This is a genomic window from Neobacillus sp. S1227, assembly GCF_055385255.1.
Genome location: NZ_AP038276.1, coordinates 2985001 through 3042671, shown reverse-complemented (window position 1 = coordinate 3042671; position 57671 = coordinate 2985001). Strand labels below are relative to the sequence as shown.

Genomic DNA, 57671 nt, shown 5'->3' with positions numbered 1-57671 from the left:
CAAGCGGCGCAAGGGCTCGGAGCGAAACCATTTAAAGCTTTTTTACAAATTTATTTACCACTGTCTCTACCAGGTGTGCTTTCTGGAAGCTTGCTCGTATACGTCATGTCATTAGGATATTATATTACTCCAGCATTACTTGGAGGATCCAAGGATATGATGATTGCTACACTCATTTCGCAAAATATAACGAGAACCTTGAACTGGAATCTTGCCGCCACGCTTGCGCTTTTTCTCTTTATCATTACTTTATTGTTGTTGATGCTTTCCTATTTATTCATTCGTAAAAATCCGATTTTAAAGGAGGGGGAATAGATGTGGTTGAGAATATTTGCCGTGCTCGTTGTGGTTGGTCTTGTTGCTCCCGTATTAATTATCATACCGATCTCATTAACATCTAGTGCCCTTTTTCAGTTTCCGCCTCCGGGTTATTCCTTAAGGTGGTACAACGCATTTATTGAAAATACTGAATGGGTCGAAGCGTTTAAACTAAGTTTGGGTGTTGCCTTAATTACCATGTTGATATCTACGGTTCTGGGAACGATGGCTTCGTTAGCGGTTACGAAATTAAATTTTTGGGGTAAAAAGGCGTTCATGGGTTTGATGGTATTTCCGATGGTTATTCCAGTCATTATCGTCGCTATTACTTTATATCACTCATTTGCTCCACTTAATCTAACAAACAACGTTTTTGGTCTTATATTGGCACATACGGTAATTGCGTTTCCGCTTGTATTTGTTACAGTGACGGCTATTCTTAAAGGAATAGATAAAAATCTGGAACTTGCCGCGATGGGGATGGGTTCCACGCCCGTGGGAGCTTTTTTTAAAGTAACACTACCTTTAATTCGACCAGGTTTATTATCTGGGGCACTATTTGCTTTCATTGTATCGCTGGATGAAGTTATTGTATCGATTTTTATTACAGGTGCAAAAACCAGGACATTGCCGATTTTAATGTGGGAAACTATGAGGACAAGTATCGACCCGACCGTTGCAGTCGTTTCCACCATCTTTATTTTAATCACGATTATCTTCTATTTATTGAATAGATGGATAACAGGATTGTCTCGTAAAAGCAAAATAGAAGTTTAATCGTCCGCATTGAATTGTAGGTTATTGTAGAGTGACTCGATACACATACTTTTATCAATTCTACTCCAATTGCAATTGTTGTATTGTATTTTGTCCACATCACACTAATACGCATATCGATGAAACCAATAAGGCATTCAAGGAGGTGATGATGATCATTCCAGAATGGGGTGAACGTGGCGAAAGTTAATAGCATTATAGAATATATGATTAAAAGGGGTGTAGGAAATGAGAAAAAAAATTGTGGTTTTATTGATGGCCTTAATGTTAATAGTAGGGCTTGCCGCTTGCGGTTCAAATGAAGCAAGTCAAAACCAAAAAGAAAAAGTTCGAGAACTTGTCATTGCAGATTGGGGTGGTTCAGGCCGCACGGCTTATAGAAAAGCATTTTATGATTCTTTTGAAAAAGAGTTCAATGTCAAGATTACAAGTGTAAATATGGACTACGGCAAATTTACAGCTATGATAGAAGCGGGCGGAGTACCCGAATGGGATGTCGTTGCTGTCGATGAAGATTTTTCAATCCGTGGTGGTAATAAAGGTTTGTTGGAAAAGATGGATTACAACATTATTAATACGGAGAAGCTCCTTCCGGGAAATGCATATGATTACGGCGTGAAATTCATGATTGTCCCAGTTGCAATAGGGTACAATACAAATGCTTTTAAGGACAAACATCCCCAATCTTGGGCAGAGTTTTGGGATACCAAAAACTTCCCAGGACCTCGTGCGCTTTGGAATTATCCAACATATACACTTGAAGCAGCACTAATTGCGGATGGTGTAAAACCAAGTGAACTATATCCCTTAGATGTTGACAGAGCGTTTAAAAGCTTAGAAAAGATCAAAAAGGATGTTACTGTTTGGTGGGATACAGGTGCGCAACACCGTCAATTGTTACAGACTGGTGAAGTTGCAGCAAGTTCAGTCTGGACTTCAGCCGTTTTTGTAGCTAAAAAAGAAGGGGCACCTGTCGATGTAGTATATAATCAAGGTGTTTTGACTGGGGAAACTTGGGCTGTTGCAAAAGGTAGTGCTAACAAGGATTTGGCAATGAAATTTATCAATTATTCTCTTGACCCTAAAAGACTAGCGAAAGTTAGTGATATTCTCTTCTATCCAATGACTAATCCAGATTACTATAATTTCGTGTCTGAAGAGGCAAAGAAAAATCTGCCTACTCCTGAGGAGACTAAGAGCTTTATCAAGATTGACGCAAAGTGGTGGGTGGAGAATTTTGATAAAGTTAACGAGCGTTGGCAAAAGTTTCTTCTTAAATAAAGCAGGATAGAAACATGTGATTCTATAGAGGATTCTATTTTTAAATCATTATAATAAATATTATTGCCTCCCAATTAAGAAAAAGTATCTCTTTCTCTGGATTGTTTGTTTTTAAGATTTTACAATACCAAGAAATGAGCATACTTTTCTTTTTTATTAATTTTCATAGAAAAATAAAATAATTGCATATCTAAAGTCGTAAAAATAAAAAGGGGAACATTATGGTCAATATTACTGTTGTAGGTGCTGGACTGATGGGAAGTGCATTAATACATGCATTTTTAAAAGAAGGGAACAGGATAAAACTCGTTAGTACTAACCCAAAAACTATTAAGAAGTTTTCAGGACAGGATGTTGAGGTCGCCCCCAATCTAAATTTAGCGCTAGACAGCGACTTTATAGTCCTATGTTTGCCTAATCATACTGTTGCAGAAAAAGTAATAAAGGACTGTGAAGCAAACGCATTGATAGGAAAAAAGATCGTTAACACAACTACTGCTAAACCAAGTGAAATCGAATCAATTTGTCGTTATGTGCAGGAGAAAGGTGCTAAATATTTAGATGCAAAAATCGAATGTTACCCACCAGAGGTTGGCACTAGTTCCGGGGTTTTTATTTATTCCGGAGATGAGGAGTTATTTAATGAGATTCAACCTGTTTTGTCAGCACTTTCCAAGGAACCTATATTTATAGACAGAAACCCTGCCGCCGCTGCAATTGTAGATCTTGGTGTTGTGGTGGACTACCACTTGGCTGTATTCTATTCTATGCTGGAGTCGGTAGCGCTTGCTAACAAACATGATTTATCAGTGGAAAAACTCATGAAGGTTACGGAGAAAATTAGGCCGGGGCTTCCAAAGTTTATGACACGACAGTTAGTAAATGCTTTCTCAAACGGTATTCCTGAAGAATATGTGGATTCTCAAGAGGCATTCCTTGAAACTGAGTATTACGGTTTATCAACTGTCGTATCATCCATGAAGGAAAGCGGTATTAATCCAACGTTCAGTGAAGGAATGTTACAAATAATGGAATCAGCAGTGAATAAAGGACATGGAAAAAAAGGTCTTGTTGCTTTGATGTCTGAAATCATAAAGAGTTAGCTGAAAAAATTTCCAGCTCTAGGTTCGAGTGAAGAGAAGATTACTCCACACTTTCATAGTGTAGGGCAATCTTTTTTTTGTTCAAAATGATGTTGATACTTCCAATTCAAAATGACCAATCACATTTGTTTAAGTTTGTCGTGATGCAAAAATGCAAAAACATTGAATGAAAAAATAAATGATGCATTAATGCAATAGTTATCCAGCTTGCTTGCGTTAATTCATGAGGGATCAACCAAATAGATAATTATGTCATTCCTATTAAGGTAATAGGTTTTTCCTTTTTTTGTGTACTAACGCAATATTTTATTGCTATATACTTTTTATTTTAAATAGTTGGCATGTAATTTGCATGAATAATAAGTGTGTAGAGATAAATTCCAAATAAAGTCTCAAATTTTTTAACGGAATGAAATGGAGGACCAACAAATGGAGGGTAAAAAAATTCATATTGGTGCGTTTTTAAGTGGAACTGGTTGGAACGTCGATTCATGGAAACATCCGCAGGCAACACCAGATGCATCTGTTAATTTCTCTTATTTAAGAGATCTAGCAAAAAAAGCTGAAGAAGGGAAAATGGACTATGTGTTTTTTGGGGATGGGCTTTATATTAGTGAAAAATCACACCCTAACTTTTTAGTGCGATTTGAACCGCTGACCATATTGGCAGCGCTTGCGATGGAAACGAAAAATATCGGATTGGCTGCAACTTTATCTACAACCTATAGTGAACCTTATAATGTTGCGAGACAATTTGCGTCGATCGATTTACTAAATAATGGTCGTACAGCTTGGAATGTTGTGACTTCTGCTTTAGAAGGGACTCAAAGAAACTATGGGGAGAAAGAGCTTCCTGAACACGACCTTCGCTATAAAATAGCCGAGGAATTTGTGGAAGTGGTCAAGGGACTTTGGGATTCTTGGGAAGATGATGCCTTCATACGGGATAAAGATTCAGGGGTTTTCTTTGATAAAGAAAAAATGCATCGTGTAAATTTTGAAGGAGAATTTTTCTCTGTTCAAGGCCCTTTAAATATTCATCGTTCCAAACAGGGGCATCCAGTTATTTTTCAAGCAGGTGGTTCAAAAGCTGGGCGTGAATTTGCTGCTCGTCATGCTGATGCTGTTTTTACTGTGGCATCCACATTTGAGGAAGCACAGAAAGTATATGCAGATATTAAACAACTTGCTGTGGATTATGGAAGATTACCTGATAAAGTTCTTATCTTGCCGCAAATTGGTCCAATTATTGGAGATACACCAGAAGAGGCAGAAGCAAACTATCAAAAAATTGCTAATTTAGTAGATGTAAACGCTGCATTGAACTTTATGAGTCGCTATTTTAGTGATATTGATTTGACAAAATATCCACTTGATGATGAATTTCCTGACATCTGGGAGTACACAAAAAATGGTTGGGAAACAATCACAAATAGATTAAAGAAGAGAGTCAAAGAAAAGAATTTGTCGCTTCGCCAAGCTGCTCTAGAATCAAATACACCTAGGCATGATTTAATCGGAACTCCTGAACATGTAGCAAATCAATTACAGAAATGGTTTGAAGGAGGAGCAGCGGATGGATTTATGTTATTAAGTCCTCTTTTACCAACTGGGTTACATGATTTTGTTGATAAAGTTATTCCTATATTGCAAGAACGTGGATTGTATCGATCAGAATATGAAGCGTCTACATTACGAGGGAATTTGGGATTGAGCATCCCTGAAAACAAGAATAGCTTAAAAAAGCGTTTAATCACAAACAAGTAACAGTAGACGTGGAAAATAAGGAAAAGGGAGATAATGATTAATGGAAAAACAGTATGCTACAAATGCGAAGAGAATTGCTTTAGCTTTAAAACGTAATGGAGTCAAATATATTTTTGGGCAAAGTAACCCGCCATCCGTAACCCTTGCATGTATGGATCTAGGCATTGAACAAATTGGATATAGACAAGAAAATGCAGGAACCTATATGGCACAAGCTTACGCAATGTGTACGAATACCATTCCAGTTGTCACGGCACAAAACGGACCAGCCGCAACGCTCTTAGTACCAGGGTTAGCAGAATGTATGAAGGCTTCTTACCCTGTCGTAGCTCTTGTTGAAGAAGTTTCAAGAAAACATGAAGAAAAAAATGCTTTTCAGGAATTGGACCACCTTGAACTTTTTAGAGGTGTTGCCAAATGGGTAAAGAAAATACCGATTCAAGAAAGAATTGAAGATTATGTCGATCGAGCTTTTTCTATCGCAGCAAGTGGAAGACCAGGTCCAACAGTTTTGCTGTGCCCTAAGGATATTATTGGTGACCTAAAAGAATATTTAATTGATCCAAGAAGAACGCAAAATGCAGGAGTCTTTCCTTTAGATAGAAGTATCGCGGATTTAACAAAAATCGATGAAGCGGCAGATTTATTACAAAATGCCAAGCAACCTATTATTTATGCCGGCGGCGGTGTGATTTCCTCTGGAGCTATCCAGGAATTAAGAGAATTACAAGAAGAATGCTCCATTCCTGTTGCAACAACAACAATGGGAAAAGGGTCTGTTGATGAAGAGCATCCGTTAAGCATTGGGCCTATCGGGTATTACATGGGAAAAAGAGGAGTAAGCCACCATTTAACTAGCTTTGTTCAAAATGCAGATGTCATTTTGCTCGTTGGTAACCGTACGAACCAAAATGGAACAGACACATGGTCCCTTTTACCTGAAGAGGCAAAATATATACACATTGATATTGATCCAAGTGAAATTGGCAGAAACTATGAATCATTAAGATTAGTAGGAGACGCAAAATTAACCTTAGCTGCTTTGAAAGAAAGGTTATTGAAAAAAGGGCTAGAAAAAAGAATAGAGAGTAGAGACAGTGTTGAAACGACCATTCAGATTGCTAGAGACAGGCATATACAAGATATGGAAGACCTCATTGAAGCTGAATCGGGAAAAGTGAAAGTAGAGAAGTTTTTATCTGAAGTCGAAAAGAGATTAGAGGATAACCATATTATTGTTGCTGACGCTAGTATTTCATCAGTTTGGAATGCGAACTATCTTAAAGCTATACAAAAGAGAAAATTTATTTTTCCAAGAGGACTTGCTGGATTAGGCTGGGGATTACCGATGGCGATGGGTGCAAAAATTGCCAAACCAGATCATAAAGTTTTTTGTCTTGTGGGCGATGGTGGGTTTGGCCATGTTTGGAGCGAACTAGAAACTTGTAAAAGACATGGCATTCAAGTTGTCTTAGTCGTGATCAATAATGGCATTCTAGGTTATCAGAAATATGGCGAAACCGCAGGGTATGGTCGATATACAAATGCATGTGATTTTTCGTCTGTAGACCATACCAAGATAGCAGAGGCATGCGGGATTAAGGGAATTAAGGTTGAATCCATCGCTGAAATTCCTGCTGCTCTTGATGAAGCGTTTCAATCGGATGAAATGGTTATGATTGATTTATTATCTGATCCTATTAATATACCTCCAGTGAAAGCCATGGCGGGGTTAGATTCGAATAAGTTCTCATCGATAGATAAAGTAAAAGTGAGGATTTGAAATGAAAAAACATCTATTTATAAATGGGGAATGGTTAGAAGGAAGCATATATCATCCTTTGTATAGTCCATATAATGAGGAACAAATTGCTCAAATTCCATTTGCAACTGAATCGGAAGTGGACCTTGCAATTCAGTCAGCTGAACAAGCAAAAACAATTATGGCCAGAATGCCCGCCCATCAACGGGCAGCCATATTAGAGAATTTAGTGAAGCTACTCGAAGAAAATCAAGATGAATGTGCACGTCTTATTGCACTAGAGGCGGCGAAGCCATGGACAACGGCAATGGGGGAAGTCGCACGGACGATCATGACCTATAAATTTGCAGCTGAAGAAGCAAGACGCCTTCATGGGGAAACCATTCCCATGGATGCTGCTCCCGGCGGGGAGAATCGGGTCGCCTATACGATTCGAGAATCCGTAGGAGTGGTTGCGGCGATTACTCCTTTTAATTATTTTCCGATGAATCTCGTTGCTCATAAAGTTGGCCCTGCCATTGCAGCAGGTAATACGATTGTGCTAAAACCTGCAACACAAACACCTTTGACTTCTTTATATTTAGCAGAACTTCTTCAAAAAGCTGGACTTCCGAATGGAGCTTTGAATGTGATAACCGGAAGCGGCAGTACGGTTGGAGAACAGTTGATTCAAGACCCACGGGTCAAAGTGATTACATTCACCGGAAGTCCAGAGGTAGGGATCGGAATTCGAAATAAGGCTGGACTTAAAAAAGTCACGCTTGAACTCGGTTCAAATGCAGCTCTTATTGTCGATAAGGGCGTGGAGATCGATTCGATGATTGCTAATGCAGTGAAGGGTGCATTCGCATTTGCCGGCCAGGTCTGCATTTCCTTACAAAGAGTGTACGTTCATGAAGAGCTTTATGATTCATTTGTTGAGAAATTTGTGGCACAAACCCAAACATTGAGATTAGGAGATCCACTTAACCCTGAAACGGATGTTTCTGCATTAATCAGTCCCAAGGATGTCGGGCGCGCCCTTCAATGGATTAAGGAGGCCCAACAAATGGGTGCAGAGATTGCTATTGGCGGTTCGGCGGATGGCAATATTCTTAAGCCTACGGTACTGCTTCATGTGGATCCAAAAGCTAAAGTTTCATGTCAGGAAGTATTTGCACCGATTGTGTTAATCAATAAAGTCTCCAGCGTACAAGAAGCAATTGAGTATGTCAATGACTCGAGATATGGACTTCAGGCAGGCATTTACACACCGAGCATCGCAACGGCCTTTCAGGCAGCTGAGTCTTTAGAAGTGGGCGGGGTCATGATCAATGATATTCCGAATTTTCGAGTCGATCACATGCCATATGGCGGGGTCAAAGAAAGCGGAATTGGAAGAGAAGGGTTAAAATACGCGATAGAAGAAATGACGGAAATGAAATTGGTATGTATTAAAAAATAGAAAAAGGTGGAACTCCTAGTGATTCATTCTACAAGAACAATAAACAAAGGAGAAGAAAATAAAATGTTGTTCTTTCGTGCATTGCAATTGAATAAGAGAATCAAACAGCAGCGAGTAGTATTAACCCAATGCATCAATCTTAAGGGATTAAAAGATCCGCAGGTTTTAGAACTAAGTCAAAAATTAGACTTAAGTGTGTTAGAACTACAAAAGATCATACTAAAAGTTAAATCAATAGAAAATAACGAATTGTATTTGAAAGTTTAATAGAAATAAGAATGAAAACCATCCATTACTATGGAGGAATCAAACGCTTAGTTGATAAAGATAATGAAAAGAACCGAGTATTGTGATGTTTTTTCGAAAAGAGGTGATCTAATAAAATGGTAGAGAAATATCACTTTTGCCATCGTCTAAAAGTACGCTGGTCAGAAATAGATGGACAAAACATTGTGTTTAATGCTCATTACTTGACCTATTTAGATGTTGCCTCATCGGAGTATTTTTACGAAGGGCTAAAGTTGAATCTCCGGGAGCTTGCCGCAAATGAAGAGTTTGATTATGTAGTAGTGAAATCTACATTAGAGTATAAGAGCTCTGCTCATTTGGGTGATTGGCTAACTATCTGGGTCCTCACTAAATCAATCGGTCGTTCGAGTTTTACCATTTCTTATAAGATTACGAGAGAGGCTGATGAGGATCTTATTCTTTTAGGTGAAACTGTTTGTGTCTGTTATAATGCTCGGACCAAATCATCAGCACCAATCCCTGTTTTTATCCGTGAAAGAATTGAAGAATATGAGAATCAAAATCAGAAATGACCTATAGAAGTGTGGGTATTATTTAATTTTTAATAGAATTTTATCATAAATTGTAAAGGGGGATCACTGAATAAATGTATATAAATGGACAGTGGTTAGAAACGAACCAGGTATTAGAAGTGAAAAATCCAGCAAATGGACTATGCGTTGATAAAGTTTTTTTAGTGGGAAAAGATGAAACTAAAAGGGCAATAGAAGCAGCAAAAAATGCATTCCCATTATGGTCTCAACTAACTGGTGAACAGCGGGGGACTTATTTGCATAAAGTAGTGGAGCTATTGGAAGAAAGAAAAGAGCATCTTGCCCAGACTATTACGAAAGAGATGGGTAAATCGATTTATAATGCTCGCATTGAAGTTGGGAGCACAATCGCCTTTTTTAGATGGTATGCAGAAGAAGCTCGCCGTGTCTATGGGGATATTGTTCCCGCCTCTGCATCAAATAAAAGAATTTCCGTTCTAAAGCAGCCGATTGGAGTAGTTGGTGCTATTACACCTTGGAATTTCCCTCTATCCATGGGAGCAAGAAAATTAGCACCAGCCCTAGCTGTTGGCTGTACAGTGGTTTTACGCCCATCCAGTAAGGCACCTTTATCAGCTCTTGAGCTTTTTAAAGTGTTTTACGAAGCTGGCCTGCCTGAAGGTGTTGTGAACCTTGTCATAGGGGATTCTTCTGACATTGTCGGAGAACTGATGGTTAGTAAGGACGTTCGAAAAATTTCATTTACAGGTTCTACAGAGGTAGGAAAGAAACTCATTCGTCAATCGTCGGAAACAGTGAAACGTATATCCATGGAGCTCGGTGGTCACGCTCCGTTTATTGTATTTGAAGATGCAGACATTGAACTTGCGATCGAAGGTACCATTATAAGCAAGTTTGCATCAACTGGTCAACAATGTGTTTGTGCAAATCGTATTTACGTACATGATTCTATATATGACACATTTGCACAGCGTTTTGCAGATAAAGTCGCAGCCATGGTGGTTGGTGAAGGATTAAATGAAAATACTCAAGTGGGTCCAATGGTTAATCAAGACGCTGTTAGTAAAGCACACGATCACGTTATGGATGCAGTAGAAAAAGGAGCAACAATTCTTTGTGGTGGTAAAGCGTTAACTGAAAATGAATATAAAGATGGCTATTATTATTTACCAACGGTACTAGCAGATGTTCACGAAGAAATGAAAATTACGTATGAAGAAACATTTGGTCCAGTTGCTCCATTAATTCGTTTTAATACAGAAGATGAGGTTTTAGAAAAAGCAAATAATATTGAGTATGGTCTAGCTTCTTATTTTTATACGAATGATCTTTCTAGAGCCCACCGAGTTTCAGAAAGGCTTGAATACGGAATGGTAGGAATTAATGATCCAGCGCCATTTTCTGTACAAGCTCCTTTTGGTGGAGTGAAAGAAAGTGGGTTAGGAAGAGAAGGTGGACGGTATGGCTTAGAAGACTATCTTGAAACAAAACTAGTGTCGGTTGCAATAAAGAAAAATTAGTAAAGTCAAATCTAATATTGAAATGGGTATATTTTTGCTCTTCTTTTTAAAAAATTATTACCTACATTTTTTTAACATTTAAATGAAAGTGGAGGGGATCTAAATGAGCTCATTTATGGAAATTACAGAGCAATTAAAAAATGGCGAATTGGTCATCCTAATTGACGATGTTGAGACCTATTCAAGCTTTTTAATGGGCTTAGCGGAAACCGTCACAGGACATCAAATCAACTTGATTACAAAAATTGGTAAGGGGTTGGTTTATGTTGGTATCAATAATAGAAAAGCAGAACAGCTCCATTTGCCTCTGATGAATGGAGAAAATAACCTGAATAAAAATTTCACCATTTCCATTGATCATCACACTAATACTACAGGAATATCGGCATTTGACCGTGCAGATACAATAAAGGCTGTTACCAATGAAGAAATAAACCCCGAGGATTTTAAAAGGCCGGGGCATATATTTCCGCTTGTTTACTCTGATAACGGAGTCCTCGATCATTTAGGTGTTGTCGAGGCTTCGGCCGACTTAGCTAAAATATATTCGAGCTCTTCAGAATTTACTTATTTATGTGAAATCCTCAATAAACAGGGGGATATGGCTACTCTCGAGGAGGTAGGAGAGATTTCAAAAGAGTATGGTATTCCTACCATAAAAATTACAGACCTATTTAGATCAATGCACAATAGGTCAATTTGTACTCTTCTTGGTCAAGTAGTACATGGGCAAAAGCTTGGAAGACAACTTGGATACCCTACAGCTAACCTCGATTTGTACACTGATGAAGACCGATTAAAAAATGGTGTCTATGGTGTGAAGGTAAAATGGCAGGGGCAGACCTATCTTGGTGTTATGAATGCTGGAGTAAAACCAACAATAAATAATCATATGCAAAAATCTTATGAAATTCATATATTAGATTTTAATCACTCTATTTATGAAGAGATAATTAACGTTGAGGTTAAATTTTTTATAAGGGAAGAGAAAAAGTTTTCTTCAATCATTCAGCTAATACAACAGATTGAAAATGATATTCAAGAAGTTAAATATAAATTTGAATTGCAGCAAGGGATTAAAGTTGGTTTATAAAATTAGGGCAAAGAATTCTTAAATTGAAGCACGGGGACGGTTCTTATGCCTCATTTTCTAGCGGAAATGAGACACGAGAACCGTCCCCGTGTCTAAAAGCTGTTTTAGGTGCGATTAATTAAAAACTCCCGTGCCGTTGTAAGAAAATTATTCACAATGGATGACTTTTCGTCTTTTCGCCATGCTAGTGATGTTGCAATTGTTTTAACAGGGAGTAGATCTTTAAAAACGATCCCTTGGTTAGGGTGTTCCATTGCCAATTTAGACACAATGGTGATCCCCGTACCTGCAGCAACAAGGGTGAAAATTGTCGTTAATCCATTTACTTCTTGAACTATATTGGGACTAAAGCCAGCCTGGGCGCACAAGGAAATAATTGTATCATAATAAGGTGTGCCAATTCTTCGAGGAGGGAGAATGAAATTTTCTTCAGCGAGTGCTTTAACATCAAGCGGTGGCGGTGCAGATGCTAAAGGATGTGACTGGGGTACCGCCACAATAAACGGTGTTTCAATGATTGTAAAGAAATTGAAAAGGTCACTGTTATAGGGGGGAAGTATGCCAATTTCAATTTCTTTTTTTTCTAAAGCTTCTTTAACACCCGTTGCACTTAATTCAGTCAGTGCAATATTAACATTTGGAAACTTTTTTCGGAAGGAAAATAGTGTTTGTAATAGTAAATTATGCATACTACCTGAATATCCAATCGATAAATGTCCCGTTTCCCCATTTGCTACTCTCCGTGTAGCTGCAAATGCCTGATCAATTCTATCCAAAATTTCATAAGAATGATTCAGTAATTCTCTGCCCCCTTCCGTCAACTCCACCTTTTGTTTTGTTCGATCTAGTAATTTTACACCTAATTCCTCTTCGAGCTTGATGATTTGCCGGCTTAGCGGAGGCTGCGAAATGTTAAGTCTCTCAGCCGCACGGCTAAAATTAAGTTCTTCGGCAACAGCAATAAAGTAGTGAAGCAGACGAATTTCCACCTTAATCATCCTTTTTTCGTTATACCTTTTAGGTATAAAAGTATTCATTATAAATATTAGACTAATTATTCAAAATATTCTAGTATTAGGCTAGAATTTCGTAGGTATAAACAAAGAAAATGTACTACGATAAGTTGACATAACCAGGCTTTTTATTGAGGTGAAATAGAATGAGAGAATTTATCGAAGATCTTGAAGAGAGAAAAGTGAAAGCACAGCAATTAGGCGGCAAAGAGAAGGTAGAAAAGCACCATTCCTTGGGCTTTAACACGGCGAGGGAACGAATTGAAATGTGCGTTGATTCCAATTCTTTTATGGAGATTGGAATGTTAAATCATTCTGATTATGACGAGTTTAGAGAAAAGAGTCCTGCAGATGGAATGGTTTCTGGCCTTGCAAAAATAGAAGGCCGGCAAGTTGTCATTCACGCAACCGACAAAACTGTCTTTGCAGGTACAGGAGCCACCGTCCAAAGTCGTAAATCAAGAAAGTTGTACGAACTGGCAGTGAAACGAGGTCTTCCGATCATCTACCTAGCCGAAGGCGGGGGGCTCAGAATGCCTGATGGGATGGGATCTGATGGCATAAGTGAACATATGATGCCGATGCAGTTCCTTAAGCACGATCGTACCGTCCCTGTTATGACGGCCATTTTAGGAGATAGTTATGGCAGCCCAACTTGGAAAGCGGTCACATCGGATTTTACAGTCCAATTAAAAGGAACCTGTATGGCCGTATCGGGTCCTCGTATGCTCGAGGTCGCTACAGGAGAAACACTTACCCCGGAGGAGCTCGGCGGCTGGAAACTCCACGCAGAAATAACAGGTCAAACGGATGTAAGTGCGGATGACGAAGAAAAGTGTATCGATTTGATCAGAAAGTATCTATCCTATATGCCTTCCCATGCCAACGAGGAGCCCCCGTTTAAAGAAACAAGTGATGATCCTTATCGATTAGTAGATAGCGTGATGGACATTGTTCCTACGCAAAGAAATCGAGCCTACAATATGAAAAAACTGATTGATGTCATTGTGGATGAGGGTTCTTTTTTTGAACTTAAACCCTATTTCGGGGAAGCACTCATTACAGGATTGGCCAGGCTAAACGGAACAGTTGTAGGGATAATAGCCAATCAACCGATGAAGTTTGCGGGTGCTGCGGGTCCGAATGAATGCGATAAAGCAACAGATTTTATCTGTTTATGCGACTCATTCCATATTCCGATTATCTTTTTACACGATATCCCAGGGTTTCGGGTAGGCAGCCAAGCGGAAAAAGCAAAGATTCCAACGAAAATTATGGTATGGAATCAAGCATTAGCTCATTCCACCGTTCCGAAAATTTCTGTTATTGTACGGAAAAGTATAGGAGCAGCATATAGCAATATGTGCGGACCGGACATGGGAGCAGATTTTGTGGTGGCTTGGCCAACCGCAGAAATTAACTTTACGGGTCCAGAGGTTGGAATTAACGTTGTGTACGGTCGGCAGTTAGAAGGTGCGGTAGACCCGTCAGAAGCAAGAAAAGAACTTTTAGGAAATTGGGAATTTGATAGCTCTCCTTATAAGGCTGCAGCAAAACATCTTATCGATGATGTGATTGACCCGAGAGAAACTCGGAAGTTTTTATGCCAAGCACTGGAATCCGTGATTTTAAATAAAGGGACAAAAAGCCAAAGGCTTCTCGCAAACTGGCCGACAGGTTTTTAAATTTAAGGGGGAAATGGAATATGGACGAAAGTCAGTACCTAAAAAATTTACAAAGACTTTGGGATAAAAACTGGCCCAGCGAATTACCTAAAGAGCCAAATTATCCATTTGGCGAAATACCATTAACGGACTACTTAAGAAAACGAGCAGAAATAACGCCGGATAAAGTTTGTTTCATTTATTATGGCTTGGACATTACGTTTAAACAATTGGATGAGTGGAGTAGCCGTTTCGCTGCTTACCTCATTTCAAAGGGGGGAAAGAAGGGGGACCGGGTTGCCGTTTTCCTGCCTAACTGTCCACAATTTATCATTGCATTTTATGGAATACTAAAAGCTCAATGCGTACATGTCCCGGTTAACCCAATGTTTAAAGAACAAGAACTGCTCTATGAATTAAATGATGCCGGTGCTGAAGTTCTCATTACGCTTGATCATTTTTACTCATTAGTACAAAAAGTAAAAGATAATACGAGTTTAAGAGAAGTGATAACGACAAGCCTGAGAGACTTTTTACCACAAATACCAACTATACCATTGCATCGTTCCATGCCGCTTGATCCGGTTTTTTGTTCTGACACGATTTCTTTCCTTTCGATAATACAAAACATAAAGTATTCTTCTTCCTTGAAATTGAATGAAAATCTCGATGATTTAGCAGCTCTAAACTATACAGGCGGTACAACGGGAATGCCTAAAGGCTGTCAACATACACAGCGAAATATGTTATATACAGCAGCCTGTATTTCCACTTATTCAAATAGTCTTCCATCCTTAGAAAATATGGTTAGCTTAAGCTATTTACCGATATTTTGGATCGCGGGTGAAAATAGTACTCTCATTGCCCCTGTATTTAAGGGTGAGACGCAAGTCTTGCTTTATCGCTGGGACGTAAAAGCTGTGTTGGAAGCCATTCAACTTTATAAGGTTAATACATTTGGCGGTGTTTTGGACAATGTTTTAGAAGTAATGGATGACCCTGAAATTGAAAAGTATGACCTAAGTTCGATCAAAGCGACTTCCGTCAGTTCTTTTGTTAAGAAGCTGTCCACTGAATACCGTGAACGCTGGAAAAACCTTACTGAGGTTACCATGAAGGAATCGGCTTTTGGCATGACAGAAACTCATACAATGGATACGTTCACCACAGGTTTACAAACAGATGACATGGACCTTAAGACTCAGCCTGTCTTTTGCGGACTGCCAATGCCTGGAACAAAAATTAAAATCGTCGACTTTGATTCAGGGAAACTCCTTCCCTTAGGACAAGAGGGTGAAATAGTCATTCATTCGCCATCGCTGCTAAAAGGGTATTGGAATAAACCAGAAGCTACCAAAAAATCGTTTACGAACGGCTGGTTCCACACGGGTGACATCGGTGTCTTGGATGAAGAAGGCTTTTTACATTATTTGGGTAGACGAAAAGAAATGTTAAAGGTCAACGGCATGAGCGTGTTCCCTCCTGAAATCGAAATCATTTTAAGCAAGATGCCAGGTATTGACGGATGTGGCGTGGTTGGACAGGAAGATTCAGAAAAGGGGCAAATTCCGATTGCGTTTGTGCAATTAAAAGATGAATATAAGGGTACTCTTAATGAGGAGAAGATTCACGAGTGGTGTAAAGAAAATATGGCTGTTTACAAAGTCCCAATGATAAGAATTATTGATCAACTTCCGCTAACAGCTACAGGAAAAGTGAGAAAAGTAGATTTACCAAACGTAGTGAGAACATAAATCAAATCATATGTGTAAAGCAAAAGTTGGCGCCGGTGCATTGACCATATAGCGATGTCCGGTTTTATTTTTTGAACGAATCCACTGGGACGGTTCTCGTGGCTCAAAGGATATTAGATTTAGTCCCCAAGAACTGTCGTGAAGAGACGCCGTTTAGTCTGAATATTAAATAAATAATGTTATAATGAACTATAAGTGGGATTCTTACATAACAGAGGATAATGACAATAGGAGTGATAGATTTGGTGAGTTATAGTTATTTCTGCAATACTAGAATTGAGATGGGATTCAGTAAAGCTGAGCAATTGCCGAAGTTGTTGAGCGATCTTCAGGTCGGGCGGTCTGTTTTACTTGTCAGCGATCCTGGTGTCGTCAAGGCTGGATTAGTCTCACCAATTCAAATGGCATTGGAAGAGTCAGGATATCGAGTCGTTTTATTTGATTCGGTCTCACAAAATCCAAGGGATACTGAGTGTTTAGCTGGAGCGAAACTTTTTAAAGAGCGGGGTATTGAAACGGTGGTGGCTATTGGAGGAGGAAGCGCAATGGATACGGGGAAGGCAATCGCACTTCTTGGTCCGAATGGCGGTACACCGGTTGAGTATGTAGAAGGAAAGAGGAAATATGAGAATATTGCCCCGATCATTTGTGTACCTACCACGGCAGGGACTGGTTCCGAAGTCACTCGTTCCTCCGTTATTACCGAGTCTGCCACTCATCGAAAGCTGACACTAAAGGATGCTTCATTAAGGCCCATAATGGCAGTTCTTGATCCAACATTAACATTTACAGTTCCGCAGGCAGTTACCGCAGCTACAGGTGTGGATGCGTTGGTTCATGCGATTGAGGGCTATACATGTAAAGGAACCAATCCAATCTCCCAAGCTTTCGGTGCAAGAGCGATGAACAAAATTGTTTCTTCCTTACCGATTGCTTTTAAAAATGGAGAAAATCAACAGGCCCGCTATGATATGCTCGAAGGCAGTCTTTTAGCAGGATTATGCTTTGGTTCTACGGATGTTGCAGCTGTTCATTGCTTAGCAGAAGCACTTGGAGGTCTGTATGATACACCACACGGAGTGGCCAATGCGGTATTTTTACCTTATGTATTAAAATTTAATGCAGAAGAAGAGAAAGGTATCCATGCGGACCTAGCACGATATATGAAGTTTGCCAATGAATCCGATTATGATGAAAGTGCCGTAGAGAAATTGATAACCGGAATTCGGGAATTTACTACAAAATTGGAGATTCCTAAATTAAAAGACTTGCCAGGAGTACGAAGAGAAGATTTTCCACGAATTGTAGAACTAGCGGTACAAAATAATTCCACTCCTAGTAACATTCGAACCATTGGTGCAGAGGATTACCTTCAGATTCTTGAGCAGGCCTTCGAAGATATTTTTTAGCCTCTTGATTAGTCAAGAGGTTTTTTTATTTTTTTAGTTCCACCGTACGGAAAAAAATTATCTTTGGTCTATGTTCATGGGATAATTTTTAAAATTGTCCCAACTTATTGGCTCTATCTATTTAATAGAATATAATCATTCACTTAGTGTTAATTTTCCCGAGTAACCAGTCCTGGTTAAAACCATCGAGTTTTCCTAGTAAATGGAGCAAGGTACTTGGCACATTTCATGGCTGGCAAACTAATCACCTTTTGGCCTATCTTAAGGGCATCCTTTTCAATCCGGCGCCGCTCTAGGTTCAACTTCTCTTCATCAGAAGCATTGAGCATTAGTTCTGCATTATACCAAACGTTGCTCCTGCTATGAGACAAGATTAACGAGGACAGTGATTCATCTTTTCGGCCAAGCACATAGTCAATGACCCGTATAAAACGGGCATAATAATAGGATAGTTCGTCTTGTACAAGATCAATAAGGTCGGCAAGCACGTAGTTAATCCTCTCATGGTCTTGGCGGCGGTGCAGCATTTTTCGAGCATCGGGCCAAGCCTGTTCTTCAGTCAGTATCCTATGCATGACCATGGGCAAGTCACTATTAATATGTGCGTTTATGCCAAGTAAGGCGTCCTGCAAGACAAAACCTTGTTTTTCAGAGGCTTGACGAAAGGCCAGTTCCCACGCTGGCGGGCAAGGCTGGCGGTGTTCATAGGCGTCCAAGGCATGAAAATAATATTGGGCAAAGCCGACTAGGACTCGCTCCAGCCAAGCAGCATCCAGAAAAAATCCGGATGAAAGACGTTTTTTCATTTCCTTTGTCATCAAAAGATAAACACGATGGAATACAACCCGATGATCGCCACTAATCTGGAACTCGCCAAGCTGCTTTGTCATCACTTCGATTACATCATCAATCGTTTCCATTAATGCTTCCGTTTTGCTTACCAATTCCATTGTATTTCCTCCCAGATTAAGAGCGTTTACCAAGATAAATAATCCATCATTACTATTTCTATGTGGTAAACAAGCACTTATTGCTATTCGATGTAAAAAACAATGAATCCTGCGGGGGCGTCCTCAATCTGTGCGGTATCCCAACAAAAATATTGCGGTTTATATGCATGCCTATGAAACTAAAATGAAAACAGATAAGAATTCATGATAAAAGGGGAGAGAGGAAGTTGAAGACGAAGAAAAAAGGAATTTGGAACAAAATAAGAAAATTTCTATTGTATTCTATTTCATTTGTTTTAATCTTGTTATTAATCGGTTTTATTTACCAAGGGGTAAGTGCTTCAAATGAAGCGGATAAATATGCAGCGGCCGGAAAGTTATATCAAGTGTACGGCAATAAGATGCATATTTATACTGGCGGCAAAGGTACTACCACCGTTGTATTCAATGCTGGCGCGGGCACTCCCAATCCGTATGTAGATTTTTACCCTCTTTACAAAAAACTTGATAAAGACACGAAGTATGCTGTTATTGACCGCTTCGGGAATGGATTTAGTGAAATGACTGATCGTAAGCGGGATGTTGACAATATTGTAGAGGAAACTCACCAATTACTTAAAAAGTCCGGTCAAAAACCTCCATACATTATGGTGGGGCATTCATTAGTATCTTTAGAAACCATTCGTTATGCACAAAAATATCCGGAAGAAGTGAAAGGAATCATTTTAATAGATGCGGGTAATCCTGAATATTATTCGAAACAAAAATCTCCCATCTTCGTTTCCTACGTATCTCAGTTTCTTCGTACATCAGGAGTATTTAGAGTCCTTTATCAAGTAAATGAGGATATGTTTTATCAAGTACGCAACCATTTTAGTTTAGTACCTAATGACCTTAAAGAGATCGATCAAACTTCCTTTCTTCTTAAAACAAGCAATAAAAACCAAATTGAAGAAATCAAACAGATCAAAAATAACGCGGAAAAAGTATTGAAAGATGATCATCATCTAGAAGTACCAATGACGGTCATAACCGCGGACTCCTTTGGAAAAATCAAAAAAGATTGGCGTGATAGTCAAGCTGATTTTGCTTCCTGGTCTTCAGCAGGGAAAAATATTGTTGTAAAAGACGCAAACCATTATGTACATCACTATCGCCCTGATATCATTGCAGAAGAAATTTTACTTTTGTCGAAACAGTAAAGATACACGGGGACGGTTCTAGCATCACTTTAGGAAGACTTTTTGAGACACGAGAAGAACGAAATCGCTCCGCGATGGCTTTTTGGTAAATTTTCCATCCTAAAAAAAGCATAAAAAAAATGAAAAAGTATGTCTCCTGTGGTATTGTTTAATCGCCAAACCAAACAAACCATGAAAGAACATACTTTTTCATATGGAGATTTTAACACGAATACCGCGAAAAATACATATTAATATTTCCCATATTTCCGAGAGAGCTCCTCCTGCCCTTTTGATTATTGATTTATTTACTTTAAACAATCATCAGGAGGCAACACCATGAAACAATATGATCAAAAAATTGAGCTTTTCTTTGAACTTAAGGGAACCCCAGATTCCACCCAGGAATCTTATTGGCGAAGAATGCGGGCTTTTTTAAACTATATGCAAGAACTAAAAAAACCCATAGAAGAAATGACCCTTGAGGATATCCAACAATACATCCTTTATCTCAAACGAGATAAAGAACTTACGGCAGGGACTATCAATAATTACATTTCAGCCATTAAGTTTTTCTATACTTATGTATTAGAAAAGGAATGGAACTCAATGAAAGTTCCAAGGATGAAAAGAACTCAGAAGTTCCCTGTTGTTCCCTCACGGGAAGTTATACTTTCCCTATTAAATTCAACTCATAACTTAAAGCATAAGGCTATCCTTTACCTTGTTTATGGCAGTGGCCTTCGGGTAAGCGAAGTGGCTAAATTAAAAATTAGTGATATTTGTAGTAAGACCATGCGAATCCGTGTTGATAATGCTAAACATAATACCAACCGGTATACAATCTTATCCCAAACAGCACTGGAAGTGCTTCGAGAGTATTTTAAAACTTATTTCAGTGCTAAAAACTATAAGCCAAATGATTGGCTGTTTCCCGGCCAAAACCCCGGCGAGCACATTACTGTCAAAACGATAAAGAATACATTAATAAAACTTAGGAACAGTCTTTCTCTTGATCCAAATATATCTTCCCACACTTTACGGCACTGCTTTTCCACCCATTCCTTAGAAGACGGTGTAGATCCAGTGTTTATCCAACAGATGCTTGGACATAAGAGCCTTAAAACAACATTAACGTATCTGCACATGACCTCTAAAAGTCTGATGGGCATTAAAAGTCCGTTAGATTCAAAGGGGAATCATAGGGAATGACTACCATCCAAGATATATTTATGGCGTTCTATGCGCAGTATAAAGAAAAATATAAGCCATCCCCTGAACAGGCCAAAGCAGCCAACGACATCATTAGATGTCGAACAAGCAGCTTAGGTGGACATGCCTATGAATGTGATACATGTGGTCATACCCAGGTTCGATACAATTCATGCCGGAATCGTCACTGTTCCATGTGCCAAGGGGTTAACAAAGAAGTTTGGGTGGATAATAGAAAAAAAGATATTCTCAACGCCCCCTATTTTCATGTGGTATTTACCATGCCGGCGCAGCTGCACATGTTAATTTATCATAATCAGAAGGTACTCTATGATTTAATGTACAAATGCGTCGCAGAAACGCTTGCGGAGCTTTCCATGGACAAAAAGTATCTGGGGGCGCAAATTGGCTTTTTCTCTGTCTTGCATACTTGGGGACAAAACTTGCATTTTCACCCTCACATCCATACGGTTGTCTTGGCTGGAGGACTTTCCAAGCAGAATAAGTGGCGTCACTCGAGTAAAAAGTTCTTTATTCCTGTAAAAGTTCTGTCCAAAAAGTTCCGTGGAAAGTATCTATTTTATTTAAAGCAATATTATGAACAGAAATTGCTTGTCTTTTATAACGACGCAAAAAAGTACGAAGACCCAAAACAGTTTCAGTGTTTAATAGATGAATGTTACTCACTAAACTGGTACAGCTACACTAAACGGACTTTTTCAGGTCCATTGGCAGTGGTTCAGTACCTTGGGCGATATACACATAGAATCGCCATATCGAATAATCGAATTGTTTCAATAGATAAAAACACAGTTACAATCAGGGTGAAGGACTATCGAAACAATAATCAAATAAAGACAGTAACCATGAAAGGTGTAGAATTTATTCGCCGATTTCTCATGCATATTCTCCCGAAGGGATTAGTGAAAATCAGACATTATGGTCTACTGGCTAATAGAAATAAGAAAACCAAACTCAAACTGTGCCGAAAGTTAACCAATAGCCCGACTTACAAACCTAAATTTACTGGACTTAGTACCATAGAAATTATCAAGCAAATTACGGGAAAAGACGTAACAGTATGCCCATCCTGTAATAAGTCTCATCTAAAGTCAGCTGTCCATGGAGCCGTGCCATAAATGAAGAGAAATAAATACATTTTTTAAAAGCCTCTTAATTGGGGAGGGGGAAATTGTATCTAAAAACAGATAGAAATAACAAAAAAATATCTGTTTGAAAATGAAAACAGGTAAAAAAATTAAAAATCAAGGATCGCCCGAAGATTGAAACCCCACAGACCAAATCCGCGACTTCATTCTTCTATGGCAATCAAAAATTTTGCGAAAAGATCTTACCCATAAATACACCAAGGCCCGATTAGCACCTATCCACTAGTCGGGCCTTTTTACGCGCAAAACTTCCGATTGTCCTCTTAAAGAACCGTCCCCACGCATCGCTCGCAATAAAAGCCCTGTCTCGCTTTAGACAGGGCTGAAATCCTATTAGTCCTTTAATGAAGGATGTTGTTTAAAACCTGGTGCGATCTGTTCCAAATCTAATGACTTATAATTATCCCAATTTACTTTATTAAATGTTTCTTCGTCAATAATGATAGCCAAGACTTCACCCATCGATCTATTTCCATATTGATCAGTTAGTGGTGCTAACCAGCTTATAGTAGCTGCTTTTATATCTTTCATTTTAGAAATATTAGCAAAAATTTCTGCAGATTTGTTTAATAAATATTGTTTGGACCCTTCATGGGCCTCTGAATTTATTTCCACCTTTAAAATGCCATTATTGCTTTTAATATCTGCCACTGAATCTTTATCACCTGATTTATCACCGACAACATCATGGACGATATAGGTTACCCGTTCTTTTACTGGTACCGAGGTATCAGATATATCAACATCATTTGAAATATCAGTAATTAAAAGAACAACTACTGTTAAAAAGAAAATAGCAAATATAATCCCTATGATTTTTAAAGCTTTTTTCATATTAATTTCTTCTTCCTTTTTAAGTATTTTCATTCGGAGTTTAAATCTTATCCTTCCAATAAACTTCAAAAAATATCCAATTATTTAATTTATTCAGTTTGATCCATTTGAAAAATTAATTACGACACTTTCTTCACGACCACTCATTCCTATTATTTTTTAAATATATAAAAATTTCAAAAAATTATAGTATAATATATTTTGGAAAGCGAAATACTTCCAAAAATGTATAAAGGGTGAAAGAGAATGCTAGCTAGAGATTTTATTTTGAAAACTTTTCAAAAATATGAAGTAGAGTATTTGTTTGGGAACCCTGGGACAACTGAATTGCCATTGGTTGACGGGCTTGTGAACTATCCTGATCTTAAATATGTTCTTTCATTACACGAAGATGTGTGTGTTGGGATGGCTGCAGGCTACGCACAGGCAACCGGAAAACCAGGGGTCGTTAATCTTCATGCTGCTCCCGGCCTGGCTCATGGTTTGGGGAACGTCTACAATGCCTATCGTGCTGGGGTACCGCTTATTGTCACCGCCGGCCAGCAGGATACGAGACTTGCTATCCAGGAACCTGCTCTTTGGGGAGAAATGGTAAGCATGGCCCAAAATTACACAAAATGGAGTTGGGAAGTTAAAAATGCACAGGAATTACCAATTGTTCTGCACCGGGCCTTTAAAGTGGCTATGACAGAACCGATGGGACCTGTTTTTCTTTCTCTTCCTTCGGATGTGCTTTGGCAGGAGATTGAGGCAGAAACAATTCCGCTTACCATTGTTTCCTCCAATATTAGGGGAGACATAGAAGCAGTGCAAAATGCGGCGGATTTGATTCAGCATGCAATCAATCCTGTGTTTATGGTTGGAGATCACTTAGCCAGCTGCCAAGGGGTCACCGAAATGGTTCGGCTTGCGGAGATGATTGGCGCCCCTGTATATGTTGAGCATCAGGCCTCCAGATTAAACTTCCCTTATGGTCACCGTCAATACGCGGGAAGATGTTTGCCAAACGGCCCCTTTATCGAGAAGGCCCTTTCAGAAGCAGATGTTGTGGTATTCGCAGGAGTCACAAGTCAAGCACCGCTGCTTTACTTTGACAAACCGATTGTCCAAAAGGGAACCAAGGTAATCGCAATTGATAGTGGTGAATGGGAGCTTGGCAAGAACATGCACGTAGATATTGCCATTTCGGCTAACCCAAGGATCGCCATTAAGGAAATTATTGAATTAATCGAAATCCAATCAAATGATGAGGATAAAGCCCGATTCGACAATATAAAAGAAAAGACTATTCAGAAGAAAATACATAGTGATGAACTGCGCTTAAAGGAACTGGAAGAAACTAGAGGCCAATTTCCTTTATCACCTGCAGAAGTTATGTATGAATTAAATAAAGCACTGCCGGAAAATGTGTTAGTTGTGGACGAGTCCGTAACTTCCGGCAGATATACCCACAGTTATTTGGAATTGAACCAGCCTGGAAGCCTGATTGCATTAAAGGGCGGCGGTCTGGGATATGGTATGCCGGCCTCCCTTGGCGCGCAGCTGGGGCGTCCTGATCAGAGGGTAGTCAATATCATCGGGGATGGTTCTTCGCTTTACTATATTCAATCATTATGGAATGCTGCAAAGTATCAACTTCCAGTAGTCTTTGTAATTATGAATAACCAAAGCTACATGATTCTAAAAGGCGGAATTCTTAATATTAAAGGCGAATCCGCGAAGCACAACGTTTTTCCGGGGATGGATTTAAACGAACCCCCAGTAGATTTTGTCAGTGTCGCTAAAGGGTTTGGCATTGATTCTGTCAGAATTGAAAGGTCCGAGGAACTCCAACCGGCTTTTGAAAAAGCCTTTCAGGAGAAAAAGCCGATTTTGCTGGATGTGGTTATTGATTCAACGGTTAAGGTTTATCTTCAGTAAAACTATTAATGTCAGCGTGATTTGTACAAGGCAGATAGAAGCATGAAATAAATGATGGATGAATTTAATCACAAAAATTTTTTTGTAAATCTTTAATGAATCACGTGGACGGTTCGAAACCCCTGAAAAAAACGCGGAAAGTGACTCTATGGAGGACTCATGAGGACAAAATCGTTGCAAAAACCGCAGGAAGTGTCCGCATGGAGGCTTCATGAGGACAGATTCATCGCAAAAACGACGGAAAGTGTCTTCATGGAGGTCTCATGAGGACAAAATCATCGCAAAAGCTACAGGAAGTGTCCTCATTATGGCTTTTTGAGAACAGAGTGTTGTACAATACTGCTTGTCCTAGGGAAATAAATGTCTTCATCCGTCCTCTTAGAGAATGTTTTTCGGTAGTCACGGACGGTTCTTCTATCTCATTTTCTGGCGAAAATGAAGCAAGAAAACCGTCCCCTGGTATCACTTTTCTAATTCTGTTTGCAACAACCTATTATGCAGTTTGGAAAGTACTAATAAGGAAATAATGGTACCAGCTAAGGTTAATACCATATCCCATTGTGCATCCCATATATCACCTTGGTTCCCCAGAAAGTTTTTCGCAGTTTTTCCTCCCTTGCCTATAATAAAACTTATCCATTCAATGATTTCATACATTGCAGAAATGGCTAGAGTAATACTTGTCACAATCCAAAATAACCATTTATCTTTTTTTAACGGGGTCTTCCTCAATAATAATTCTCTAATTACGATACCTGACATGCCTTTCAAAAAATGTCCAAATCGATCGTAGTGATTTCTTTTCAAATCAAAAGTATCTTTTATCCAATTAAATAGAGGAACCTCTGAATAGGTGTAATGTCCGCCGACAAACATCAAGATCGCCATAATGGCAATAATGACGTAAGAGAGGGTAGTAAGACGAAACTTTTTGTACGTTAATATGGTGATTATTAAAATGATGATGGCTGGAGTGGCTTCCAAAGTCCATGACTTGAAGCTTGCAGGCTTGATAAGTGACCAAATTAAAACGGCGATTACAATCAGTAATAACAGAACATGAATCGTCTTGACACGTTTTCTTTTCATTTCTAATTTCACTCCTATGTGGTTTCCCTGATCACCTATATCATTTGATCCCATAAACCAATTACTAATAAGAGACATTTAAAAAAAGCTCAGCTTGATATCCAATAGGTTTAAGCAGCCGTAAAAAGGCTGTTGAACCTATTTTATCAACAGCCCTAAATCGTTTGATTATTTTGGTCTAAAAGGTTGGCAAGGATAACCGAATTTTCTTGGTCGGCATCATACTGTACTACATCATCATACTCAAATAAACGAAAGCTATCTGGGAAATGGTCGCGCATGTATTTCACAAATGCTTCCGGATCATTATTTCCTTCACGCCGAAATTCCATCATAATGGCCCGAAATTTATGCGGAGGCAATTCGGATTGGATGTGGTAGGAGTTTGAAAATCCCAATTGATCCGAACTGTATAGGTTATAGGTATAAAACATCCTAAGACCCTCTTTCTTTAGTATTCAGTTATATTATTTTGCCCTAATTATTGATTGTTATCTGTGTATATTTTTGCAAATCAATTAAAAAATAATAGGGCGAAACGCGGGGACGATTCTCATGCCTCATTTTCGAGCGCTAATGTGCCACGAGATCCTTTCCCATGCATCTAAATAGGGAGCGAACTTAATTGAACGTTGATAATAATACGGGAAAATTCACATTTAGGCTGGAGAATGACGAAGGGGAGGTAGAGGTTAAAGGTGAGATCAATGGGGAAAGCCATATCCCATTTTTTGATGATTTAAAGTTTAAAGCAGTCATGGGGCTCCTTAATTCAATTGATAAAAAGAACTTTAGTGACTCAGGAAATTATCAAGAATTTAATCATTTTATCAATGAAATTGAAGAGACGATACAGGAAATGAAAAATTATGACCAATTTCAAGGAAAACTTCAGTAGTTCACGTTGTGGTCTAATTAACAAATTAAAACTACCTCAAATCACGTAAAAATACAAATAAATACAGCCTAGGGAGGGAAGCAGTTTTTCCCAGGCTGTATTTATTTTGAATACTATTATCGCCTATCATGCCATTTTTGAAATTTACCATGTTCAAAGTGTCCCTTGTGTACTTGATCAAAATGATGCTCTGAATGAGTTGCCCTTCCGCCGCCAAAGCCAATCAAAACACCGAGTGCAAAAACACAGACGGAATAAATTAATCGACGCTTTTTTTTCTTGCGAGAATGGATGAATTTTTCTTTTAATTCATTTCTAATTTCATTTCTAATTTCATTTTTAATCTCATCTTTAATAGTTTTGAGGTTTTCTTGATTCCGTTCTAAAGGTTCCTCTTGAGTTTCCCCTTGAGGTAGTTCTCGTGGTTCATCAGACATACCTGACACCCCCTTTTCTCCTAATATATAGAAATCTACATTTATCATTTCTTACGGAATTGTTAAATTTCATGGAATTTTTTTCGGTTGAAAAGACTCCATATTGGTGTAAATTACCAAATAAAATTTGTTATACTTAATCATGTAGGTAAAAAATTCCTATGGATTTAGAGACCTTTCCAGGTTTACCTGCAGAATCAAGACAAAAAGAAGTAAATGTTCTATAAAGAGGTGAGCAAGATGAATATTAAAGGACTAGATCATTTTGTTTTAACGGTAAAAGATATTGAGGTTACTTGTGAATTTTACTCTACAGTTATGGGTATGGAGGTTCAAACTTTTGGTGAAGGCAGAAAAGCTCTTAAATTTGGAAATCAAAAAATAAATTTGCATCAATATGGGAAGGAATTCGAGCCAAAAGCATTAAGACCCACCCCAGGCTCAGCTGATTTATGTTTTATTACAGAAACGCCGATAGAAAAAATAATAGAATCCTTAGAAAAGCACGGAATTACCATTTCTGAGGGTCCTATCGAACGAACTGGTGCAATGGGAAGGATTTATTCAGTATATTTCAGGGATCCGGATTTTAATCTTATTGAGGTTTCAAATTATATTTAGGTAAAACATTAAACGGAATTAAATCTAGAATGAAACACGGGGACGGGTATTCCTCATTTTCTAGTAGAAATGATCACGAAAACCTCCCCCTGATTCTCCACGTATTTGATATCCTATGTTTGCTTATCCAAACCCTTGATAATTCTGGTCATGTAATCCTTTTTAAAAGATGGGAGCTTTCTTATTAATTTAAAAGGATTTTTATACATTATGTCGAATATTGAATAATATTAATATTAAAAATTATCCAAATCTATGAAGGAACAAACAAGATTCAAAGAATCATTATTTTGAATCTGATTTTACTAGATTAAAAATAGGAAGCAGGGAATTTAATGTTATTTGATTTAACCGGAAAAGTAAGTATTGTTACAGGGGCTAGTAAAGGGATTGGTAAAGCAATAGCTGTAGGTTTGGCTGAAGCTGGCAGCCACGTTGTTCTCTGCAGCCGCACAAAAGTTGAGTTGGACGAAGTTGCTAAAGAAATTGAACAAAAAGGTGTTGAGGCCTTAGTTATTCCGTGTGATGTTTCAAATCCTGAAGACATTCAAAATGTAGTGGATCAGGCGGTAAAAAAGTTCAATCGAATTGATGTTTTAATAAACAATGCTGGAATAACCGTGAAAAGGCCGGCAGAGGAATACGACCTAAATGATTGGAATAAGGTGATCGGCGTTAATTTAACGGGTGTATTTTTATTCGCCCAGGCGGTCGGCAGTCAAATGATTAAGCAAAAGAAAGGAACCATCATAAATGTTTCCTCCATTGGTGGGGAAACGGCACTTACCGGGTCAATAGCTTATTGTGCTAGTAAGGGCGGCGTTAATATGCTGACCAAAGTATTGGCGGTTGAATGGGCCCCTCATGGCATAAGGGTAAATGGAATTGCACCTGCATATATTGAAACCCCTTTGGTAAAGGCCATTAAGGATCAACGAAATGAGTTTGCCCAAAAGGTGGAGGCAAGAACTCCACTAAATCGATTAGGAACGCCTGATGAATTAATAGGTTCGGCTATTTTCTTAGCCTCTGACGCTTCATCTTATATTACAGGTGAAACCTTAAAGGCTGATGGAGGATGGACAGCTTTAGGACTATAATGCTTATTGCAGAAGTAAAAGCCAGGGGATGGTTCACCTGGCTTTTATACGCTAGCTGAGCATTCTCATGTCTCATTTCTTATCTCACATATTCTAACAATATTTCTCCATGTTCTCTGCGCCCTGTATCGCAAAATCCGAATGCTTGGTAAAATCGATTGGCGTGTGTATTTTCTTCTTTTACGCCAAGGATGATGAAGTCGCTGCAGTCATCGAGCGTTGCCAGAAAAGTGATGGTTTGCAACAAGGCTGCTCGGCCATGTCCCTTCCCTTGGAAGCTGGTCAATCATAAAGCGAATTATCCAATAGGTTCCATCCTCCGGGTCCTTTCCGTACATCAGAAATCCTATCATTCTATCATCTAAATAAATTCCCATCGGAACAAAGGATTGCTCAAATTTTGACTCTTCCAGTGAATACAAATTTGGTGCAACATAGGTCTGCTGATGGGGAGCAACTTGCAATTGGATGCAATCCTCCCAATTTTCGTTAGTTATTGGTCTCAATGAAATAGACATGTGTTTTTTATTCTCCTTTTAGTTTTAAAAAATAAAATCCAAATCTATTAGGTAAATTATAAATTATTTGGTAAATTTTGTATATAAATATATTTTAGATAGGGATTCCTTTGTGGAAAGAGATTTTTAAAATATAAGTACATATGATGAAAGTTGGCAGTCAATCACAACTCAATCAATTTCAATATCGAATGACGCAAACGCCGTACCAGTCATTGTATATTTTTTCTAACAATCTAACAAATTATTGTTTTTATGGTAAAATAATCCTGTAATAATAACAGGCCTATCTAACTATCTGTAAAAGCAAACGCAAGGTTAATAAATTGAGATAAATAGTGGAGGGAAATTAGATGGTTGAAGAAAAAATTGTGATAGGTGAAGGAACCAAGTACCCGCTTAATGGAATGTTGAGCATTCCTGAAGAGAGGAATGGTACCATTCCAGCGGTTATCTTGGTTCACGGTTCCGGGCCAAGTAATATGGACGGTAAAGTAGGAAATAATGTTATTTTTAAAGAATTTGCTGAAGGATTATCGGAAAGAGGAATTGCTGTCATTCGCTATGATAAGAGAACATTCGTATACGGTAAAGAGATGAGAAATGATACTGGATTGTCTGTTAAAGAAGAAACAATCGAAGATGCCATCCTTGCCGCTGACTTGTTACGAAACGATCCACGGATTGACCCCAATAAAATTATTATTATCGGACATAGTATGGGCGGCATGTTAGCCCCAAGAATAGACGCGGAAGGCGGAAATTTTGCCGGCATTATCATTATGGCTGGATCACCACGAAAATTAGAAGAAATCATGATGACGCAAAACGATATTGCTTTAAACTCGTTAAATAGGGTAGTAAAATTCATTGCAAAGAAGCAGGTAGCCGCTTTAGCATCAAAGTTAAGCAACGTTTATACCTTAACCGATGAAGAGGCAAAATCAACACCAGTCTTAGGTAAACACGTCAGGGCCTACTATCTAAAAGAAATGGGCGAACATCCTGCTATCAAATATCTTAAGGATTTGGATAAACCTATCTTAATTATGCAAGGAGAAAAAGACGTCCAATCAACGGTAGAAGATGATTTTGACGGTTACAAAAAGCTATTGGATCAAAAACCGAATGTCACATTTAAACTATACCCAAACCTAAATCACCTATTTATGCCAGCCATCTATGCGAATATCCTAAAAGTCCAAAAAGAGTACAAAGTTGCCCAAAAGGTAGACAGTCAAGTAATAAATGATATCTCCGATTGGATCCATTCAATTTGAGAATGGGGACGGTTCTCATGTGTCATTCTTTAAGCATTTAAAGGAAGGAGGCGGATACTGGGCCGACATATTACTACATGTACGGTCTTTTGGGTTGTATGGTAAAGTATTGAAGGATGGAAGTAGTCGGGTTTTTCAGCGGAGATACTGTGTATTTTTTCAAAAGACGAGCAAAAAAGAATCATTGAAATTTCAGCAAGGTCCATTTTAACAACCTGGGGTGAGCATTATTCTTTTTATTGACTTCATCATAGATATTGCAGGCGATATTATTGAACATTTAATCCCCAATCCCACCGCGAAGTTTGAAAAACACATTATCCGGTTAAAAGAAGAGGATTGGTTTTCTGAACTGGAAAAAGATTATCGATACCAATACATTATTTATAACAATCGAAAAGTGAAGCGTTTTTTAAGCAACGAAACAAATGTTAAAAAGATTACAAGTATGGATTCGGAAAGGGAGCAATTCATTCTTTTGATAAAAGAAGAGCATGAAAAATTCGTAGGCCTGCGAAAGTAGTAAAACCGTCCGCTAATAAAAAGGCTGTATCGCCATTACGATTCAGCCTCTCACTTAACAGTCCTTTTATTTTTCCGCCAGACCATCAATTGAAACCAACCGTTTTTCATTATGGATCCCTCTTTGGGAAACTAACGCCATGCTCGAAGTGTCTTCAATGCTTTCAATCCAAACTGGAATACCGTGGTATTGAACCGCTATTTCATTTTCTGCTGCCAATATTTCCTTGACCCTATTTAGATCCATTTCCATCACCTCAATGTTATTTTTCCAAAAAGCCATAACATTATAAGAAATAAAACCAATCACAAATAAAAAAAAGCAATGCCGTCCCTTTGCATCATCTGTCGAAATTTTTTAAAAAAGAGGAATTTAGTAAAACCGTGTCTAATATTAGGAGATAAATACTACTTTTTTTATGAGGGATAAGATGAACAAACATTTTGAGTATATTGGTTCGAAGATTAAAGAATTGAATGGGGATATTTATCATAGAGTCGATTCACCTATTGGACAAGATAACTTCTTCAACCCTATGTTTGAGGAATTGGATTTTCCATGGTATTCGGCAGAAAACTTATTTATTCACATAGGGGATTATTTAATTAGCCAGACTGAAGAACACAAATTGAATATAGTTAAATTTGTGCAAGTCTTGGGTCTTCAATTAATACAATCTAAAGCTTCTTTGGATCAATCTATCCACTATTTGTACTTAACTCGATGTTCAATTATCGATTTACTTGAACAAGAATTGCTTCATGAGAGAATTTCCATAAAAAGCTACTTTGAAGTAATAAGGATAATTGAATATTTATTCCAGCTTATTTCCAAAACTCTATTAAATATTTACTCTAAGGAAATGTCAGACATTAAAATTGCTTTAAATGAGTCGAAAGAGGATTTAAAAATGACACTTAGAGAGTATACAGATTTAGAGAGAGCCTTAAACGAAGCGACCATTTTTGCAATATCTGACCACGAAGATAAAATCTTATATGCAAATGATAAATTTTGCAATTTGTATCAATTTAATATAGAAGAATTAATAGGGAAAACACACGATCTATTCTCTTCTAACTTTCACCCTCCAGCGTTCTTTCAAGAAATATGGGAAACAATTGAAAGCGGAAATGTATGGAAGGGTGAAATTCTTAATCAAGCGAAGGATGGAACAAAATATTGGTTAGATACAACGATTATTCCCTTTGTTGATTCAAATGGAGAGCGTTATAAACATATCTCCATTCAATATGATATTACTGAAAAAAAGAAATCAGAAGAAACGTTAAGAAATACCGAGAAACTTTCGATGATTGGAGAATTGGCTGCAGGCATAGCCCACGAGATTCGAAACCCGCTAACATCTATTAGGGGATTTGTACAACTTATGAATCAAAGTGGAATGGAACCATACTATGTGGACATCATTATTGATGAAATTGATCGTATTAATTACATTGTTAGTGAATTGATGATTTTTGCTAAGCCACATCAGGTTCAATATAATGAAAGTAATATTAATAGTATCTTAACCAGTGTGATTAAGTTTCTTGAGCCGGAGGCAAATTTAAAAAATGTGGAGATAGAATACAAATTTCCCATAGAGGATGTCATCATTTCAGGCGAAAGTAATCAATTAAAACAAGTGTTTTTAAATTTACTTAAGAATTCTATCGAGGCTATGCCTTCCGGAGGAAAGATACGTATTTTGCTCGAAAGGACAATTCAAAATATAGTAATCACCATAAAGGATGAAGGTATAGGCATGGAACCAGAACAGATTAAAAAACTAGGTGAGCCTTTTTTTACGACAAAGCAAGATGGGAATGGGCTAGGGCTGATGGTGAGCTATAGGATCATTCAAAACCATAAGGGATCCATTCATGTGGATAGTAACTTGAAGCAAGGCACCACTTTTACTATTTCATTTGAAAGTCCTCAAAAAAACAAAATGGTTAATGTAAGTTAAAATCTTTTCAAAAAAGGTTCGCAAATATAAATAGCAAAATCGCAAATAAAAGCCCTGGATTCACAAACTGAAAATCTCATAATAAAAAGTGTAAGATGACACATGGGGACGGTTCTTATGCCTTATTTGCGTTAGTAAATGAAGCAAAAGAACCGTCCCCATGCATCACCCATGCATCAGAATGTGACTTTTCTAATGGTTTCTGGTGTATCTGCATATGCTTTCAATAAGCCGTTTAGCATTATTTCTTCTTTGTTAACTTCTTTAAACGGTAAATAAACCTGTAACTGCTTCGAGAGAGGAGAAAGTGAAAGTTCGACTTTTTCACGATCCGTCCAGTGTGCGTGAATGGGCTGGTTATTTGCGAATGGAAACGCTTCCGGAAATCCATTTCGGAAAAAGGGGTGCTCATCAGCTTTTTCTACCCCAGGTTCGTTCAGGCAGATATAGAGGGAGAGGTTATCACAAAACTTTAGAATTTTTAAGTGATACATGAACAGGTTTTCCATGTCCTTATTTCCCTTGATTCCCAACTCTTTAAACAGGTACTGGAGCCTTTTTCTTTCATCTGTCACAAATTCCTTCGCAAGGGGATCTATCTCGTTTTGCAGAAAAGAAACAAAATGCAAACTGCAGAGAAGACTGGCATACTTGCTCATACATTCTACTTCATCTATACCTTTTTTATAAATAGCAGTCTTTAACTTCATGGGGTGATCTATAAAGGAGTATGGTTTGTCACTTTCGTCATTCCATAAAGGCCATTCATCGGCTTCAATCCAGCCGCGATCGTGTTCACAAATTGCTAGGACCACTTCATCCTTCAATTCCATTCCATAAAAATAATCATTTTTCCAAGACTGTGCAAATATGCCTGATATTCTGGCGTGGTCATCCTGCTTTATCATAATAAAGCTGTCCTCCTGCTCATAAATAATCATTTTCCCTCACTCCTTTCTAGAAATGCTCTTTCTTAATAAATATTTATGGGATTAGGAGAAATGCATAAAATCCTATTTGTAGACGATTCGGCAATATGTTTTTGTTTTTTTTATTGCAATAGGGGGGATATCATGCCAAACTTTCCAGAGTTTCGACCAAGCTCAGCTGGTTTTAAATTCGGAAACAGCTTTCCAAGTGTTCCATTAAAGAAATTGGATTTTTTGAGCAGGCAGATAAAAATTGGTAATGCATCATACGGCCTTTGTGGCGGAATGGTTTTTGCTGTCATGGACTACTTTGAAGCAAAAATGCCAATCCCGTCAAATTCGGAAGCTCCTTCCGCTGGACCGTTATTTAACTATATCGTTAACCGGCAGATTAATAGTTTAAATTTGCCCTTAGGTTTTATTAAATATTTGTATTTGATGAATCCTGTCCTCCCGGATGAGGAAACAATGGCAAGTAAAATAGGGACTAGACCGCACGGAAGGTCCTGGAGAATGATAAAAAAGGAATGGCCAAGAATAAAAAATGATCTTGATCATGGAAAGCTATCACCGCTTGGTTTGGTAAGAGTTAAATCCCTCAATCCTTTTGAGTTTGCAAAAAATCATCAGGTTCTTGCATATGGGTATGATTTGAATGAGAACGGTCTGTCCATTAATATTTATGATCCTAATTATCCAAACGATGATCATGTCACAATTTCCTTAAATATTGGAAATGTCGCATCCGTAACATCCGTTGTGCATTCAAAAGCCTCGGGGCCTATTTATAGTTTCTTTAGGACAGATTATAAAGTTAAAAGGCCGGTGGAGTAGCGACCAAATCGATAAATAAGATCGGCCGTTTTTTCTAGCTATAGAGAAAAAACGGCTTTTTTAAGTCAACAGGGTCCTCAAATCTCAATAACTTTAATCGTAGAAAAAATCTCTTCTTCCGCGGTTTGATGATACCATTCTTCTGGATAATAGCCTAACGGGTTGCAGATGATTTCAATTCCATTATAGTGCTCATGGTATCTGGTATGGATATGTCCAAAAATATATTTTTTCACTCCATATTTCAATGCCAATTCACCAAAACGCTCACTGCCCATCATGGCATTGAAAAAGTCCCATGAAGGGTCATTCTTCACTTCTAAAAATTTTCGAAAGGGGACGACATGTGTGACCATTATGATATTTTTCCCGCGGTGCTTGTTTAACCATTCCTCTAGCTTTTCGACAGAGTGATCGGTTTCTTCTCTGTCAGAACCCGGCCAATGGGCATATTGCTTATCCGGCCAAGTAAAGTCGTTGAACGTGCCGATCTTAAATTGTTCTTCCGTGTACCCTTCGATTTGAAAACTATAATCATACCAACCGCCATCACCAATAATGACCCAGTCCTTATTTAATTCAACCGGGCCATTTCCAAGATTCCCGGGGAATTGAAGCAATTTTTCATAAGCTTCTTTCGAATCTTCATGATAGACATCGTGGTTACCGTGCACAAATAAGATCTTTGTCGTTGGAAAATCATTTTGAAGTTTATTCAATAGGGCAAGGCTTTTATCCGGGCCAGCTGTCATATCACCGCTGATCATAAACACATCAGGCCGATTGATTTCTATCCATTTAATCAAAACAGCCATGATTTCGCTCTGTGTCCGTTTTCGATTCAATCCTTCATGAATATCTGACAAAATCGCTATTTTCATTCACAGTCCTCCCTGCAAAAATAGTCCTTCATACAATTTCTTTAAAACCAATCCATTTTCCTTTATTACAGCAAAAAAGTGCCGGGCACCATCCATTTTAGTGTAGTGCCCGGCACTTTTTATAAATCACCACCATATCTGCGGTGCTTCTGTTTCTTGGAGAGCAGGTAAAATCTTTTCATCATCTTCCCAATTCAATTGCTCCAAAAATTGAAAAACATCTTCCTCAACTCGATTCCGTTCTTCATCTAGCGTGATAATGTGGCCCGAATTCTCATACCACTTGATTTCTTTTTTTGCGAATTTAATCCCGTTGTAAATGATTTGCGGGCTTTCCATATCAATAACGTCATCCTGCCTGCCTTGAACGATGCAGGTTGGAACATTTATTTTATGTAACTGTGTGGAAACTTCCGACACTAGCCTCGTTAATCCTTCGACTGCTGGCATTCTGTTATCCTTAAAAGCACTGAATTCGCTATTGATTTCTTGCACTGTCTTTCCTTGTAACTCCTTGTACTTTTTCGTATAGGCACGTACCATATTAAGCAGTGTGTCTTTATTTCTAAAGCCCATTGGTGCGCACATGGGGACAACTCCTGCCAATGGAACTTCAGCAGCAAGCTTTAAGGAAAAAACTCCTCCAAGGGAGATTCCGGCCGCTGCGATTTTCTCGTAGCCTTTATTCCTTAACAGCTGGTAACCGTCCAAAACACTTTTCCACCAATCTTCCTGTGTGGAGTTCATAAGCTCTTCAGGCGGGGCGCTGCCATGTCCTTTATAGAGGGGCGCATGAGAGGAGTAGCCTTTCTCTTCTAAATAGCGGCCTAACATACGGACGTCGGCTGTGTTACCGGTAAAACCATGAAGAAGCAAAACAGCGCGGCCGCCGCTTTCAAACGTAAACGGTTCGGGTGCTTTTAAGTGCATGTCCAAACTCCTTTTAACAGATTTATCATATGTATGTTAGTTTTTATCATCCTTGGGCAATTCATAACAACATTTTAGCTGAAACTAAGATGAGGAATGAGAAATATTGGTTTTGACTGAAATTTGATGGAATTGCAAAAAACAGCATCAGAATAGACTGATGCTGTGCCGTTGATAGCTATTCTATTGCCGTTATTGATTGTTAGATTTTGATTTTTCGTCATTGTACTGCCTGATTAATTTATAGCTGGTAAGTGCTGCATCGCCCGAAATCCCAGCAATCAGCGAGAAGATGATATTTTCTACATAGGAATTAGGTGCGGTATAAAAAACGAGCAGAAGTGCGGCAATTGCTCCAAGCAGCATTTCTTCAATAAACCCGAGATAAATAAACTTTTTTGTTCGGCGCGGCATAATAAGTTTGCCATGCTTCCGTACATGTCCAATCATTCCGACTGTCCCACCAATAACTAAAGAGAAAATAATGTCCTCCAACACTTGTTTCTCACTCTCCTTAAGCCTAATTTTTTTGACCTAAGGTAAATCTTGGTGTTATTTCCATTATACAAAACTTGGAATCTCAATGAAATTGGGAAAAATTTCAAATTATAATTAAGTTGAGGCCTAACCTGCTTTATTTAATACCAAAAAAGCAGATAAGTTAAATAACCTGGTGAAAAAGAACAAAAATAACTACTATAAATGAGAAGATGAGAATAAGCCAAGGTTATTTTTAGATAGTAAAATAAGAAAGAAGGATAATTCCATGAATGTTCCAGAGAATGTCATTATTACTTCACTGAAAGGAAAAGACGTTCTTTCTAATCCTTTTTTGAATAAAGGAACGGCTTTTACGAAAGAAGAGAGGGAGGATCTTGGACTCGATGGTTTGCTGCCGCCTCGGGTGCTCACGCTTGAGGAGCAGGTGAAAAAGGTCTATGAGCAATATTCGATGCAGACCACCAACCTGTTCAAAAACGGTGTGCTTTATGATTTGTATAACCGCAATGTTGTTTTATTTTACCGTTTATTGAAAGAGCATCTAGCAGAAATGCTTCCGATTATCTACACTCCGACTGTAGGTGAAGCGATTGAGACATACTCTCATACCTACCGTCGACCAGGTGGTTTGTATCTTTCCATTGATGACCCAGACGGCATTGAAACAGCCTTTCATAATCTCGATCTGCCCAAAAATGGGATTGATTTAATCGTTGTTACGGATTCGGAAAGCATTCTCGGAATAGGGGATCAAGGGGTAGGCGGCATTGATATAGCTATTGGTAAACTTGCCGTCTATACAGCAGCTGCCGGTATTGATCCAAGCCGCGTTCTGCCAATTGTCCTAGATGTTGGTACGAACAACCAGAAGTTGATTTCTGATCCTATCTATATCGGTAACAAATTCGCCCGTGTCCGTGGCGAACGTTACGAGGAGTTCATTGATTTATTCATCCAGACGGCCAGAAAGTTTTTTCCAGACGTGCTTCTCCACTGGGAGGATCTTGGAAATGTGAACGCACGCAACATCATGGCCAAATATGGTGACAAAATCCTTACCTTCAACGATGACATCCAGGGAACAGGTGCCGTTACCCTTGCTGCGATTATGTCTGCCTTGAACGTCACAGAGACATCCTTGAAGGATCAGCGCATTGTCATCTTCGGTCCAGGGTCGGCCGGCATCGGAAACGCAGACCAACTAGTAGATGCGATGATTCTTGAGGGTTTAACGAAGGATAAGGCCTATGAGCGTTTTTGGGCAATTGATTACCGGGGGTTGTTAACTGATGAATCTGGGGACGTCTTGAAATTCCAGAAACCTTATTTGCGGAAAGCGGAAGAAGTGAAGGACTGGGATCGGACTGAGGATGGCATCATTTCATTAATCGAAGTAGTCCAGAAAGTAAAACCAACCATTCTAATCGGTACTTCCGGACAAGCCGGAGCCTTTACTGAAGAAATTGTGAAAGAAATGGCCAAGCATGTTGAACGGCCGATTATTATCCCAATGTCCAATCCGACTGTACTGGCTGAAGCAGTCCCTGAAAGTCTGATCAAATGGACTGAGGGTAAGGCGTTAATTGCAACTGGCAGCCCGTTTGATCCTGTAGTATACAATGGTGTTTCCTACGAAATTGGGCAGGCAAACAACGCATTTGTATTCCCAGGGCTTGGACTTGGTGCCATTGTGGCAAAAGCTGAAATCATTTCAAAAGGTATGTTCACAGCTGCAGCAAATGCAGTTGCCCAAATGACAGACACCAGCACATCAGGTGCATCGCTCCTGCCACCTATTGAAAAATTGCATCCAGTATCAGTATACGTTGCAGTTGAAGTAGCCAAAGCGGCCATAAACGAAGGAGTGGCGAGGGCGGACATTCAGAATGTGGAGAAAGCAGTTATCGAAGCCATGTGGGAACCTGAATATAAGGAAATAAAAAGTGTAGGAAATTGGACAAGTATTTAAAAGGGGATGCATGGGGACGGTTCTAGTGCATCACTCATGCTTGAAATTGCCGCGCGCTTTGCCTCAAAAATGAAATTAGACCGGACATGTGAATACATGTTCGGTCTATTAGATTTTGTTTGATCTTTTTTCTAAAGGGGCAGGCCCCACCTTTCAGGCAGAGCAAGATGTTAAAAAGTGTAATACCACACGATTAAATTCATCTGTCTTTTCAATTTTTCCCACATGGCCCGCTTTTTTGAGCATATAAAACTTGGAGTTTGGTAATAATTTATGCATCCTTTTTTGATTGAAGGGGGGACAAATTTTGTCATTCTGACAGGAAATGACTAAAGTGGGAACATTCATTTTCTTCAATGTTTTCCGATAATCAATTTCCAAACATTCGCTTACTCCTGGCAGAAATCCGTCAAGATGTTCGGACCAGATCGGCATGACTTTTTGAACGGTTTCTTCATTTTTATCATACAAACATCTCGAAGTCGCTCCTGTGTGGAATTTTTCAATCGTCAAGTTACTTGTGTATTTTTTGTTTGTCCGCAGCAATAGTTTTTTTAACCACTTCGGCACGTAAAAAAGGGTGTTTGCAAGGATGAGAGACTTTATTTTTTCTGGACGAATCTTATAAATTTCCTGCGCAACCATGCCGCCCATTGAAAAGCCAAGGATATGCGCTTCGTTCATGCCTAATTGATCCAGTAACTCAACAATGTCTCTTGCAAACGCGTTGATGGTTATTTCCTGGTTGTCTAAACACCTTGTTTTTCCAAAGCCCCGTAAATCGGGGATAATTAAATCGAAATGTTCTGCCAGCTCATGCTGAAATTTCCAGCCTTCTTTTCGTTCACCCAACCCATGAATGAGTACGAGCGGATCGCCGCTGCCCAACCGATCATAGTAGAGATTGACTCCGTTTACCGAGGCGCAAAGCAAGATAATCCCTCCTGTTAAAAGTTAGTAATGTATTATTCTATCATTATAAACCATTGATATTCTGATAAGCATGAATATTGTAATAATAATTGCGTCATTTTCATTAAATAATGGCTGGTTTCCATGAGGATCAGCTTTTACTGTTATTAGGATAAACATTTAAAAATAGTTAATTTAAGCTTGTAGTACTTGCACTCGTGGTAGAGCATGGGGACGGTTCTCTTGCATCACTTTTGTTTGATTTTTTCAAGGAAAAGTCAAGTTTTACATGATACTGTTTGAGACCAACATCAATGAGAACCAAAACGTTCAAGGTAATAAGGAAAATGATCTTTATTAGGTTTATGTAGGTCATATCTGCTCATGCAAAGAAGGAAAAGGTCTTCATGAAGACAGAAACACCGAAAAGAACGCTGTAAGTATCTTCATGGAGGACTGATGAAGACATGGAAGGAGAAAAAAACGCTAAGAGTGTCCTCATGAACGGCTCATGAAGACAGAGAGGACGAAAAAAGTGAAGGAAGTGTCCTCATGAAAGGCTCAAGAGGACAGAGAAGTCGAAAAAATTGAGGGAAGTGTCCTCATGAAGGGACCCATGAAGACAGAGAAAACGAAAAAACCACAGGAAGTGTCCTCATGAAAGGCTCATGAGGACAGAGAAGACGAAAAAATTGAGGGAAGTGTCCTCATGAAGGGACCCATGAAGACAGAGAAAACGAAAAAACCACAGGAAGTTCCTCATGAAGGATTCATGAAGACAGCGAAGGCGAAAAAATCGCAGGAAGTATCCTCATGAGGACTGTTGGAGACGAAAACTAGAAGTCATAGAAGACTAGATAGGCTCAAGCAAAGGAAAAATGGTCATGTCCCTCAAAAAATAATTTACAAAAAATAGAAGAAACCAAAAGGACTTTTATACATCCAGAAAGAATATATTTGATAGCGCTTACAAATAGATTGTGGGACGGTCCTTTTGCATCACTTTAGATGGGGTTTTTTTAAGGACCGGTCAAAATGAGGAACCGTCCCCATGTATCAAAGGAGGCATTTGTAGATGGTATTAAATCAACAAAGTGGTCGAGTGTTTGATGCTGTGGTAGTTGGGGCTGGGTTTTCTGGGTTGTACATGCTTCATCGGCTGCGGGAGGCCGGATATTCGGTTCGCGTATATGAGGCAGCAGATGATGTTGGAGGCACCTGGTATTGGAACCGCTATCCTGGTGCGCGTTGTGACATCGAAAGTATTTACTACAATTATACTTTTTCAAAGGAGATTTTGAACGAGTGGACATGGTCATCCAGATATGCAGAGCAGCCGGAAATCTTAAGCTACATAAATTTTGTGGCCGATAAGCTAGACCTAAGGCGCGACATCCAGTTCAACACAAGGATTACAGGCGCCCGGTATAATGAAGAAAACCGCAACTGGGAGATTCGCATGGATGATGGCACTTCAGTTGTTGCTGAATACTTTATCACCGCATTAGGATGTCTTTCTTCTTCTAACATCCCGAAAATTAAGGGCTTGGACAGCTTTAAAGGGGAGATGTACCACACAGGAAGATGGCCTCATAAAAAGGTGGATTTTAGCGGGAAGCGTGTCGGCGTAATCGGAACAGGTTCAAGTGGCATTCAAGCAATCCCGGTTATTGCCAAAGAAGCGGGTCAACTCACTGTCTTTCAACGGACACCGCAATATAGCTGCCCTGCGCAAAATCATCCACTTGAGGCAGAGGAAATTCGGAAGACGTGGGAAAATTACGATGAGACTAAACAACTCATGCGTTACTCGCAGCACGGTGTACCGTATGGGCCTCGACTGCGGTCTGCCTTGGAGGATTCTCCAGAAGAGCGGGAACGTTTATATGAAAAAGCCTGGCAGGAGGGCGGCCTATTTACACTTTCCTACAACTACAATGACATAGCCTTGGTCCCAGAGTCGAATGAAACCGCCGCATCTTTTATCCGCTCCAAGATTAAACAAATTGTTCAAGACCCCGAAGCAGCACAAAAGTTAATGCCGACTTACTACTATGCAACAAAAAGACCCATCATTGATACCAACTATTTTGAAACCTACAACCGTGAAAATGTCTCACTTGTTGATATAAAGGAATCGCCAATTATCGAAATTACACCAGATGGAATTAAGACGACAGAAAACGAGTATCCATTAGATGTCCTTGTGTTTGCGACTGGCTTTGATGCGATGACGGGTCCTTTATTTAAAATTGATATTCGCGGAAAAAATGATGTCTCGCTCAAGGATAAGTGGGCAGACGGCGCCGAGTTGAAGACCTATCTTGGACTAGCCACTTCCGGCTTCCCGAACATGTTTATGCTGACTGGTCCGCAAAGCCCATCTGTTCTAAGCAACATGATGGTTTCGATTGAGCAGCACGTTGATTGGGTCGCTGATTGCATTGATTATCTTCGTGAGCACCATTTGGAAGCATTTGAGGCCACTGAAGAGGCGGAGGTTTTCTGGAGCCAGCAATGCCACGCCATTGCCGACATGTCTTTGCTAACTAAAACAGACTCCTGGTACATGGGTGCCAATATCGACGGTAAGCCACGCGGATTCCTTGCTTTTGCCGGAGGAGTAGGGCTTTATCGATTAATTTGTGATGATATTGCAGCAAGAGGCTATGAAGGATTTACCTCTGTGCTAGCACACGGTAGCACAGACGATAGCAAAATGAAAGAGGGGTTTTTCGTGTCAAACATTGATCCTCAAGCATGGTTTATTTTAAAACAACTAGAGTCCGCCGGTGCCCCGCCTATGGAGCAGCTTACTCCTGAACTAGCCAGGATGGGTGATTTTAGTCTATTAGCAGGTGCGCCTGAAGAGGTAGCCAAAGTTGAAAACAGGACCATTCCGGTTCCTGGAGGGGAAATTCCTGTTCGCATTTACACGCCGGCGGGTGAAGGTCCATTCCCAGCACTGGTTTATTACCATGGCGGAGGCTGGGTCATCGGTAACCTGGATACCGTTGATGTTCCTTGCCGGATGTTGGCAAACAGAGCAGGCTGTGTTGTCGTTTCTGTGGATTACCGATTAGCACCTGAGCACAAATTCCCGACTGCCGCTGAGGATTCGTATGCTGCAGCTAAGTGGGTATCGGAAAATGCGTCATCCATTCAAGTAGACCCAGAGCGAATTGCTGTAGGCGGTGACAGTGCAGGTGGAAACCTGGCAGCGGTTGTGTCCTTAATGGCCCGTGAACAGGGAGGCCCTTCACTTGCCTATCAAATGCTAATCTATCCTGTTACCAATCACGCCTATGACACGGACTCTTATCGTGATAATGCTGAGGGTTACTTTTTAACAAAGAATACAATGGTATGGTTCTGGAATCATTACCTTCGAGATGAAGAGGACGGTCAAAATCCTTATGCTTCGCCTTTACTGGCGGAGGACTTAAGCGGCCTTCCGCCAGCGCTGGTGATTACGGCAGGCTTTGATCCGCTGCGAGATGAAGGTGAAGCCTATGTGGAACGTCTAAAGGCAGCAGGAGTACCTGTTGAAGCCACTCGTTATGAAGGTATGATCCATGGATTCTTCTGGATGCCAGGAGTGTTGGCTGAGGGGAATAACGCAATCAACCAGGCGGCTAATGCATTGAAGCAAGCTTTTAATGCTGTCAAGACTATATAAATAGAGAGCTAATTTAGGAGGCTAACTCAAAACTGAATTGCCTAGATGTCAGGGATATAAATTTTTTAAAACCATTTTACGTATAATTCATAAAATGAAATCAGGGTGGCACAGCCGGTGGCTACTCTGATTTTCTATTTTTTAAAGATATTTCATAATCAACTTAGAAGGACTACATATTTTTTATGTGAAACGACTGTCCTATTGTTTTTAAAATCTCGGCCGGAGAAATTTTCAATTATTTCCACAATGACCGAGTTCTTACCGACTTTTTCCACCTTCCCTTTAATTCCATTGATCGATACAATATCGTCTCCGACCCTTGCCTTAATCAAATGCATAACAATCACTCCTTAATTATTAATGCTTTTTACCAAAGAGTATATTAATAGGGATTTTAAAAGAAAAATAACTAAATGTCATACAATTTGTGAGAAATTCTTCCAAACAATTTGAAAACCCAAACCATTTTTGGGGCATATATTATACATTGGAGGGACGGTTAATTTTTTACCAAATCATCTAATCAGATCAAGTAATAACTTCTGTATGTAATGGTCATGGTTGGTAATGTCTTAACCATGATAGTATAGGAGGAGATTATTTGGGGTTTTCAAAATTTATGTCATGAAATCTAACTAATTAATAGTTAGAAAATTCAAAACCTGTTTATAATAATATCCTAGAATGATTCACATGTTAAAAAATATCTAAGTAAAAGGGGTGGTGGCGAGTATGAAAGAAGTAATTCCCATTATTCTTTATATTTCTCTTTTATTACTACTTACTTCTTGCGGGATATCCAAAACAACCTCTTCAAAACTGACAGCAAAAGTGAAACCTAAAATACAAAAATTCAATTCGGAGTAGTAGTAACTTGAAGATAAAAGCGAGCTGTGAGCCTGTTGCTAATTTGCCAATAGGTTCACAGCCCGCTTTTTCTTATTTAAAAAAAGCAAAACTACTCATAGTTTTAGTCCTAAACTCAACAACAGGAATATTTGGCTGCGCAAAAATGATAAGACATTTGGCGGTCATTATACATATTAAAAGGTACCCCTATCTTGGATTAAAGTCTTTTTAGATCTTAAGGTGATAAAATGGGATGCACAGTGGGATAGGCTGTTAACATTGGTTGGTTCCATCCATTCACTATTGATATTGTCAAAATGGCAGGATAGACAATTGGAAAAATTTATTAACATTGAAAAATAAGAAAACTATCTTACCTGCTTTTCAAATATGTATCTATATTCTCTCGGTGTAAGAGACATAAATTTTTTAAAACCTTTGTAAAAATGAGCTTTGTCATAAAAACCGTGATCATCAATGATATTGTTAAGGTCCGGATGGCTAAAAAGCAGGTCCTCTACGGAATGTTGTAATCTGACAATTTGACTGAATTGTTTGGGAGAAAAACCTATATATTCTTCGAACTTTTTTCGCAGATAACGGTCAGTGTAACCTGTCGTGAATGATAATTCTCCAATATTTAACCATCCCAGTGAGGAGTATATTTTATTCAGGCAGAAATGGATGAGGTGTTGATCATAATTGGGAGTCAGATGTTTTGCTTTAATAAATGAACAGAATATGTTGATTCTTTCTTCAAAAGTCGAGAGGGAAGCGATTTCTTCCAACAGAGAATCCTCCATTTTCACCACTTCAAATAGTGGTAATTGTGGGTGCTGCATGATTTCTTTCATAGAACATCTAAATTCCAAACTAGATTGTTCCGGAAAAAATCGGACACAGAAATATTGTTGATCAGGTAGAAAATGATAGGGACACCTTTGGAGAGGACTTGCAGCAATTGTTGCAAAAGGCTTTGCAGGGTCTAAGCAAAAAAGTAAATCTATACAGCCATCCGGTATGATCGGGATACTTGCCTCTAACTTTTCCCCTAATTTGAATTGGTAAAATAATGATACTTCGTTTTGCAATTGCAGTGTTCTCTCCGGTTTATACTCCAAATAAAACTCACAATTATTCTTTAATTCGGGTTGAGTAGGATTAAAAATGGAAATGGTAGATTCCATGTTACAACAAACTCCTTTTTTTAAAGAATACGAATCCACAAAATCGCAAGTTAACAACGTGATTATAGTAGAAAATTAGACGAGTTCGCTACATCTGTGTTATAAAATCTAACGTTAAAAGTAAGAAAAATTACGACTGTTCCGTTTTTTACAATGAAATGTTGAAAGCTTACTTGTATATTGGGAACAAGCCAAATGATAAAAGGGAGGATTTCTAACATGCAAGTAACAGAAAAAACCGTCAATACAGTGAATCATCCACTGGAGCCGTTAACGGCAGAAGAACTGACAATAGCGGTTGAAACCCTAAAAAGGAAGAAAAATTTAACAGAAAAATGCAGATTTGTGACGGTGGTATTGAAGGAGCCCGCCAAGGATATCGTGTTAAATTATGTAACAGGTGACCCCATCACACGTGAAGCCTTTATGATCATTTTAGACAATGAATCTGAAAAAACGTATGAGGCGGTTGTTTCTATTACAGAACAAGAAGTAGTGAGCTGGGAATATATCCCCGGAGTGCAGCCTGGCATTATGCTCGATGAATTTGAAGAATGTGAGGAGGTGGTGAAAAATAATCCGGAATTTCAAGCCGCTTTATTAAAGAGAGGAATAACAGATTCCAGTTTAGTTATGGTAGATCCGTGGTCCGCCGGTTATTTCGGGATTGAACAGGATGAAGGCAAGCGCTTGGCACGTGCGATTTGCTGGGTACGAAAATTCCCAAATGATAATGGTTATGCCTATCCATTAACCGGAATCGTCGTGTTTGTTGATCTAAATAAAATGGAGGTGGTAAGGGTAGAGGATCACGGTGTCAGAGAGATGCCGCCTACAGATGGCAATTATTCTCCTGATCTATCAAAAAGCATCACTCTCCGGACAGATTTAAAGCCCTTAGAAATTATTCAGCCGGAAGGACCGAGCTTTGAAATCGACGGTCACCTGATTAAATGGCAGAAATGGCATATTCGTTTTGGATTTACGCCAAGAGAAGGGTTGGTGCTTCATACAGTCGGGTACGAAGATAAGGGGACCATTCGTCCGATTCTGTATCGTGCTGCCCTATCAGAGATGGTGGTCCCATATGGAGATGCGAGCTTTGCCCATAATAGTCAAAATGCGTTTGATGTCGGTGAGTATGGGTTGGGTCAATTAGCCAATTCCTTAGCGCTGGGCTGCGACTGTTTGGGGGAGATACGATACTTTGATGCAGTCATGACAGATAGTAGAGGAAATGTGCGGACCCTTCCAAATGCCATTTGCCTGCATGAAGAAGATTACGGCGTGGCATGGAAGCACACAGACTGGAGAACGGAGCAGGTGGAAGTACGTCGTTCACGCCGATTGGTTCTTTCCTTCTTCTGTACCGTTGGAAACTATGATTATGGATTCTACTGGAGCTTTTATCAAGATGGAACAATCGAAATGGAAGTCAAGTTAACAGGCATGTTAAATACCGGGACTTATGATGAAACCGGATTTTCGAAATACGGGACAGAGATTGCTCCGGGATTAAATGCAGCCTATCATCAGCATTTCTTTAATTTCCGATTAGACACGATGTTAGATGGGTTGAAAAATTCCATTGTGGAGCAGAATACAGTAGCCGAGAAAATAGGACCGGAGAATTTCTATCATAACGGTTTCTACGTTGAAACCACCACTTTTAAAACAGAGGAGGAAGCGAAGCGGAATTTAAACTATGAGTCAGCACGGACTTGGAAAATCGTCAATCCAAATTCCTTAAACTTTGTTGGAAAGCCTGTCGGTTATAAAATTATGCCTGGTGAAAACTGTCTGCCATTTGCAAGTGAGGAAGCTAGTGTGATGAAGCGCGCAGGATTTTTGAAACATCAATTACACGTCACCAAGTATGATCCAACCGAAATGTATGCTGCAGGAAACTATCCAAATCAGCATAAAGGCGGGGAGGGGCTTCCAAAGTACACAGCTGCAGACCGCCATATTGAAAATGAAGACATCGTTGTTTGGTATACAATGGGGCATCATCATATTACGAGACCGGAAGATTGGCCGGTCATGCCTACTGCTTATATTAATTTTCAATTAAAACCTGTTGGTTTCTTTGACCGCAATCCAGCCCTTGATTTGCCACGGCCTAAACCAAAAACGGCCTGTCATTCCAATAGTGTTTCGCATTGTCATTCATAAGTCATGGGTCGAAAGGAGTGGGATTAATCCTGCTCCTTTTTGAAAAAAGATAGGTTGGAGGTGATGATGGATTGCTCTTGCTCTTTAGCTTCATCATGGTGTTTGGATTTAACCTTTATTTGTACGTAACCTACGGTTTGAAAAAGGAAAATGTGAGTAGTTCGTTATCCAAATGTGTCCCGATGATGGTCGGAATGACGAGCAGTTTAACGGTTGGTTTAATCATTGCCATTTGGATGCCGCAGATGCTGGCGGGTGCTGCCATTTTGTCTGTTTTAATAAGTGCCGTAAATGCTTTTTTAATTGGAAAAGGTTTTGGTATGAATGGGTTGCTGGAAGCCCAATCCTCGAGCATCATGGGAGCAATGATGGGTGCGATGCTGGGTATCATGCTTTCAGAAAACGAAATCACGTTGATGGTCATTGGCATGGACCTTATTCATCTCGTTAGTATTTTTAGTGTGATGTTATTGTCGGCCAACAATGCTGTTGGTAAACAGAGTCTGTTAAAAAGCAAGCCTGCCTCTTTTTACTTAGCTTTTTTGATTGTTGCTGGTTTTATTGGAACAACGGCGATTTTAGACTTTGATCACGCTGAGATAGAAACAGAAAGAATGACTCATATGAATCATAACCATTAATTTTTATTACTGTCTTAATTAAGAAAAATTGAAATGAAGGAGGAATAAACGGATGTCTATGCAGGAAAACCAAGTATTAACAAATAAAAGAAGTTCTGATATTGCCAGATTCGGGTATGAACAAGAGTTAAAAGGGTCCATGAATGTCTTGCAATTAACAGCTTTTGGACTTAATTATATGCTTCCATTGGCGCCGGCTGTTATTTTTGGTCTGCTGATATCGACTTCCGGCGGTACAGCTGCACTTCCGTTTTTCCTAGCCGGGATTACGATGATGTTAACGGCTTTTAGTTACTCCACAATGGTAAAAAATTATCCGTTATCAGGTTCTGTATACAGTTACGTAGGCCGCGGCTGGAATCCTCATTTAGGATTCATCTCAGGCTGGGTTCTGACCCTGGACTATGTGATGATACCGACAATCACCTCAATAAGTGCCGCCTATTTAGTACAGGAATATTTTCCAACCGTTCCTTTTTGGATTCTACTGGGGGTTTTTTCAATCGGGGTTGGTGTACTTAATATATTTGGTGTTGAATTAATGTCAAAAATGGGCATTTGGTTTTTGTTATTTGGGGAGTTTGTGGTATGGACTTGTATTTTAATTTGGGGAAAGGCAGTCTTTTCCGACGGTTCGGGAACAGGGACCTTGTTGAGCACAATCCCTTTTCAATTTGATAGTACGACTGGAGTAGTAGCTGCTACTTCACTAGCTGTTTTAAGCTTTTTAGGCTTTGATGCCATTACGACATTAGCAGAGGAAACACGCAATCCCAAAAAAGATATTCCGAAAGCCATCTATTGGTGTGTTGGGATTGGAATGATTACCATGGTTGCGACGAGCTACATGGCCATGCTAGTCATTCCTGATTGGAGAACACATCTAAATGATGCAAACTGGATGAATACCGTCTTATTGCAAGTGTCGATCATGACCGGCGGGGAAGGGTTTGGCCTCTTCTTTACAGCAGGATTTTTAAGTTCTCTCGCCGTTTTCAATTTAGTGGCAACTGCAGCAGGAGCGCGCCTTTTATATGGAATGGGACGAGACAATCTTTTGCCGAAAGGATTCTTTGCTGCTGTAAACAAACGATTCAACACGCCGCATTTTAATATCATTTTTATTGTCGCAATTGAATTCATCCTGGGAACGACTGCCAATATTAATACGATTTCAAATCTGGTTAATTACGGGGCATTCTTTGGATTTGCAGCCATTAATCTTTCGGTTATCTGGCTCTATTATGTAAAGAAAAAAGGCGAAGCTCCATTTAGCTTGGGAAGCACGCCTAATTGGATTCCAACTGGGAAATACCATTTCCGCTATTTCTTTCTTCCACTTCTTGGCTTTGCCGTCATTCTATACGTCTGGTTTGGGATGGACCGGCTCGCCATCCTATTAGGTTGTATTTGGCTGTTCATCGGTATCGTCTTTCTGTACTTTCGAACAAATGGCTTTAAAAAATTACCTCCGCAACTGGAACTTTGATTGTTTATACACTTAAAAAACTTGTCGTTTTAAAAAAGTAAAAGTTTTATTCATCATCCCTGCCAATAAGAAAGCTAGCTGAGTGGCATGGGACTGTTCTGCTGCATCATTTTGCAGGTTATTAGGCAAAGGGATGAAGTATAAGAACCGTCCCCATGTATCTATTCTAAAAAAGAAAATTATGGTAAAATAAAAGAAACAAATGACTAAGGAGGGGGGAGATGAATCTATATCAAAATCACCCACTGTCTGTTCAGGACTACTATATCATACGGGAGAAGTCCGAAGAATTATTAGAATTTATTGATGGGATGGTCTATTTAACGCCCTCATCATCTACAGGACATCAGGGAATATCAAGAAAACTTCTCATCCAATTAGATCAATTTTTAAAAGGTTAATCTTGTGAAGTCTTCCACGCTCCTTTTGATATCGAATTAAAGAGTGAGAACATGGAAGGAACAGAGATTGTTATTCCAGATCTCAGTGTGATTTGTGATAAAAGTGGTTTGAATGACATACGATATATTGGTGTTCCCAACCTTATTGTTGAAATTCTAAGCCCCTCCAATCAGTCCCATGACCTAATTACCAAACTTAATATTTATATGAATTATGGAGTAATCGAGTACTGGATCGTGAATAGAATGTTATATGCAGTCACTGCTATCACTTAATGATGAAAAAATGTATGAACAACATGACATGAAAACCGAGACTGGAATTATTGCATCGAAGTTTTTAGAAGGATTCAGTATTGATTTAAAAGAGATTTTTTGAAAAATTATAAAGGTCCAGGGTGTTTCCTAGGCTAATTTGCATTCCTCTAAGATTTCAATTCCAGATAAATTTTATCAGTAGGAATTTTTGTTATGTAATATTTGAAAAAATTGTAATATAATAAAAATAATTAGTTTATTTAGATAAAGGCAAACCACTCGAAAGATTGGGACGCAAAGCTACAGGTCTAAGGTGTAAAACTATGATGGCTGAGCTGCCTAAAATAGTATATATTTTAGGGGGATTTCATTGTGGTTACGCTTGCTTGTGAAAACGAACTCGAAATGGATGTCGTGAAACTTAGTGATGAAAACATTATAGAGAGGTATATAACAGCTCTAGTAAAAATGGCAGACCAAAATTATAAAATGTTAGAAACAGAATTATTGAAAAGAAGGTTATTTTTGGTTGCCTTAGAACGATACGATACAAAAAAGCTGTTATTCTCTTCAGGCTTCACTGAGTAGGGCTCATCCACAACAGCAGCGACTTTAGTAGCTACAGAAAAAAGAAGACTCCAAGGACTTTTTAGAGTGCTTGGAGTCTTCTTTTTCTATATTAAAAACTATTCCTATAAACATAGGCATCATTCGGCTGCGGAATGATTTTATAATCCGTCACTTTTAAAATCGGGATTTTCATTTTAAAAGGCTGGTAGTACATCGTGTCCACCGTACCCGTTACCTCGTACCACTGGTCATTAGGAATGTGGACATTTTCAGGGAATTGAATCATCATCCCGAACACACCAGAGTCGGCAATACAGTGAATAATCCCAAAGCGGAATAAAAAGATTTGGTTGCTGTTCAACCCAGGTCCATTATAAGAAAAACCCTTCATTGAAATGGTTTTTCCGACAAATTCACCTGAATAGTTGTAGATGACTTCCAGTCCTTTTAAATAGTCCTCATCAGTTAGGGTAATATGGTCATTTCCTTTATAAGATTTGAATTCCTTTTTTACCAATTCAGTAAACGCATCCTGGCCCATGAATTTACTCATGTCAGGATTTAATATTTGGTGCATGCCATAACGGTCGGCCCCGTCCTCTAATGAAGGAAAACTAAATCCTTTTGCATTGACTAACTGCGAGTCAAGGGTCGCTACGGGCAAAAATACACCTGTCAAAGCGGGAAGAAGAATCATCGTATACGAAACCGTTCTTTTTAAATTTTTCCCAAACGATGTTTCTTTATGATTAGAGTCATGCAAATGATCATGATGGCACTCGTCACAATCCAATTCCTTTTCCGACTTTTTCTCTTTAAGATACCATCTGATTCCTTCTACAATCGTTAGGAAAAATAACGCATAAATCATGCTGTAAGAAAGGAAGGAATACTTCATATTGATATATTTCGAAATGTTACCGGACAAATGCAAATAAAAAAACAAGTTGGCAAACAATAATAGAATCACAACGCGTAACATTTTCTTCCCTCCTTTACAGTAATAGTGAACCGATAAATACAAATGCTGATATTAACGAAACAAGCAGAATGACGAATTTAGGTTTAAACGTTCCGAACATCATCAGCAGGTTCTTGATATCAACCATTGCACCGAAAACCAAGAATGTCACAATTGAACTTTGTGAAAATGTGTTTCTGAAAGACGAAGCAACGAACGCATCAGCTTCTGAACAAATTGATAAAATGAACGCTAGTGCCATCATGACAAGAACACCCGCTACTTTTGAATGTCCAAGTGTCGCCAATGTAGAAGTCGGAATATAGGTTTGCATTGCTGAAGCGATTAATGACCCCATCACCAAGTACTTTCCGACGTGGAAAAACTCATCAATGGTATGGGTGACCACGCTGACCAATTTTTGTTTCGTATTTTGGCTAGAATGGTCATGGACATGTATATGTTCATCAGCTTTCAATCTCAATTGATTTGTTTTAACGATAAAAGAAAGAACAACCCCGACTAAAATGGAAACCACAATGGCAAACCCGGACCGGTACCAAACCATCGTCCAGCTATTACCAAATGCAATATACGTTGAAAAAAGAACAATCGGATTGATAATCGGTCCAGTGAGCATAAACGAAATCGCGGCGGGAAGCGCCACACCTTTTTCAACTAATCTTTTCGTAATCGGAACAATCCCGCATTCACACCCTGGAAAAATCGCTCCTACGAAACTAGCAGTTATCACCGAAAGAATCTTATTTTTTGGCATAATCCGGACAATCATATTCTCCGAAACAAAGACCTCGATCAGGGCTGCAACAAACGCGCCAATCACTATAAAAGGAATTGCTTCTATTATTATACTAATAAATATCGTGTTTAATTGTAACAATTGATTCATAGGAGATCCTCCTGGAAATGAAGCCTCAGATAAAAAACATACAAAATTATAACAGAAATAATGGCGAATGATAATGTTTTAACGTTTCCAGAAGTGGGAAAAGTCTTAACCGAATTATTAAATTTTTTGAAAAAATTGCAAAAAACCATTATCATAAAACTATAGGTTGTTATAACCTGGTCTTAATAATAAGTAATAATTTAGATAAACTGGAGATTATTGTATGTCGATTGAGATGAAATATAAAAAACCAAATATTGACGACTATTTTAAGTCACTCGGAATCAAGGAATGCAAAAGTAAGCTTGCCTTTTGGAAGCACGTCACTGGTGTGGATTCCGACTTGGCAGAGGAGCTGGAACCGCTTATTTCCCGCAGAAAAAAGGGAAACCTATATGACGTGAAGAACCAAATATTGTCCTTCAGTTTGGCAGTAGAATCGTGGACAATGGACTTTCACAAGTCCTTGCTGACCTGTATTAACCAACAAAAACGATTAAAGCCGACAAGAATATTGGAAATCGGATGTGACAATGGTTTGTTGGCATGCTGGTATGCTACTCGTTTTCCCGATGCGGAAATCATCGGAGTCGACCAGTCCGAAAATGGAATTCGGTGTGCCAAACAGTTAGCCGAGCAGCTTGGCCTTACCAATGTCAGCTTTTATCGAATCGGTTTTATGGAGCTCCTCGATCATTTTTCTAAGCATTCTTTTGATGTGATTATTTCTGTACGCAGCTTTCATGAGATTATGGGACCCATTTTCATTCAAAAATATTGGTCTCTGCCTGATCACCTGAGGGAAAAACCAATATTTGGTGACAACTGGTATTTACAAATCGTCGACTTGTTTTTAACCCAGGAGGGAACCTATCTTTCTTGTGAGCGATTGGAAAGCCCGGCAGATGTCGGGAAGTGGGCTAATTTACTAAAAGAAGCCAATCTCCATGTTCAATGGAGTGACAGTGAGATCATTGACTATTACGATTTTAGAACAAAAAAACAATCTCCTTTCATCGTAGCGACAAAAAAGGAAACAGGACTTTCCACTTTGGAAGGGATGGAACACCTATTTACGAAAAAGCAGCCTCTCATCATAGAGGCGGGCCAATCCTATACCACGGTGAGTGCGGAGTTGGCCTTCCACCGACTAGGAGAGAAAAACTTTCAATCGGGGCAGTATTTGGCCGTGCCTAACCATTGGTATATGTATCGGTTTGAACTTTGGGAAACGAATGATTTTCTACTTGTCTATTGCTATGGTAATATGGGGTATCGTCAGTTGGACATTCTTCCTGCCGAGGCATACGAAGAAGCCCAATCGCGGCTGGAGCACGCAGCAGGGCAGTTCAGCCACCTCGGACCGATTGTAAAATACAACAGCCTGAAAGACCGTCCAGAATAACAGTTTTATTAATAGGAAGGGGGAATTACGTTTGAAATCCAATGCACTAACAGGTTATCGGAAATTAAGAGAAATCTATGAAAATAATCTGACCGTTGAATTGGTTTCAGAAGAAATCAAAACCTGTACTGCCGATGATAATGCATCCGTTATTAAAAAAGAAATGTCTAATTATGATTTTGATATTTATGGAGTGAAATCCGGAGAAAAATTAATTGGGTACGTCAAAAGAGAGGATATAAATAAAGAGGGTAAAATAAGTGAGTTTGCCAAGGATTTTCGTGCGGAGGACCTTATTTCGGATTCCACTTCCTTAATTGATTTATTGGATATTTTTCAGGAAAGGGAATTTATCTTTATTCTCGAAAAAAATAAGGTTTCCAGAATTGTCACTGTCGCTGATTTGCAGAAACATCCAATAAGGATGCTGACTTTCAGTTATATTTCACTTTTGGAAATGTATTTTATCTCTGTGATTAAAGAATATTATCCGAATGACAGTTGGACGGATAAGTTAACAGATTCCAGATTAAGTAAAGCCAAAGAACTCTTGGAGGAGCGATTAGCAAATAATGAAGCCCTTACTTTGGTGGACAATTTACAGTTATCTGATAAAGGTACCATCATTCGTAAAACTTCAACATTGGTCGAGCTGCTCGGCTTTGAATCCAATAGTCAATGCAGGGAATTCTTTAAAAAGATTGAATTATTACGGAACAATACAGCTCATTCTCAGGAAAAAATCTATCACGATTATAAGGAGTTTATACAAATTCTTCTACGAATTGAAGCCATACTGCGCACTAGTCTTTAAAAAATTATATATTGGAAAGAATTACCGATTGATATCAGTGGAAACATGCGATATTATTAATTTCCTGTCGCTCAAACGGGTGACTCAAATACACCGGACTTATACGATCGCTTTTATATTTCACATTCCGATGTTTTTGAAAAAACTTTCTATTGCATCAAAACGATTTTTGATGGTATGATATGAAAGTCGCTTTTTTGAAAGAGTATTTCAGTCAATCTCAATTGGAAATAATTGATTATTGATAGATTTTAAGAAATGCGATAAGATAAATTTTGTCACTTCTTTTGAATGACAAAGATAGTTCTTTGAAAACTAAACAAACAAAAAACGTCAACAAACAATAATAATCATGTTTCTTCTATATAAATAGAAAACATGAGCCAACGTAACATTTTTGAGCTAATCAACTCAACTTTCCCCCGTATTAACGCGCGGTAATATCCTTCGGATAAACTGCCCGTAAATACCCGGAAAATTCGACTAACCATCGCGTGAAAAACGTCCGCGACGGAAGTCTCATTTTTTTGGAGAGTTTGATCCTGGCTCAGGACGAACGCTGGCGGCGTGCCTAATACATGCAAGTCGAGCGAATCACTGGGAGCTTGCTCCTGGTGGTTAGCGGCGGACGGGTGAGTAACACGTGGGCAACCTGCCTGTAAGACTGGGATAACTTCGGGAAACCGGAGCTAATACCGGATAATTTCTTCCCTCGCATGAGGGAAGGTTGAAAGTCGGTTTCGGCTGACACTTACAGATGGGCCCGCGGCGCATTAGCTAGTTGGTGAGGTAACGGCTCACCAAGGCGACGATGCGTAGCCGACCTGAGAGGGTGATCGGCCACACTGGGACTGAGACACGGCCCAGACTCCTACGGGAGGCAGCAGTAGGGAATCTTCCACAATGGACGAAAGTCTGATGGAGCAACGCCGCGTGAGCGATGAAGGCCTTCGGGTCGTAAAGCTCTGTTGTCAGGGAAGAACAAGTATCGGAGTAACTGCCGGTACCTTGACGGTACCTGACCAGAAAGCCACGGCTAACTACGTGCCAGCAGCCGCGGTAATACGTAGGTGGCAAGCGTTGTCCGGAATTATTGGGCGTAAAGCGCGCGCAGGCGGTCCTTTAAGTCTGATGTGAAAGCCCACGGCTCAACCGTGGAGGGTCATTGGAAACTGGGGGACTTGAGTGCAGAAGAGGAAAGCGGAATTCCACGTGTAGCGGTGAAATGCGTAGAGATGTGGAGGAACACCAGTGGCGAAGGCGGCTTTCTGGTCTGTAACTGACGCTGAGGCGCGAAAGCGTGGGGAGCAAACAGGATTAGATACCCTGGTAGTCCACGCCGTAAACGATGAGTGCTAAGTGTTAGAGGGTTTCCGCCCTTTAGTGCTGCAGCTAACGCATTAAGCACTCCGCCTGGGGAGTACGGCCGCAAGGCTGAAACTCAAAGGAATTGACGGGGGCCCGCACAAGCGGTGGAGCATGTGGTTTAATTCGAAGCAACGCGAAGAACCTTACCAGGTCTTGACATCCTCTGACACTCCTAGAGATAGGAATTTCCCCTTCGGGGGACAGAGTGACAGGTGGTGCATGGTTGTCGTCAGCTCGTGTCGTGAGATGTTGGGTTAAGTCCCGCAACGAGCGCAACCCTTGATCTTAGTTGCCAGCATTCAGTTGGGCACTCTAAGGTGACTGCCGGTGACAAACCGGAGGAAGGTGGGGATGACGTCAAATCATCATGCCCCTTATGACCTGGGCTACACACGTGCTACAATGGATGGTACAAAGGGCAGCGAAGCCGCGAGGTGGAGCCAATCCCATAAAACCATTCTCAGTTCGGATTGCAGGCTGCAACTCGCCTGCATGAAGCCGGAATCGCTAGTAATCGCGGATCAGCATGCCGCGGTGAATACGTTCCCGGGCCTTGTACACACCGCCCGTCACACCACGAGAGTTTGTAACAC

General features: G+C 39.3%; 51 protein-coding genes, 1 rRNA gene, 1 pseudogene and 1 riboswitch (2 of these 54 only partly in view). Of the genes and pseudogenes, 35 read left to right on the top strand and 18 right to left on the bottom strand.

The window, feature by feature from the left end; genetic code table 11:
• From ACZ5AE_RS15345 to ACZ5AE_RS15295, 11 genes are all read left to right on the top strand, one after another.
• A protein-coding gene (locus ACZ5AE_RS15345) for an ABC transporter permease (RefSeq protein WP_464565220.1) crosses the window boundary here: on the top strand, positions 1-315 show its end. Its footprint begins 588 nt before the window's first position; the window shows 315 of its 903 coding nt (coding positions 589-903); its start codon lies beyond the left edge, outside the window; the stop codon is at positions 313-315.
• The gene (locus ACZ5AE_RS15340) at positions 316-1095 is read left to right on the top strand and encodes an ABC transporter permease (protein ID WP_464565218.1); all 780 of its coding nucleotides are present in this window, start codon (positions 316-318) and stop codon (positions 1093-1095) included.
• A gap of 228 nt (positions 1096-1323) precedes the next feature.
• A complete protein-coding gene (locus tag ACZ5AE_RS15335) occupies positions 1324-2376 on the top strand; it encodes an ABC transporter substrate-binding protein (protein ID WP_464565216.1) in 1053 nt (350 codons plus the stop codon).
• 221 nt (positions 2377-2597) lie between these two features.
• Positions 2598-3479 (top strand): NAD(P)-binding domain-containing protein, encoded by an 882-nt coding sequence (locus tag ACZ5AE_RS15330; protein ID WP_464565214.1) that lies wholly within the window; start codon positions 2598-2600, stop codon positions 3477-3479.
• Between the two features lie 429 nt (positions 3480-3908).
• Positions 3909-5246 (top strand): LLM class flavin-dependent oxidoreductase, encoded by a 1338-nt coding sequence (locus ACZ5AE_RS15325; protein ID WP_464565212.1) that lies wholly within the window; start codon positions 3909-3911, stop codon positions 5244-5246.
• Positions 5247-5286: 40 nt separating this feature from the next.
• Positions 5287-7029, top strand: a complete 1743-nt coding sequence (locus ACZ5AE_RS15320) for an acetolactate synthase catalytic subunit (RefSeq protein ID WP_464565210.1) — start codon at positions 5287-5289, stop codon at positions 7027-7029.
• A gap of 1 nt (position 7030) precedes the next feature.
• Positions 7031-8452 carry an aldehyde dehydrogenase family protein gene (locus tag ACZ5AE_RS15315; RefSeq protein ID WP_464565208.1) on the top strand — a complete coding sequence of 474 codons (1422 nt, stop codon included), beginning with the start codon at positions 7031-7033 and terminating at the stop codon, positions 8450-8452.
• A gap of 18 nt (positions 8453-8470) precedes the next feature.
• Positions 8471-8719 (top strand): aspartyl-phosphate phosphatase Spo0E family protein, encoded by a 249-nt coding sequence (locus ACZ5AE_RS15310; RefSeq protein WP_464565206.1) that lies wholly within the window; start codon positions 8471-8473, stop codon positions 8717-8719.
• 116 nt (positions 8720-8835) lie between these two features.
• Positions 8836-9273, top strand: a complete 438-nt coding sequence (locus tag ACZ5AE_RS15305) for an acyl-CoA thioesterase (RefSeq protein WP_464565204.1) — start codon at positions 8836-8838, stop codon at positions 9271-9273.
• A gap of 74 nt (positions 9274-9347) precedes the next feature.
• Positions 9348-10775, top strand: a complete 1428-nt coding sequence (locus tag ACZ5AE_RS15300; RefSeq protein ID WP_464565202.1) for an NAD-dependent succinate-semialdehyde dehydrogenase — start codon at positions 9348-9350, stop codon at positions 10773-10775.
• A 115-nt stretch (positions 10776-10890) separates the two neighbouring features.
• Positions 10891-11868 carry a 3,4-dihydroxy-2-butanone-4-phosphate synthase gene (locus ACZ5AE_RS15295; protein WP_464565200.1) on the top strand — a complete coding sequence of 326 codons (978 nt, stop codon included), beginning with the start codon at positions 10891-10893 and terminating at the stop codon, positions 11866-11868.
• Positions 11869-11972: 104 nt separating this feature from the next.
• Here ACZ5AE_RS15295 and ACZ5AE_RS15290 read toward each other — a convergent pair whose 3' ends face one another.
• Complete coding sequence (locus tag ACZ5AE_RS15290) at positions 11973-12866, bottom strand: LysR substrate-binding domain-containing protein (protein WP_464565198.1); 894 nt, start codon at positions 12864-12866, stop codon at positions 11973-11975.
• Positions 12867-13027: 161 nt separating this feature from the next.
• Between ACZ5AE_RS15290 and ACZ5AE_RS15285 the strand changes: the two genes are divergently transcribed.
• From ACZ5AE_RS15285 to ACZ5AE_RS15275, 3 genes are all read left to right on the top strand, one after another.
• Positions 13028-14566 carry an acyl-CoA carboxylase subunit beta gene (locus tag ACZ5AE_RS15285; RefSeq protein ID WP_464565197.1) on the top strand — a complete coding sequence of 513 codons (1539 nt, stop codon included), beginning with the start codon at positions 13028-13030 and terminating at the stop codon, positions 14564-14566.
• Positions 14567-14586: 20 nt separating this feature from the next.
• Positions 14587-16299 (top strand): AMP-binding protein, encoded by a 1713-nt coding sequence (locus tag ACZ5AE_RS15280; RefSeq protein ID WP_464565195.1) that lies wholly within the window; start codon positions 14587-14589, stop codon positions 16297-16299.
• A gap of 242 nt (positions 16300-16541) precedes the next feature.
• The gene (locus ACZ5AE_RS15275) at positions 16542-17708 is read left to right on the top strand and encodes an iron-containing alcohol dehydrogenase (protein WP_464565193.1); all 1167 of its coding nucleotides are present in this window, start codon (positions 16542-16544) and stop codon (positions 17706-17708) included.
• 176 nt (positions 17709-17884) lie between these two features.
• Here ACZ5AE_RS15275 and ACZ5AE_RS15270 read toward each other — a convergent pair whose 3' ends face one another.
• Complete coding sequence (locus ACZ5AE_RS15270) at positions 17885-18658, bottom strand: DUF5995 family protein (protein WP_464565192.1); 774 nt, start codon at positions 18656-18658, stop codon at positions 17885-17887.
• 227 nt (positions 18659-18885) lie between these two features.
• Between ACZ5AE_RS15270 and ACZ5AE_RS15265 the strand changes: the two genes are divergently transcribed.
• From ACZ5AE_RS15265 to ACZ5AE_RS15255, 3 genes are all read left to right on the top strand, one after another.
• Positions 18886-19860 (top strand): alpha/beta hydrolase, encoded by a 975-nt coding sequence (locus ACZ5AE_RS15265; protein WP_464565190.1) that lies wholly within the window; start codon positions 18886-18888, stop codon positions 19858-19860.
• Positions 19861-20178: 318 nt separating this feature from the next.
• On the top strand, positions 20179-21051 hold the full coding sequence (locus tag ACZ5AE_RS15260; RefSeq protein ID WP_464565188.1) for a tyrosine-type recombinase/integrase: 873 nt from the start codon (positions 20179-20181) through the stop codon (positions 21049-21051).
• Positions 21048-22190 carry an IS91 family transposase gene (locus ACZ5AE_RS15255; protein ID WP_464565186.1) on the top strand — a complete coding sequence of 381 codons (1143 nt, stop codon included), beginning with the start codon at positions 21048-21050 and terminating at the stop codon, positions 22188-22190. Before ACZ5AE_RS15260 ends, ACZ5AE_RS15255 begins: the two co-directional genes overlap by 4 nt.
• A gap of 363 nt (positions 22191-22553) precedes the next feature.
• On the opposite strand, the gene ACZ5AE_RS15250 is transcribed toward ACZ5AE_RS15255, so the two are convergent.
• Complete coding sequence (locus tag ACZ5AE_RS15250) at positions 22554-23087, bottom strand: hypothetical protein (protein WP_464565184.1); 534 nt, start codon at positions 23085-23087, stop codon at positions 22554-22556.
• 213 nt (positions 23088-23300) lie between these two features.
• On the opposite strand from ACZ5AE_RS15250, the gene ACZ5AE_RS15245 reads away from it, so the two are divergent.
• Positions 23301-24974 (top strand): thiamine pyrophosphate-binding protein, encoded by a 1674-nt coding sequence (locus ACZ5AE_RS15245; RefSeq protein ID WP_464565182.1) that lies wholly within the window; start codon positions 23301-23303, stop codon positions 24972-24974.
• 462 nt (positions 24975-25436) lie between these two features.
• Here the strand turns inward: ACZ5AE_RS15245 and ACZ5AE_RS15240 are convergent, their stop codons facing one another.
• Both ACZ5AE_RS15240 and ACZ5AE_RS15235 read right to left on the bottom strand, forming a co-directional pair.
• The gene (locus tag ACZ5AE_RS15240) at positions 25437-26063 is read right to left on the bottom strand and encodes a DUF2238 domain-containing protein (RefSeq protein ID WP_464565180.1); all 627 of its coding nucleotides are present in this window, start codon (positions 26061-26063) and stop codon (positions 25437-25439) included.
• A gap of 155 nt (positions 26064-26218) precedes the next feature.
• Positions 26219-26497 carry a hypothetical protein gene (locus ACZ5AE_RS15235; protein WP_464565178.1) on the bottom strand — a complete coding sequence of 93 codons (279 nt, stop codon included), beginning with the start codon at positions 26495-26497 and terminating at the stop codon, positions 26219-26221.
• A 191-nt stretch (positions 26498-26688) separates the two neighbouring features.
• Here ACZ5AE_RS15235 and ACZ5AE_RS15230 point away from each other — a divergent pair, with 191 nt between their 5' ends.
• On the top strand, positions 26689-26961 hold the full coding sequence (locus ACZ5AE_RS15230; RefSeq protein WP_464565177.1) for a hypothetical protein: 273 nt from the start codon (positions 26689-26691) through the stop codon (positions 26959-26961).
• A gap of 116 nt (positions 26962-27077) precedes the next feature.
• Here ACZ5AE_RS15230 and ACZ5AE_RS15225 read toward each other — a convergent pair whose 3' ends face one another.
• Positions 27078-27398 (bottom strand): hypothetical protein, encoded by a 321-nt coding sequence (locus ACZ5AE_RS15225; RefSeq protein WP_464565175.1) that lies wholly within the window; start codon positions 27396-27398, stop codon positions 27078-27080.
• Positions 27399-27638: 240 nt separating this feature from the next.
• On the opposite strand from ACZ5AE_RS15225, the gene ACZ5AE_RS15220 reads away from it, so the two are divergent.
• Positions 27639-28019, top strand: coding sequence for a VOC family protein (locus tag ACZ5AE_RS15220; RefSeq protein WP_464565173.1), 381 nt, complete (start codon positions 27639-27641; stop codon positions 28017-28019).
• 335 nt (positions 28020-28354) lie between these two features.
• The gene (locus ACZ5AE_RS15215; protein ID WP_464565171.1) at positions 28355-29119 is read left to right on the top strand and encodes an SDR family NAD(P)-dependent oxidoreductase; all 765 of its coding nucleotides are present in this window, start codon (positions 28355-28357) and stop codon (positions 29117-29119) included.
• Between the two features lie 79 nt (positions 29120-29198).
• Here the strand turns inward: ACZ5AE_RS15215 and ACZ5AE_RS15210 are convergent, their stop codons facing one another.
• Together ACZ5AE_RS15210 and ACZ5AE_RS15205 are read right to left on the bottom strand one after the other, a co-directional pair.
• Positions 29199-29363 carry a hypothetical protein gene (locus ACZ5AE_RS15210; protein WP_464565169.1) on the bottom strand — a complete coding sequence of 55 codons (165 nt, stop codon included), beginning with the start codon at positions 29361-29363 and terminating at the stop codon, positions 29199-29201.
• Positions 29329-29637 (bottom strand): GNAT family N-acetyltransferase, encoded by a 309-nt coding sequence (locus tag ACZ5AE_RS15205; RefSeq protein ID WP_464565167.1) that lies wholly within the window; start codon positions 29635-29637, stop codon positions 29329-29331. The genes ACZ5AE_RS15210 and ACZ5AE_RS15205 overlap by 35 nt, the downstream gene beginning before the upstream one ends.
• 353 nt (positions 29638-29990) lie before the next feature.
• Between ACZ5AE_RS15205 and ACZ5AE_RS15200 the strand changes: the two genes are divergently transcribed.
• Both ACZ5AE_RS15200 and ACZ5AE_RS15195 read left to right on the top strand, forming a co-directional pair.
• Positions 29991-30917, top strand: a complete 927-nt coding sequence (locus ACZ5AE_RS15200) for an alpha/beta hydrolase family protein (RefSeq protein ID WP_464565165.1) — start codon at positions 29991-29993, stop codon at positions 30915-30917.
• 220 nt (positions 30918-31137) lie between these two features.
• Positions 31138-31440 (top strand): hypothetical protein, encoded by a 303-nt coding sequence (locus tag ACZ5AE_RS15195; RefSeq protein WP_464565163.1) that lies wholly within the window; start codon positions 31138-31140, stop codon positions 31438-31440.
• Between the two features lie 66 nt (positions 31441-31506).
• Here the strand turns inward: ACZ5AE_RS15195 and ACZ5AE_RS15190 are convergent, their stop codons facing one another.
• On the bottom strand, positions 31507-31749 hold the full coding sequence (locus ACZ5AE_RS15190) for a small, acid-soluble spore protein, H family (RefSeq protein WP_464565161.1): 243 nt from the start codon (positions 31747-31749) through the stop codon (positions 31507-31509).
• A gap of 121 nt (positions 31750-31870) precedes the next feature.
• On the opposite strand from ACZ5AE_RS15190, the gene ACZ5AE_RS15185 reads away from it, so the two are divergent.
• Positions 31871-33412 carry an ATP-binding protein gene (locus tag ACZ5AE_RS15185; protein WP_464565160.1) on the top strand — a complete coding sequence of 514 codons (1542 nt, stop codon included), beginning with the start codon at positions 31871-31873 and terminating at the stop codon, positions 33410-33412.
• A 176-nt stretch (positions 33413-33588) separates the two neighbouring features.
• Here ACZ5AE_RS15185 and ACZ5AE_RS15180 read toward each other — a convergent pair whose 3' ends face one another.
• Entirely contained in the window at positions 33589-34353 is a 765-nt protein-coding gene (locus ACZ5AE_RS15180; protein WP_464565159.1) for a DUF3891 family protein, read from the bottom strand.
• A 132-nt stretch (positions 34354-34485) separates the two neighbouring features.
• On the opposite strand from ACZ5AE_RS15180, the gene ACZ5AE_RS15175 reads away from it, so the two are divergent.
• Positions 34486-35175 carry a hypothetical protein gene (locus tag ACZ5AE_RS15175; RefSeq protein WP_464565157.1) on the top strand — a complete coding sequence of 230 codons (690 nt, stop codon included), beginning with the start codon at positions 34486-34488 and terminating at the stop codon, positions 35173-35175.
• Between the two features lie 77 nt (positions 35176-35252).
• On the opposite strand, the gene ACZ5AE_RS15170 is transcribed toward ACZ5AE_RS15175, so the two are convergent.
• The 3 genes from ACZ5AE_RS15170 to ACZ5AE_RS15160 all read right to left on the bottom strand — a co-directional run bounded on the left by ACZ5AE_RS15170 (position 35253) and on the right by ACZ5AE_RS15160 (position 37484).
• Positions 35253-36056: a metallophosphoesterase gene (locus ACZ5AE_RS15170; protein WP_464565155.1), complete on the bottom strand. Its 804-nt coding sequence runs from the start codon at positions 36054-36056 to the stop codon at positions 35253-35255.
• 126 nt (positions 36057-36182) lie between these two features.
• The gene (locus tag ACZ5AE_RS15165) at positions 36183-36986 is read right to left on the bottom strand and encodes an alpha/beta hydrolase (RefSeq protein WP_464565153.1); all 804 of its coding nucleotides are present in this window, start codon (positions 36984-36986) and stop codon (positions 36183-36185) included.
• 192 nt (positions 36987-37178) lie between these two features.
• On the bottom strand, positions 37179-37484 hold the full coding sequence (locus ACZ5AE_RS15160) for a DUF4257 domain-containing protein (protein WP_464565152.1): 306 nt from the start codon (positions 37482-37484) through the stop codon (positions 37179-37181).
• Between the two features lie 268 nt (positions 37485-37752).
• Here ACZ5AE_RS15160 and ACZ5AE_RS15155 point away from each other — a divergent pair, with 268 nt between their 5' ends.
• Complete coding sequence (locus ACZ5AE_RS15155; RefSeq protein ID WP_464565150.1) at positions 37753-39456, top strand: NAD-dependent malic enzyme; 1704 nt, start codon at positions 37753-37755, stop codon at positions 39454-39456.
• Positions 39457-39609: 153 nt separating this feature from the next.
• On the opposite strand, the gene ACZ5AE_RS15150 is transcribed toward ACZ5AE_RS15155, so the two are convergent.
• The gene (locus ACZ5AE_RS15150) at positions 39610-40389 is read right to left on the bottom strand and encodes an alpha/beta fold hydrolase (protein ID WP_464565148.1); all 780 of its coding nucleotides are present in this window, start codon (positions 40387-40389) and stop codon (positions 39610-39612) included.
• Between the two features lie 1054 nt (positions 40390-41443).
• Here ACZ5AE_RS15150 and ACZ5AE_RS15145 point away from each other — a divergent pair.
• The gene (locus tag ACZ5AE_RS15145) at positions 41444-44047 is read left to right on the top strand and encodes a flavin-containing monooxygenase (protein ID WP_464565146.1); all 2604 of its coding nucleotides are present in this window, start codon (positions 41444-41446) and stop codon (positions 44045-44047) included.
• A gap of 158 nt (positions 44048-44205) precedes the next feature.
• Here ACZ5AE_RS15145 and ACZ5AE_RS15140 read toward each other — a convergent pair whose 3' ends face one another.
• Positions 44206-44388 (bottom strand): DUF2187 family protein, encoded by a 183-nt coding sequence (locus tag ACZ5AE_RS15140; RefSeq protein WP_464565144.1) that lies wholly within the window; start codon positions 44386-44388, stop codon positions 44206-44208.
• 879 nt (positions 44389-45267) lie between these two features.
• On the bottom strand, positions 45268-46086 hold the full coding sequence (locus ACZ5AE_RS15135) for a helix-turn-helix transcriptional regulator (RefSeq protein ID WP_464565142.1): 819 nt from the start codon (positions 46084-46086) through the stop codon (positions 45268-45270).
• 219 nt (positions 46087-46305) lie between these two features.
• Here ACZ5AE_RS15135 and ACZ5AE_RS15130 point away from each other — a divergent pair, with 219 nt between their 5' ends.
• The 5 genes and pseudogenes from ACZ5AE_RS15130 (at position 46306) to ACZ5AE_RS15110 (ending at position 51638) form a co-directional block, all read left to right on the top strand.
• The gene (locus tag ACZ5AE_RS15130; protein ID WP_464565140.1) at positions 46306-48261 is read left to right on the top strand and encodes a primary-amine oxidase; all 1956 of its coding nucleotides are present in this window, start codon (positions 46306-46308) and stop codon (positions 48259-48261) included.
• 95 nt (positions 48262-48356) lie between these two features.
• Complete coding sequence (locus ACZ5AE_RS15125; RefSeq protein WP_464565138.1) at positions 48357-48902, top strand: hypothetical protein; 546 nt, start codon at positions 48357-48359, stop codon at positions 48900-48902.
• A gap of 52 nt (positions 48903-48954) precedes the next feature.
• Positions 48955-50391 carry an APC family permease gene (locus ACZ5AE_RS15120; RefSeq protein WP_464565136.1) on the top strand — a complete coding sequence of 479 codons (1437 nt, stop codon included), beginning with the start codon at positions 48955-48957 and terminating at the stop codon, positions 50389-50391.
• Between the two features lie 221 nt (positions 50392-50612).
• A pseudogene (locus ACZ5AE_RS15115) lies at positions 50613-51171 on the top strand (Uma2 family endonuclease).
• A gap of 138 nt (positions 51172-51309) precedes the next feature.
• Positions 51310-51393, top strand: a riboswitch (cyclic di-GMP riboswitch).
• 29 nt (positions 51394-51422) lie between these two features.
• Positions 51423-51638, top strand: a complete 216-nt coding sequence (locus tag ACZ5AE_RS15110; RefSeq protein WP_464565134.1) for a hypothetical protein — start codon at positions 51423-51425, stop codon at positions 51636-51638.
• Positions 51639-51729: 91 nt separating this feature from the next.
• Here ACZ5AE_RS15110 and ACZ5AE_RS15105 read toward each other — a convergent pair whose 3' ends face one another.
• Positions 51730-52602, bottom strand: coding sequence for a TIGR03943 family putative permease subunit (locus ACZ5AE_RS15105; RefSeq protein ID WP_464565132.1), 873 nt, complete (start codon positions 52600-52602; stop codon positions 51730-51732).
• A 13-nt stretch (positions 52603-52615) separates the two neighbouring features.
• Complete coding sequence (locus ACZ5AE_RS15100) at positions 52616-53491, bottom strand: permease (protein ID WP_464565130.1); 876 nt, start codon at positions 53489-53491, stop codon at positions 52616-52618.
• 223 nt (positions 53492-53714) lie between these two features.
• Here ACZ5AE_RS15100 and ACZ5AE_RS15095 point away from each other — a divergent pair, with 223 nt between their 5' ends.
• From ACZ5AE_RS15095 to ACZ5AE_RS15085, 3 genes are all read left to right on the top strand, one after another.
• Positions 53715-54896, top strand: a complete 1182-nt coding sequence (locus ACZ5AE_RS15095; protein ID WP_464565128.1) for a methyltransferase domain-containing protein — start codon at positions 53715-53717, stop codon at positions 54894-54896.
• A gap of 31 nt (positions 54897-54927) precedes the next feature.
• Positions 54928-55710, top strand: coding sequence for a hypothetical protein (locus tag ACZ5AE_RS15090; protein WP_464565126.1), 783 nt, complete (start codon positions 54928-54930; stop codon positions 55708-55710).
• A 524-nt stretch (positions 55711-56234) separates the two neighbouring features.
• Positions 56235-57671: ribosomal RNA gene (locus ACZ5AE_RS15085) — 16S ribosomal RNA — on the top strand (it continues 113 nt past the right edge of the window).

Bases quoted from the DNA above. Each gene is read 5' to 3' on its own strand.
- ACZ5AE_RS15340 (WP_464565218.1), top strand. From the start codon at position 316: ATGTGGTTGAGAATATTTGCCGTGCTCGTTGTGGTTGGTCTTGTTGCT.
- ACZ5AE_RS15335 (WP_464565216.1), top strand. From the start codon at position 1,324: ATGAGAAAAAAAATTGTGGTTTTATTGATGGCCTTAATGTTAATAGTA.
- ACZ5AE_RS15330 (WP_464565214.1), top strand. From the start codon at position 2,598: ATGGTCAATATTACTGTTGTAGGTGCTGGACTGATGGGAAGTGCATTA.
- ACZ5AE_RS15325 (WP_464565212.1), top strand. From the start codon at position 3,909: ATGGAGGGTAAAAAAATTCATATTGGTGCGTTTTTAAGTGGAACTGGT.
- ACZ5AE_RS15320 (WP_464565210.1), top strand. From the start codon at position 5,287: ATGGAAAAACAGTATGCTACAAATGCGAAGAGAATTGCTTTAGCTTTA.
- ACZ5AE_RS15315 (WP_464565208.1), top strand. From the start codon at position 7,031: ATGAAAAAACATCTATTTATAAATGGGGAATGGTTAGAAGGAAGCATA.
- ACZ5AE_RS15305 (WP_464565204.1), top strand. From the start codon at position 8,836: ATGGTAGAGAAATATCACTTTTGCCATCGTCTAAAAGTACGCTGGTCA.
- ACZ5AE_RS15300 (WP_464565202.1), top strand. From the start codon at position 9,348: ATGTATATAAATGGACAGTGGTTAGAAACGAACCAGGTATTAGAAGTG.
- ACZ5AE_RS15295 (WP_464565200.1), top strand. From the start codon at position 10,891: ATGGAAATTACAGAGCAATTAAAAAATGGCGAATTGGTCATCCTAATT.
- ACZ5AE_RS15290 (WP_464565198.1), bottom strand. From the start codon at position 12,866: ATGATTAAGGTGGAAATTCGTCTGCTTCACTACTTTATTGCTGTTGCC.
- ACZ5AE_RS15285 (WP_464565197.1), top strand. From the start codon at position 13,028: ATGAGAGAATTTATCGAAGATCTTGAAGAGAGAAAAGTGAAAGCACAG.
- ACZ5AE_RS15280 (WP_464565195.1), top strand. From the start codon at position 14,587: ATGGACGAAAGTCAGTACCTAAAAAATTTACAAAGACTTTGGGATAAA.
- ACZ5AE_RS15270 (WP_464565192.1), bottom strand. From the start codon at position 18,658: ATGGAATTGGTAAGCAAAACGGAAGCATTAATGGAAACGATTGATGAT.
- ACZ5AE_RS15260 (WP_464565188.1), top strand. From the start codon at position 20,179: ATGAAACAATATGATCAAAAAATTGAGCTTTTCTTTGAACTTAAGGGA.
- ACZ5AE_RS15255 (WP_464565186.1), top strand. From the start codon at position 21,048: ATGACTACCATCCAAGATATATTTATGGCGTTCTATGCGCAGTATAAA.
- ACZ5AE_RS15250 (WP_464565184.1), bottom strand. From the start codon at position 23,087: ATGAAAATACTTAAAAAGGAAGAAGAAATTAATATGAAAAAAGCTTTA.
- ACZ5AE_RS15245 (WP_464565182.1), top strand. From the start codon at position 23,301: ATGCTAGCTAGAGATTTTATTTTGAAAACTTTTCAAAAATATGAAGTA.
- ACZ5AE_RS15240 (WP_464565180.1), bottom strand. From the start codon at position 26,063: ATGAAAAGAAAACGTGTCAAGACGATTCATGTTCTGTTATTACTGATT.
- ACZ5AE_RS15235 (WP_464565178.1), bottom strand. From the start codon at position 26,497: ATGTTTTATACCTATAACCTATACAGTTCGGATCAATTGGGATTTTCA.
- ACZ5AE_RS15225 (WP_464565175.1), bottom strand. From the start codon at position 27,398: ATGTCTGATGAACCACGAGAACTACCTCAAGGGGAAACTCAAGAGGAA.
- ACZ5AE_RS15220 (WP_464565173.1), top strand. From the start codon at position 27,639: ATGAATATTAAAGGACTAGATCATTTTGTTTTAACGGTAAAAGATATT.
- ACZ5AE_RS15215 (WP_464565171.1), top strand. From the start codon at position 28,355: ATGTTATTTGATTTAACCGGAAAAGTAAGTATTGTTACAGGGGCTAGT.
- ACZ5AE_RS15205 (WP_464565167.1), bottom strand. From the start codon at position 29,637: ATGTCTATTTCATTGAGACCAATAACTAACGAAAATTGGGAGGATTGC.
- ACZ5AE_RS15200 (WP_464565165.1), top strand. From the start codon at position 29,991: ATGGTTGAAGAAAAAATTGTGATAGGTGAAGGAACCAAGTACCCGCTT.
- ACZ5AE_RS15185 (WP_464565160.1), top strand. From the start codon at position 31,871: ATGAACAAACATTTTGAGTATATTGGTTCGAAGATTAAAGAATTGAAT.
- ACZ5AE_RS15180 (WP_464565159.1), bottom strand. From the start codon at position 34,353: ATGATTATTTATGAGCAGGAGGACAGCTTTATTATGATAAAGCAGGAT.
- ACZ5AE_RS15175 (WP_464565157.1), top strand. From the start codon at position 34,486: ATGCCAAACTTTCCAGAGTTTCGACCAAGCTCAGCTGGTTTTAAATTC.
- ACZ5AE_RS15170 (WP_464565155.1), bottom strand. From the start codon at position 36,056: ATGAAAATAGCGATTTTGTCAGATATTCATGAAGGATTGAATCGAAAA.
- ACZ5AE_RS15165 (WP_464565153.1), bottom strand. From the start codon at position 36,986: ATGCACTTAAAAGCACCCGAACCGTTTACGTTTGAAAGCGGCGGCCGC.
- ACZ5AE_RS15155 (WP_464565150.1), top strand. From the start codon at position 37,753: ATGAATGTTCCAGAGAATGTCATTATTACTTCACTGAAAGGAAAAGAC.
- ACZ5AE_RS15145 (WP_464565146.1), top strand. From the start codon at position 41,444: ATGGTATTAAATCAACAAAGTGGTCGAGTGTTTGATGCTGTGGTAGTT.
- ACZ5AE_RS15140 (WP_464565144.1), bottom strand. From the start codon at position 44,388: ATGCATTTGATTAAGGCAAGGGTCGGAGACGATATTGTATCGATCAAT.
- ACZ5AE_RS15135 (WP_464565142.1), bottom strand. From the start codon at position 46,086: ATGGAATCTACCATTTCCATTTTTAATCCTACTCAACCCGAATTAAAG.
- ACZ5AE_RS15130 (WP_464565140.1), top strand. From the start codon at position 46,306: ATGCAAGTAACAGAAAAAACCGTCAATACAGTGAATCATCCACTGGAG.
- ACZ5AE_RS15125 (WP_464565138.1), top strand. From the start codon at position 48,357: ATGGTGTTTGGATTTAACCTTTATTTGTACGTAACCTACGGTTTGAAA.
- ACZ5AE_RS15120 (WP_464565136.1), top strand. From the start codon at position 48,955: ATGTCTATGCAGGAAAACCAAGTATTAACAAATAAAAGAAGTTCTGAT.
- ACZ5AE_RS15105 (WP_464565132.1), bottom strand. From the start codon at position 52,602: ATGTTACGCGTTGTGATTCTATTATTGTTTGCCAACTTGTTTTTTTAT.
- ACZ5AE_RS15100 (WP_464565130.1), bottom strand. From the start codon at position 53,491: ATGAATCAATTGTTACAATTAAACACGATATTTATTAGTATAATAATA.
- ACZ5AE_RS15095 (WP_464565128.1), top strand. From the start codon at position 53,715: ATGTCGATTGAGATGAAATATAAAAAACCAAATATTGACGACTATTTT.